This window comes from Micromonospora sp. NPDC049044, assembly GCF_040649215.1.
GTDB lineage: Bacteria > Actinomycetota > Actinomycetes > Mycobacteriales > Micromonosporaceae > Micromonospora.
Map to the genome: position 1 here is coordinate 1 of NZ_JBEZFA010000043.1, position 56681 is coordinate 56681.

The following is a 56681-nucleotide window of genomic DNA, read 5'->3' on the forward strand; positions in this document are numbered from 1 at the left end:
ATTGACCGCATTGTCGGTGATCGAAAACTTCGCACCCATCCGAAGCCCCTCCCGTGAACTCGACCCACAGTCACTCGAACATAGACACCCAACGAACTTCCCGCCCTACCCGAGTCGCATATCTCGCACAATCTGCGCGACCAGGCCAAGAACGATCTCCCGCGTGCCGCTCGCGATGCCTTTAAAGGATCTTGGGGGTGGACGACGCGCCGCTGCCGAAGCCGCTCATATCGGCCGGCCACGGCGGCCCAGATAGCGGGCCGCCGTGACACCTGCGCGGGACTCAGCAGCCGAGCCTCCTGGTGGAGAGCGCGACGTCGTCGATCCAGAGGTCGAACTCACCCGGAGTGGTGCCACCCTGGTAGAGCTGCCAACCGATCTTCACGGTGTTCACCGTCGGCAGCACGAAGGGCACGTCGTTGCCGCCATGCTCGGTCGTGGAAGCGGTCAACTCCGGGTTCGCCACGCCGTCGATCCACACCGAGACGCGGTTGTCCGTCGGGTCGAGTTTCCACTCGAAGCACTGCCAGGTGTCCTCGGTGACCGGGGCGGACTCCCGCCAGTTTGTCCAGTCGCCGGTCGGGCCGCCGTCGGCGCCCACCCCCCAGAAGGTTCCGGGGACAGTGGGTGCGTACTGACCGCCGACGGGACGGACGACCTCCGGGCTGCCGGTGCCGGTCGCCTCCACCAGTGTGAAGTGCGCCCAGTCGGGGGCGGTGGGGAAGGCGTCGACGCGCAGCCGCATCCGGCCGTAGAAGCGGTTGCCCGGCGCGGCGAAATCGTCGACGCGCAGGAAGGCCCGCCCGTTGTCCACAGTGTGGATGTGCAGCACCTGGTTGCCGCGGCGGGCACGCTCGACGGTGAGAGTGCCGTTGCGCGTGTCGACGCCCCAGTCCAGGGTGCTGGCCCCGCCCGGCGGCAGCCGCTCGAAGTCTTCGCAGAAGAGCAGGCCACGGGTACACGAACGCGGGGAGACACCGGACGCGGCGGCCGGGACGCTGCCGGCAGCGGTGCCGAGGATCAGGGCGGCGGTGCACACCGCGAGGAAACGGCGCATGGTCATCCTCCATGACGTGGGGCCCTCCCGCGGGCGGGCGGGGCCAGAGTGCGTTCCCCGAACATCCCGATCGCTGCTCACCGCGTCGCCGATCTCGATGCGTCGGCACGGCGGCGGGGTGGGCGTCTCGGTGTCGGGGGAATACGGGGCGGGGACACGTACGACCGGCACCTGCCCGTCGTCGTGACAGTGGCCCGGCGATGCGGCGTCGTGCGCCGAAGTGGCGCGACGCCGGCACTGCACTGCTCCCGTGCTACCCGTTTCCAGCACGGTTGCCCCCGTGCCGCGGCGATGCGAGCCATTCCAGCACACTCGCAGCCGATCCAGCAATATCGACTAGTGTCGCTACCTCATCGCCTCTGTGCCGTGCTCGGCGAAGCGCCGCCCGGCGTCACCCCGGCCAGTCCACCGTCTCGAGGACGGGATTGCTCCGGACCGCCTCGATCAGGGGCGTGGGTCCGCTGACCCTGGTGCCCTGCAGGTCGTAGTCCGTCCAGACGAACCAGGACCGGTCGGTGGGCCACAGATTCGTCGGGGAGAACAGGTAGCTGCCGCCGCGCTCCTCGAGCAGTTCGGGAACTGCCGACAACGGCCCGCGCCACACGTGGACGTGGTCGTAGTCGTTGGCTGGCAGGGACGCGAAGAAGGCGACGCAGTCAGTGCCCGACCCGTCGACCGAGTGCCGGCACAGGGTGTCCAGCAGGGCCGTGAGGCTCTCCTCGTCCAGGGAACCTTCGGGTGGCGGCTGGACGGCGACCGGCCAACTCTGGTGCGGGAACCAGCGGTGGCATGGCGGGTATCGCGGATCTGGTGCCTGTCCCGGTTGCTGCGACCAGAGCACGCGACGCCAGGCGCTTCCCGGCCGGACGACGAAGCCCAGCGGCGTACCGGTGTCGATGGTGCCATCGTCGAGGTCCACCCCGCCGACGATCAGCGGCGCGAGGTCGCCCGATTCGAGCCCGCGGCGGCGCACCTCATGGTGCGTGCCCCGCCCGGCGTGGCTGGCGTTCTCGTACATGGCGTGCAGAATCCACGTCGACGCCCCCCACCCGGCGGGAGCGTAGCCGGTGTGCGTCTCGTGCTCGGGCCGGCCGGCGAGCCAGGCCAACAGGGCGGCTGGGTCTTCCACGCGCTTCATCGACACGGTGCCATCGTCGCGCACCTGCCAGTCCGACGTGCGCGCTGCCTCCGGCGAGGACCGCTCGCGGCCCCCGCCGGGAGATGGATTCAGAAGGTGGCGATGGGGTTGACCGGGCTGCCCGAGGTGCCGGCGAAGCGGACCGGCGCGACCGCCAGGTGGAAGTCCCACTGACCGAGCTGGGCAGCTGTGCTCGCGCACGCCTCCAGGTCGCAGTTGTCGAGCAGCCACAGGCCCATCGCGACGAGACTCACCGCGTGCACCGGCATCAACACGTCGTCGTACCCCGACGGCTGAACGTCCTGGGGCGTGTCGGCGCCAATCAGCGCGACCTGCCGTTCGTGCAGCCACGGCAGGCAGGACGCGTGCCAGCCGGCCTGCGTGAGACCGATGGCCGCACCGGTCTCGTGCCGCGAGCGGCCGAATCCGGTCCGTAGGAGCACCGCGTCCCCGGGTCGTACCCGCACCCCCTGGCGGCGCTCGGCGGCCTCCAGGTCAGCGGGGAAAACCCCCTCCCCCGGCTCCAGCCACGGCACACCGCGGACCGCCGCGACGTCAAGCAGGACGCCCCGGGTGACGATCCCGTCCGCCGCCGCCGTGACGGCTGCCCACGCCGATCCCGCAGCGGCGTCGACAGACGAATGCGACCGCCCGTTGTACATCGCGCCGTCCCAGAAGATGTGGCACGGCGAGTCGACGTGGGTGAGGGTGTTGCCGTGGAACGTGAGGCCGAGCCGTTCGGACGAGAAACCCCAACGCCGGTCGGCGTGGAAGGCGGGCACCGGGATGTTCTCGGCACCCGGCATGTCGGCGGCGCAGGGGCACGTCGTCGTCGACCGTTCCATGTCCTGCGGCACGGTGATGTCCCACGCGCACGACACGCTCCGGCCGTGCCGGACCGCCCGCGCCGCCGCCAGCCGGACGTCGTCGGTGATGTGGTTGAGCGTCCCGCGCTCGTCGTCGTCGCCCCACCGTCCCCAGTTCGACAGGGTGTCGAAGTAGCCGAGCACGTCGTCTCGGCTGGGCACTGACCGCCCTACCGTCATCCGGGCATCCACTCCTCTGGCCACGCGGGTCGAGGCGTCGCAGGCAGCGGCAGTGTGCCCGCTCACGCACCTTCAACGAGCCGCTGAGCTGGCGTGACAGTACCTCAGTGGGCCAGCGGCAGGTCGGGGCCGGGAAGGACTTGACGCACCGTCGCCCAGCGGCCATGGTCGACATATATCGACAGACTCAGATGTATCGCGACTCGGGAGGACTGATGAAGGCCCTTGTCACCGCCGCCTCGGTTGCGGCCATGCTGCTCCTGACCACGGGCGGCGCGTCCGGCGGCCGGCCGGCGACGGACGCGCCCTGCGCCGGCCAGATCCATCCGAACCCGGGCTTCGAGCACGGCGCCACCGGCTGGACCGCCGGCCCCCGCATCGTCGTGGTCGGCGACGCGACCCGACCCGCACACACCGGACGCGGGTACGCCACCTTCGCCGGACTGGACGTGACGCGGGGCGACCTGCTGCGCACCACCGCAACGGTGCCGGCCAACTGTGACCTGACGGTCCGCTTCTGGGTCCGGACCCTCACCACCGAGACCAGCCGCAGCGACTACCTGAACGTCGGGCTGGCTGTCACCGGGATCCCCCCGAAGACCAGGTTCTCGCTGGCCTTCGACGGCGGCGCGCAGTGGCGGCAGTACACGATGGCGACCGGGACGGCGACGACCGAGCGCACCGCGACCGTCAGTTTCGTCGCCAGCGAGACCGCCGGCAACGGCGCCACCGCCTTCGACGTGGACGACGTGACGTTCACGTTGAGCTGACCGCGGTGTGGCCCCCGCCGGGACGCCCCTTCGGCAGCACGGTGGGAGCCGAGGTGAGCGCGGCGCTCAGGTCCAGGCTCTTCCGGCCCGCACCCAGGCGTCCTGGTCCACCGGGGTAGGGCCTTGACGCAGCCACGTGTTGATGCGCTGCGCGTGCTCCTCGGGGGTCCCCGCGGACGACTCCACCCGGAGTGCGCCGTCGAAGTAGCGGAACGCCTCCGCGCGCTCGCGGACGAGCGCTTCGTCGAGATCCGTGGCTTGGTGGCGCTCCCGGAATCGGCTCGCAGCGTCGTCGGGAGTCACGAGGAACTCGACGACCCAGAGCGGCGCGGCGGAGCCGGCCAATGCTTCCACCAGGCTGGCTCGCTGGTCACGGCGAGCGTAGGTGCATTCGAGGAGTACGGTCTCTCCGCGATCGACAAGCATCCGGGCGAGGAGATGCGCGCCTGCGTACGCGTGCATGCGGTCGTCACGATTCCGGTCGGATTCGGGGAAGAGGAGGTCGAACAGGGAGTCCACCTCCAGGTGGACCCGACCTGAGTAGGCGCGTTCCTTGGCCAGTACCTGTCGGGCAGTGGTCTTGCCCGAGCACGGTGGGCCGGACAGCACGACGATCCCGTTGCCTGTCATGTTCCTCGCGGTTTCCGACGTTCGAAAGGCGAGCACGGTCCGGCAGGCCCGGAGAACGTCAGAATCCGGAACCACTGTCCCTACGACAACCCTCACGGCACGGGTGCCTGTCGCACCTGGGGCAACCCGTCCGCCGTCACCATGACCGTCACCTGCACCTCAGGCGACGGCGAGCTGTCGGTGCTGTCCCGCAGCGACCGGTGCACCGGGCACTCGCACGACGGCCGCAGCGCGTCCGGGCAGCTGGCGAGCGCGGCCTTCAACCGTCGCACCCCGTCGACGGCGACCCACCAGGACCAGGCCATGTCCCACGGCTCCTCCCACGGCATGTGGAAACAGTCATGGTCAAAGCGCACGAGGCGGCCGGTCTCGCACTGCGGACAGGCGGACAGGCTGGTCCAGCGGTGGTTGATCTGGTGTCCGGAGGTGCCGTGCGGGACGCCCCAGCTGTCGATTCGCACCAGGACCCGATCCTCCACCCGGCAGGTGGTGCAGACGCTCACGGCCGACCCTCCCCGCTCTCGTACGACCACCACATCGTAGAGATCGACAGCACTGGTCACGGCCCCGCCGATGGCCGGACGGCTGGTTCCAGGAGGTGCGGGAGCCGGTCTCACGGTCATCGAGATCACCGGCCGCGCAGGTACTTGAGCACCTCCAGGGCGAGTGTCATGGTCCCGCCGACGGCCACGCCTCCCCCGACCACCGCCGACGAAAAATCCACTCCACTGTGGTGGAGCAGTGCGGCCGTGATGATTCCGACGCCACTGGCAACCACGATGGCGGATCGGTCGCGACCCGCCGCCGACGTTCCTCCTCGCGAAACGCCGTCCGGGGGTACGCACTGTCCAGCCGACCGGCGGCCTGCTCGTCGTCGCGTAGCACTGGACCGCCCTGGCGCCCCGATTGCGCGCCGGTGGTTGGATGTGCCAATGGGTCCGTGGGAAGTAGCGTTTCTCGTCATCGCCATTGTCGGGTCGGTCGCGGCTGCGGTCGGAGCCGCGTCCCAGGAGAAGCGCCGCTCGGCGATGCAACTCGCGGCCGTCCAGCGCAAGCTCGATCTGATAATGGACCACCTCGGCATCGCCGAGCCGATGGACCCGGAAGTCGTCCGGCATCTCAAGAGCGGCCAGACGATTCATGCTGTTCGCGCCTACCGCAACCAGACCGGTGCCAGCCTGGTCGAGGCGAAGCAGGCGGTGGACCGGCTCGCCCGCGAACTCCACCTCGAGCGGTGACGCCGCGGTCGTCCGAAGAGCGACGACAGTAGGGGCCTGGTGACCCAACGGTCAGCGGCACTGCTCCGGCCCAGGGCGTTGGAGTCCTGGGCCGGGGCAGTGCCGCGGTTGTCGCTCCTGTCGATCAGCTGATGGTGATGTCGCTGCACCACATGTAGGTCTGGTCCAGGTGGGACGCCCGCCAGATCACGAACAGGATGTGGTTTCCGCTGCGCCCGGAGGTCGAGACGTTGAACGAGATGTTCTGCGCCGGCGCGTAGCGCCCGGTCGTGGCGACCAGGTCAAGGTTGCCCCATCCGAGCCGCTGGGTGCTCGGGTTGAACCCCTGCTTGGTGACGTAGACCCGGAAGTAGTCGGCACCGTGGCTGGCCTGGTCGTACAGCTGGACCGTGAAGCTACGGCTGACGGGCGTCGACTTCCACGCACCCGGCTGGTTCACCGAGTCGTTCCTGGACAGGCCGTTGCTGCACAGTTGCCCGTCCGGGGTACGGGCTTCGTACTGACCGGCGAGGCCGTCGCGCAGCTGGCTCATCCAGTTCCACATGGTGTCGGGGTTGGCCTGGAACGCCTGCCAGCACATGGGGTCCTGTTGCTGCATTGCCGGGTTCATGTGCTGGTTGCCCCAGGTCTTCCAGCACTGATAGGCGCGACTCGCCGGGTTGATGATGGTGCCGTGCGCCTGGGCCGCCCCGGTGAAGGGCAGCGTGCCAACCACCATGGCGAACAGCAGGACGAGCGCTTGGAGGGATCGACGGACGGTTGACCGGGATCGTCCGCCGGATAGATCGGACGTGTGTGGACGCACTGTTCATCCTCCGCTCTTCGGTACTAAAGATCACAATGGGAACGCTCCCAAACCAACTGTTACATCGATGTCTGTAAATATCAATGTTGATCTGTCTAATTTCGGACGCGGCCAAAGGCCCCCGCCTCGACGGCGCCGCGCGGATGGGCCCGCACCGGCGCACCGGTTCACAACTGTCGAAGGGCCAGATACGGGCCGGCCTGCGGTGCCACAGGCCCGGATCCGACGCCCGGGTGGGCGCGGGAGTGACCGCCCGGCTTTGCCAGAGCCCAACCCCGGCGTCGTACCGGCGGCGTCAGAGCCCGGCCGCGGCGTCGTACCGGCGGCGCTGGTCGGCCATCTCCGACTCGGCAAGCGCCTCCTTGAGCGCCAACTCCTCGTACTTGTCCGGGAACATCTGCCGCAGCCGGTCGACGAACCTGACGTCAGCGGTCGCCTCGACCACCTGAATGCCCGGCGGATCGGTGGACATGTCCATGATCACCGGGCCGGCCAGCTTGACCGCGACGTCCCAGGGACGCCCCCGCTCGGCGACCCCGCACAGGTGGAATCCGTACACCGTCCGCACGTCGGCGAGCGCTGTCGCCTCGGCCGGCTCGTAGCCGTACACGCGCACCCCGCAGATCACCGGAGGCTTCTCCGCGGTGGCCGCCTGCTGGGCATCGTGCCCGGCGTGGTTGTGCTGGCCCGGGTCCACCTGTTCGAGCGTGGTACGCATCCGGGCCACGATCTGCGTCTGCAGATCCGCCGGCTTCGTCTCCGGGTCGGTCCGGTTGACGAGGACGACAGCGCCGGCCGACACCGCCAGCAGGATCACCGCCACCCACACCAAGCGGTGCCGGTACCAACCCACGAGACTCTCTCGGGAAATCATGACTGCTTCTCACCTCGTCGCCGGTTCTGCACGCTGGCGGACCGAATCGGACGGCCCCGGGCTGTCGAACGTCGAACGCGTCGGCCGACGAGGACACGGACCGGGGGCTACGTACGGCGGGCGCGGATGGCGGCCTGGCAGTGTGCCCGCCGCCCTGAAGATGACCCGGCGATGCGATGCGCGAGCGCCCGCCACGGCGACGCCGCTGCTGGCACTGCGCTGCTCCCGTGCTTGCCGTTCCCAGCGCGGTTGCCCCCGCGCTGCGGCGATATGAGCCATTCCAACACGTCTGGACGCACTCTCGCAACATTGACGAGCGTCAGCGCGGGTACGGATCACCGCGTTCCGGGCCGCCTGGGCCGAGGGCATCAAGCTCGCGCCCGGCCGCTTCCAGGTGCGTTTCCCCCAGGTGGGTGCCGGCTCGCGGGGCGTGCCGCACGTGACGCCGGTGAACCGGACCGGGCACTACTGCGAGGTGGTTCGCTGGTTCCAGTCCGGCGCCGACGAGATCGTCGACGTGCAGTGCCACCGGCCGGGCGGCACCCGCGAGGACACCCCGTTCACCGTGCTCTGGACGACCAGCTCGGGCGTGCTGCCCGCCGGCACGTCCCACGCGTACGTGCAGTGGGGTGGCGGCGTGGTGGCGCAGTCGTACAACTCCACGGGCGTGGTGAACACTGTCGGGCCGCTGGGCGTCGGGCAGTACCTGGTGCGGCTGCCCGGGGTGGGGCTGGGCGGGGTGCTCGCCGGAAACGTGCAGGTCACCGCCGGGCAACCAAACGCCGGGCCGCGCCGGTGCAAGGTCTACTCCTGGAGCGCCGTCGGCACCGACGTGCAGGTGTACGTCTTCTGCTACAACCAGGCCGGCGCGTTCATCGACACCGACTTCACCCTCTCGTACCACCGTCGGCGGCCGGTGATCGGCTCCCTCGCCCCACCGTCGTACTTCGGTTATCTGGGTACCGCCGTCGGCGGTCCGACAAACGATAATTCGGTCCTCGGGGTCGGTGCGAACACTGTGGCGCCGCTGGCGCCCGCAGGCCGCTACCTGGCGACCTTCCCGCAGGTCGGCCTCAAGGAGACGCACGTCCAGGTGGTCGCCCAGGGGGCCGGAAGTAACTACTGCCACCTCACCCAGCCCTGGCCGTACACCACGAACGCCGACGTCGACGTGATCTGTTTCGACAACGCCGGCGTGGTCACCCCACACCGCTTCCTGGCCACCTTCACCTCCCGGCTCTGACCCCGGGCCGAACCGGCGGTGGTCGTCCACCGGTCACCGCCGGGTGCGGGTCAGGGCGTCCAGCGCACGCCGGGGTTCACCCGCCCGAACCAGTCGAAGACGGCCATGTTGTCCCACTGGTTTCCGGTGCCGTTGATGTTGGCCGGGTCCCAGCCGTTGCCGTTGATGGCGTACCAGGTTGGTTCCCAGTAGAAGACGCCGATCGCTCCCGCGTTGCGGGCCGTGTTCTGCACCCAGTCGAACTCCTGGGCCTGCCCGGACCAGGTCGCGCTGATGCCGTCACAGGTCGCGTCGCCGATGGCGTTCGGCTCGCTGTCGGCGTTGTTCCGGGTGAAGGGGTACGCGGTCTCCGCGATCACCACCGGCTTACCGTACCGGCCGCGTAGGTCGACGATGTTGTTGTAGAGGTTCGCCAGGGTGCCGTGCCACACGCAGTAGTACGACAGGGCGGTGATGTCCCACTGCACACCCTGGGCGCGGATACCGTCGTAGAACCACCTGGCGTTGGCGTTGCTGTCGCCGTTTGCGGTGTGGATCATCACCGGGATGCCGCCGCCGCACGCCTTCGTCGCGTTGTAACCCTGCTTCAGCAGGCCGGCCAGCGGGGCGAAGTCGTTGTTGACGACCTTGCCCTCGTTCCACAGCATCCCGACGTTGATCTCGTTGCCGATCTGCACACTGTCCGGTGGGGTGCCCTGCTGGCTGAGGCTGGAGCAGACGTCGTACGTGAAGGTGTACACGTCGGTACGCAACTGGCTCAGGGTGTGGCCGGCCCAGGCAGCCGGCTTGTACTGCTTGCCGGGGTCGGCCCAGGTGTCGGAGTAGTGGAAGTCGATGAGCACCTTGAGGCCCTTCGCCCTGGCCGCCCGCGCCTGGGCCAACACCCTGCTCTTGTTGTTGTAGCCGCTGCTCGGGTTGTTCCAGACCCGCAGTCGGACGTAGTTGACGCCGACGGACTTCAGGATGTCGAGCGGGTCGCGGGCGACGCCACCGGCGTCGTAGTACCTGGCACCCAGGTCCAGGCTGCGCTGCAACGAGGAGACGTCGGCCCCCCGCATACTGAGCGTGTTCGCGGCGGCGGCGGGCGCGGTGGTGCCACCGAGGGTGGCGCCGGCGGTGAGGATGCCGGCCGTGACCGCCCCGAGCAGGGCCCTGCGTCGACGGTGGGGTGTGGTCGAAGAGGTGTTCACGCGACTCCTTCTCGGGCGGGGGACGGGCCGGGCCACGATCAGCCCACCGTGCAGGCGGCACCGTTGAGCGAGAAGCTGGTCGGCGGCGCGGCACTGGCGCTCCACCGCCCCTGTACGCCGAAGCTCGCGGAGCCGTTCGGCGCCAGGGCCCGGTTCCAGTCGACGTTGCCGGCGGTGACTGTGGCGCCGGTCTGGTTGAGCGTGGCGTTCCACCCCGAGGTGATCTGCTGGTCGCCGGGGAAGCCGAAGGTGACAGTCCAGCCGTCGATGGGCGCCGCCCCGACGTTCTCGACAGTCAGGGTGGCCACGAAACCGCCAGGCCACTCGGACTGGTTGCGGTAGGTCACCCGGCAGGTCGAGGGCGACGGCGTGTCCGTCACCGGGATGACCACGGTCAGGGTGGCCGTCGAGGTCGAGCGGTGTCCGAGGGTGTCCCGGGCGGTCATCCGGAAGAGGTACTCCAGGCCCGGGCGGAAGTAGCCGGTGATCGTGGTGGTGGTGACGGCCCCGACGCTGGCGGTGTAGACGACATCGTCAAGCACCTGGTAGTACGTGATGTCGTAGCCGGTGATGGCACAACAGCCGGGCGTGGCGGCCGTCCAGGTGAGGGTGACCGACCCGCTCCGGACCTCGCTGGCGGCCAGGTTCGTGGGCGCGCTCGGCGGGAAGGGCGAGGTGCCCGGCGTGCTCGGCACCGTCGGCGGCGTGGTCGCGTTGGGCGCTGCGACGGCCGCTGGGGCCCCGCCGGGCGTCGGGGCGATTCCCGGGTACGCCACGGTGCCGGCAGCGGCCATCGGTACGGTGGCCAGTGCGGTGGCGAGCACCGCCGCCGACACCACGACGACGGCCAGCGGACCCGGCCGCAGACGGCGGAACAGCGAGGACGAACAGACGCCTGTCATAGGTCGACGATGCGACAGGCACATCGATGATCGCCAACGTGTCTCACGCCTCGGCCAGCCAGATCTCGGGCGGGACCGCCTCCACGGCGTCCGGCTCGCGCTGCACGCGTTCGCGCCGTGCGGGCGCGGCACCCAGCCCTGGGAACGAGATTCCCCGCCCTCGCGACGTTCAGGATCGCGGGCCTGACCCGTTGGGCGGAACAGCTAACGCGCGGTGGCGCGGGCGGCGGTGTCGACGAGGTCTGCGACCGCGCCGGGTTGCGAGACTGCCACAGCGTGGGAGGCGGCGACCTCCACTGTCGTGGATCCCGCCCGCTCTGCCAGGAAACGCTGCAGGTCCGGCGGAATGCCCTGGTCCTGCGTGCTGATCAGGGTCCAGGAGGGGATCGACTTCCAGGCGGCCTTGGTCACATTCTCCTCCTGGGCACTCGCTGAGGCGGGCCGCTGCGTTACCGCCATGATTTCGGCGGTCGCGGGGTCGACGTCGGCGGCGAACACCTCCGGGAACTTGTCCTGCAGGATGTACTGATCCATTGTCGTGCCACCGTCGTCGGCAGGGATCGGCACCATCTTGATGGCGGAGGTGAGTTGACTTCCGGGGTGTTTGACGAGCAACCCGACCACACTCTCGCCCACGTCCGGGCTGACGCTGGCGACGTACACCAGAGCCTTGACGTTGGACGCACCGTCCGCGGCCTCGGTCATGACCACCCCTCCGTAGGATTGGGCGGCCATCACGACTGGTCCGAGCAGGCTGTCCAGAAGAGCGCGAATGTAAGCGGCGTCCTTCTGCACGCCGCGCAGCGGATTAGCGACGGCAATGACCGGGTAGCCCCGCCGCTTGAGGTTGGCAATCACCCCACTCCAACTCGACGAGTCGGCGAATGCCCCGTGGATCAGCACGATTGTCGGCATTCCTGCATGTTGGGCAGTCATGTCTGGAGCAGAGCTCATCTGGAATTCCTTTCGAGAGGCCTCGCCGCCCGCTGCGTGTGATACGCGGACCGGATCGACAAGGCCGGTCGACGGAGCAGGTATCCGGCAGCTCGCCCAGTCAGCGATCCCGGCGGCCGGCACCCGACCCGGAGCGCGCGGACAACTCGACGCCGCGCGCCCGGTCCAGACCGAACGTTCTATTCGCTACGATGGTCGGGTGACGCGCGACGAACCCGATGCCCGGCCCTCTGCGGCACGACTCCGGCTTCTTCAGACGGCGACCAGGATCTTCTACGCCGAGGGCATTCACTCCGTCGGCGTCGACCGGATCATCGCCGAGGCGAAGGTGACCAGGGCCACCTTCTATCGGCACTTTCCCAGCAAGGACGACCTCATCCTGGCCTACCTGCGTGAGGTACAGCAGATGGAGCGCGGCATTGTCGACCAGGCAGTCGCCGCCAATCGATCCTCCGCCGATCCCCTTCTGGCCATCGCCGGTTCCATCGCTCAGAACATCCAGTCCCCCGGGTTCCGTGGATGCGCGTTCCTGAACGCCGCAGCGGAATATCCCGACCCGAACCATCCCGTGCACCAGGAACTCATGGCCCACCGGCAATGGTTCCTGGACACCATCACCACCCTCATGGCACAGGTCCACGAAGGAACGGCGGATCCTGCGGCGCGCCACTTCGTGATGCTGCGCGACGGTGCCATGGCGGCCGGATGCCTCTCCGACCCCACGCTCGTCTCCGAGACCTTCCTGCGTGGTGTCGAAGGGCTCCTCAGAATCAACTCCGAGCGTCAGTCGACAGAGTCGGCCCGTTAGCCCCAGCGCGACAGCCCTTCAGCCACGGCAGGGGCAACGAGCCGACTTCGTCCTCTTCTCGGCGCAGCGACGCTCCGCCGGCGAGCACGCCCGTCGGCGTACGGCTCAGGTCAGCGGCCGTACGCCTCCAGCAGGCGTAGCCACACCTCGCTGACCGTCGGGTACGCGGGCACCGCGTGCCACAGCCGCTCCAGGGGCACCTCGCCGACGATGGCGATCGTCGCGGCGTGGATCAGTTCCGCGACGTCCGGACCGACGAGGGTGAAGCCCACGATGACGTGCCGGTCCTCGTCCACGACCATCCGGGCGTGCCCCTGGTAGCCGTCGGCGTGCAGCGCGGATCCGGCGACGGCGGCCAGGTCGTAGTCGACCACCCGGATCCGCAGCCCGGTGGCCGCGGCGTCGGCTGCGGTCAGCCCCACCGACGCGACCTCCGGGTCGGTGAAGACGACCTGCGGCACGGCCCGCTCGTCGGCGGTGGCGACGTGCCGACCCCACGGGCGGTCGTCTGCCGCCTCGCCCCTGGCCCGTGCCACGATGACGTCGCCCACCGCACGCGCCTGGTACTTGCCCTGGTGGGTCAGCAGCGCCCGCCGGTTGACGTCCCCGGCCGCGTACAGCCATCCGGCGCCGACCAACGCCCCTGCGCCGTCGACCACCCGCAGGGTGTCGTCGACGGCGAGCCAGGCACCCGGCGTCAAACCGACCCGGTCGAGGCCCACGTCGTGCGTGTTCGGCGTACGGCCGACCGCGACGAGGATTTCGTCGGCTTCGATCTGCGCACCGTCGGTGAGCACGATGCGCACCGTGCCGTCGCCGTCGCGGCTCACCGACGTGGCCTCGACACCGGGGCGCACCGACACGCCGGCGTTCCGCAGGGCCTGCGTGACCCGTTCACCGACGAAGGGCTCCGCCCGCGTGAGCACTCCGTCCCGCGCGAGCACCGTCACCACCGATCCGAGGCCCGCGTACGCGGTCGCCATCTCCGCGGCCACCACGCCACCACCGATGATCGCGAGCCGGCCGGGAACGTCGCTGGCGGCGGCTGCCGCCCGGCTGGTCCACGGTGCCGCCTCGGGCAGACCGGCGATGTCCGGCACCAGTGCGCTACTTCCGGTAGCGATGACGACCGCGTGTCGGGCGGTGAGCGAGGTCGTGGTGCCGTCCGCGGCGGTCACTTCGACGATCCGGTCGGAGCTGATCCGTCCCTGGCCCCGGTACAGCGCGATGCCGGCTGTGTTGAGCCAGGACACCTGACCGTCGTCCTTCCAGTGCGAGGCGAACTCGTCCCGGCGGCGCAGCACGGCCGCCGCGTCCAGCTCGCCGGTCACCGCCTCGCGCGCTCCGGGCAGCTGACGAGCCGCCCGGAGCGCGGTCTGGCTGCGCAGCAGGGCCTTGGTCGGCATGCAGGCCCAGTACGAGCACTCACCACCCACCAGTTCCCGCTCGACGATCGCGGCGGTCAGGCCGCCCCGCACGACGCGGTCGGCCACGTTCTCCCCCACCGGCCCGGCGCCGATGACGACGACGTCGTACGTGGAGTTCTCCACCTCAGTTTCCCTTCGCGACGCGGCCGAGTCGGATGGCCGCGATGAGGAAGAAGATCGCGCCGGGGATGGCGTAGCCGATCGCGTTGGTGAGCGCGGGGTTGTCCGCGGAGGCAGCCGCGAAGAACGACCCACCGGCGATCACCGAGATGCCACCGCTGATGATCATCGGCCATTGGCCGCCCATCCTGCGGCGGGTGAGGCCCACGATCAGCTGGATCAGCCCGGCCACGACCGCCCAGGCGCCCCAGACGCGCAGGACCGCCGGGATGCCGGACGCGCCGGCGATGCCCAGGCCCACAGCGGCGAGCAGGCTGATCGCGATGTTCAGGTACAGCAGGGTGGGCGATCCGGTGGCCCGGGACGTGCGGACGTCGACGATGGCGGCGGCCACGTCGAAAAGCGGGTAGACCACGAGCAGCGCGGCGGTGAGGGGGTTGAGGTGCTTGGCGAGGGGGAACGTCACGGCAGCCCAGACGATCGCGAAGGCAAAGCGCCCGAAGTACAACCGCCGCAGGGCAGCGGCCGTCGTGGAGATGCCGGGAACGGCAACGGTGGTCATGGTCATCCTTCTGTTGATCGACGAGCGAAGGGACGCCCAGCGGGGGTCGAGCCACCGCCGGGTCGCGACGCGGGTGCTACTCGATGTTCGAGAACAGCCCCGTGATCTCCACCTGAGCGCCCTGGAGGCCGCCGAAGACGGTGCCGGCAACGGGCGTCGCGACTGCGGCGGCGGCGTCCTCGTAGCTGGCGAAGTACAGGTCGAGCGTCCGGTACGCGGGGGTGGGCGAGCTGTCCTCCTTCGGCCACACCTTTGCCGACTCGGTCCGCTGGAGCTTCGGGAGCGTCTCTGCGGCCCGACGCACGTCGGCGTAGACCTTCTCGAACTCGTCGGGGGTGGCCGGATTCCCGATGATCAGGGTGATCTTGGTGGGCATGGCGCTCTCCTTCAGTCACCGCCGTCCACCCGACCTCCGCAGGGTGGAACGAACGTTCTTTCTTAGAGAACCGTAGCCACTCGGATCGCTCCGGTCAAGACCGATCGTTCTATCTCCGTCGGCGACGGCACGGAAGGCGATGCGCCGCACGCCACGACCCCGGGAAGAAGCGCCGTTTCGACAGCACGGCGCGATACGTGTCCGGTTCACCGAATCGACGAGGTGGCCGGCCCGGGGGCGGGCGGTACGTCATGGCGTGGCGATGGCGTCCAGGACGTTGAGCCGGGCTGCGCGCAGCGCGGGGAGGACCGCCGCGAACACGCCGACCACACCGGCTCCCGCAAGGTAGATCGCCATCTGCCCCCAGGGCACGACGAGCTCGCCGATGCCCTCCTCGTCGAGACCCTGCACGGCCGCCGCCCCCAGGACACCTCCGACGACCACACCGAGCAGCGCGCCGAACAGCGAGATGATCACCGCTTCCACCATGATCATCCTTATGGTCTGCGTCCGGTTCAGCCCGACCGCCCGAAGCAGGCCGATCTCCCGCACCCGCTCGATGACCGACAGGGCCTGGGTGTTCACCACACCCAGGATCGCGATGAGGATGGCCAGGCCGAGCAGCATCTGGATCATCAGCCGGATCTGGTCGAGCGACTCGGTCTGCTGATTGGCGAAGCTGGACAGATCGACAACGGAGACCTCTGGATCCTCGGCGAGCAACCCCTCGATCCGCGGCTTGACCTGATCCACCGGCACGTCGTCGGCGAGTTGCACGTACCCGAGCGAGATCGTCGGTGCGCGCAGGTACCGCGCCGCGTCCTCCGGCAGGGCCATTCCACCGGGTAGATCGGATTCCGGGTAGATGCCGGTGACCGTGTACGTCCGCTGCTGCCCCTTGGCGAACTGGACGGTGACCGGGCTGCCAAGCGACAACCCCAGGTCGGTGGCGTGGTCCTGATCCACCACGATGTCCCCGGGCCCGAGCGTCCGCGGATCACCCTGAACCGGGTGCAGCGCGAAGACCTCGGTCAGCGCGCCCAGGTCGTTGATGACCGTCACGTACTGTTGGTCGCCGTTGACAATGGCCTGGTCACGGTAGACCGCTGCCGCCGCCCTCACCCCGGGCAGCGCCGCCACCTCGTCGAACACCTCGGCACGCACACCCGGCTGCTGGAGTCCGGTCTGCTCACCGCGTACCACCAGGTCGGCATGCAGTGACCCGGAGGCCAGCCCACGAATACTCTCCGACGCCGAGCCGAGAACCACGCTGACGGCGGTGATCAGCGCGATCCCCACCATCAGCGCGGCTGACGTGATCGCGGTGCGGCGCGGATTCCGGCCGGCGTTGAGCCGGCCCAGCCGGCCGGGCATGCTGCCGGCGAAGACCGTGCCGAGCAGCGCCACCGCGGGACGGCTGATGACGGGGGTGAGCAGCGAAATCCCGACGAACGACGCGAGCACCCCGAGCAGTACGGCGACGATCGCGCCGGGCACCACATCGGTGAGGCCGAGGACCAGCAGCACCGCGCCGACTCCGCTGATCACGGCACCGGTCGTCGCGAGACGGGTCAACGGCCGGTCCGGCCCGGCGGTGTCCACCATCGCGGCGATCGGCGGGACACGGGAGGCCCGCACCGCCGGAACGATCGCCGCGATCACGGTCACCCCGATGCCCATCCCGAAGGCCGCGGCGACCGCCGACGGCGGCACGCCCAGCCCGGCCAGCGTCAGGCTGCCGCTGTAGCGGCTGACCAGGGACGCCAGCCCGGCGCCGACGCCGACTCCGGCAGCCAGACCGAGCACCGAGGCAACCAGCCCGATGGCTGTCGCCTCCGCCAACACCGAAAGCAGCATCTGCCGGCGGCTGGCGCCGATCGAGCGCAGCAGGGCCATCTCCCGGGTACGTTGGGCGGCGATGATCGAGAACGTGTTGAGGATCAGGAAGAGGCCGACGAACAGCGCGACGGCGGCGAAGCCGAGCAGGATCTGGCCGAAGAACGCCAGCCCGTCCCGGAAGCCCGCAGCGGCCTCGTCGGCCAGGTCAGCACCGGTGCTCACCTGGTATTCGCCGCCGAGCGTCACGCGCACCCGATCGCGAAGCTCGACCGGCTCGACCCCCTCCGCGGCCCGCACGTTGAGTCTGCTGAACACGTCAGCACCGCCGAGCATCAGGCGCTGCGCGACCGGCTCGGTGAAGGCGACAGACATGGTGCCACCGAGGGTGTCCCGCCCGCCGCTGTAGCCGAAGATGCCGACCAGCGTGAAGGCGCGCCGAGGCTCGAGCGTCAACACGTCGATCGAGTCACCGACCGCGAAGCCGCCGGCCTCGGCGAGCGATGCGTTGATCGCCACCTCGTCCGGCGCGAGGGGCCCCCGCCCCTCCCGCAACCTGACAAGCGGGCTCTCCCCGGTCCAGTTCTCGCCGACGCGGGGTGCGCCGACCGACGGGATGACCTTGCCGTTGCCGCCGACCACCCGGACGCCGTCGACCGACACGACACCTGTCACCCTCGCCACGCCGGGCACCGCCGCGACTCTGTCGATCAGGGACGCCGGCACACGTGTCGGCGCCGCACCGCCGTCGACCTCGGCGACGTCCACTGTCGCCGTGCCGGTCACGCCCACATCGGTGTCCGAGTACACCGACGAGAACATCAAGTCGAAGGAGCGGCCCAGGGTGTCGGTGAGGACAAGCGCGCCGGAGACGAAGGCGACCCCGAGGACGACCGCCATGGCGGACATCGCCAGCCGTAGCTTGCGACTCAGCAGGCTTTTCCAGGTGGCCCGAAACATCAGTCGACTACCGCCGTCCGGTCGAGGTGTCATCGAGATGCGTTTCGCCCCCGGGCGGCCCGGGTCGGTCTTCGCGGCTTCAACCTATCGGCGGGCCGGGATTACCGCGTCGACACTGCGGACGATTCCACTGATTCGAAAGTGGAAGCAGAGCCTCAGGGGAATCCCTGATGCGGAATCGCAAAAACCCTGAGGACCACGCCTTCGGCGGCTTGTCGCAATCGGTGGCTGTGCCTGGCCCGGGCGACCGGTCGACTGGGTGTCGCGCATTCGACCGCGCCACACCCTGGGCCCGCCCCGCACCGGGCGTGACCTGCTGCTCGACCGCCGCGCGGGATCGCGCCAGCACCTCCGGCACCGCACCGCCCACAAAGTACGGTACCTTTCCCGAAGGATTTCGACGGACGTCACTCGGCGACCATCGGTCTTGCCACCCCCGTCACCGCATTTGCCACCGAAATCGGAAGCAGGCCATTCCCGGACGACTCTTAGACAGGGCACGGCGACGGGCTGGTGCCGATGAGTCGCGGTTCGCACACCCTGGCGGACACTTGTCGACTCGGAGGGAACAACAGACGGATGTCGTTTGACGTTGGACGCCGGGTGAGCGTTCTGCTTGCCATCGCGCTGTCCGCCTTCATCTTCAACACCACGGAAAACCTGCCGATCGGCCTGCTCAATCTGATGTCGGCCGACCTCGGCGTCTCCCTGCCGGCCGCCGGTTTCCTGGTCACCGGCTACGGTCTCGCCGTCGCCGTCGTGTCGTTGCCGATGGCGCAACTCACCAGGCACCTGCCCCGTCGTTTCGTGCTCGCCGGCGTCCTGGTGGTCCTGGCCGTGGCGACCCTCGGGTCCGTGCTCACCACGTCGTACGGCGTGCTGCTGGGCGCTCGGATCGTTGTGGCAGTGGCGCAGGCGGTGTTCTGGGCCGTCATGGGTTCGGTGGCGGTGGGGCTGTTCGCACCGGAGATACGCGGCCGGGTCCTCGCCGTGACGTCCGTGTGCGGCTCGCTCGCCACCCTGCTCGGCGTGCCTGCCTGGTGCTCGCGGTCTGCGCGCAGACAGCAGCGATGCTGCTGCTCTTCCAGTCAGCGGGCAACCAGGCCCTGGTGATCATCGGCCTCGCCCTGCTCGGCTGTTCCGCCGCACCCATCTTCACGGCCGCCCAGGCCCGCATCCTGCACGTGAGTCCGGGCCGCACGGAGATCGGCTTCGCCGCGAGTTCGGCAGCCTTCAACGTCGGCGTGGCGGCCGGCGCCCTCGTCGGCGGCGCCGCGCTGTCGGCGTTCGGGGTGCGCGGCGCGTTCCTCGTGGGAGCACTGCTGACCCTCGGCACTGTCGCCCTGCTGCTGGGTGAGCCGCTGCTGGCCGGGGGCCGACGCGGAGCGCCTGCCCCCACCAGTCTGCTGAACCCGGGCACTGCTCCCGGGGGCCGGTGAGGGCTGGCTGCGGATTCGGCGCGACCTCGGCGAGCCACCGGGCCGGGTCGTTGTCCTGGTGGTCCCCCGGGTGACCGGGAAGGAAGACCCCCTACGCGGGCGGTGGCGCGGTCGACTCCCGGATCCGCAGCGACGGGCTGATGACAATCCGGTGGGTGGGGCGGTCGGGGTCGACGAGCCGGTCGGCCACGAGACGCACGGCGGCCCGTCCGATCGAGCGTCGCGGCGGTCGGACCGCGGTCAGCGGCGGGCTGAAGAGCCCGGCGACCTCGTCGTCGTAGGCGACGATGGAGAGGTCGCCGGGAACGGAGAGATGCCGTTCCTCGCAGTGCTGCACCAACGCGATGGCCTCGGCGTCGGCGTGCACCAGCAGCGCCGTCGTCGCGGTCGCCCGACACCGGTCGAGGACGTCGTTGAGTACGGTGTCCCGCTCCGGTGAGCGCGCGTCGGGCACCACTGCCAGCACCGTCGCGTCCGGGTCGAGGCCACACTCGGCAGCGGCGTCGAGCCAGCCACGCCGTACGTGCTGGCTGGTGGGGCTGTTGGCGTCGAGCACCAGACCGACCTTGCGGTGTCCGAGTGAGGTGAGGTGGCGTACCGCCATGGCCGCGCCGAGCGCGTGGTCGGTGACCACCGATTCCATTACCGCGCGGTGGCTGCCCACCGTGGCGGTACGTTCCAACAGGACGACGGGGACGCCGACCTGGTCGAGCCAATCGATGGTGCGCGCGGCGCTCGAGGCGGCCATGCTCGGCGCGATGATGAGCGCGTCGACGCCGATCCGCTCCACCAGGCGGGCCAGTTGCGGCTGGTCGTCCTCGCTGTCGTAGGAGGAGCCGCGCAGCACCACGCGCATGTCGAGCTCGCGCGCGGCAGCCTCGACGCCGCGAGCCACGTCCGGCCAGTAGTAGTCCAACGAGGGCACGAGCATGCCGAGGGTCCGCCCGACGAGCGGGTCCAGGCCGATGCCCGGCGCCTCGTCCACGGCCGGGGCGTCGTCCGGCAGGATCAGGGCGACCCCACCGTGGACGCGGCGTACCAACCCCTCGGCGGCCAGCTCCGCGATGTCGCGCCGAATGGTGACCGGCGCGGCGCCCAGCACGTGAGACAGGTCGGAGATGCGCATCGAACCGTCCCGCTGCAGGGCTGCCAACAGTTGTTGGCGGCGGGCGACCTGAAGCGGCCCTCGGGAGCCCTCCGCCATGGCGACGACGGGGCTGTCCTGTGTCATGCGGGACCTCCGGGGAACGCTTCGTGCGGCGGCGCGAGCGCCGGTGCCGAGACTCTCGCCCGGTTACGGCACCAGGCCGAGGCCAGCGGGCCTGCGAGGCGGTCTGCGACAGCCATGGCTCCTCGGACCGATAGCGCGACTATGAACGATTGTGATCGTATCAGATCGCTTTGCGCGTGAGGGCAACAGCGTGAGCGCTCCTGATCGGACCTGTCCACATCGGCTTGCGAAGGGCATTGACTTGCTCTGTTGTGAGCGTTTTACTTCGGAAACCCTGCGGATGTCTGTACGTCACATTCCTGGGCCATGCCCCGCTCGCCCCAACGCCACGGAGACGGCTCGATGCGACAGGACCTCGGATGACGTTCGGGACGGCCGGCTGGCCGGCACCGGGAACGGACCCGGCGGCCGCCGCCGCGACCTGGCACCGGGATGACTGGTTGGCCCTCGCCGACCGGATGCTCGCCGCCGCCCGGCCGTTCGCGTCACCCGGCCACGCCCTGATCAGCTTCCCCGGTCCGGAGGGCGGCTACGGGCGGGCCGTCGATGGCCTGGAGGGCTTCGCTCGCACCTTCCTGCTCGCCGGTTTCCGCATCGCGGGCGCCCGGGGAGTGGGCGTCGACGAGCTCGTGGACCGGTACGCGGCCGGCGTCGCCGCCGGTACCGACCCGAGCTCTCCGGACCGCTGGGTGCGCTTGGACGAGCACCCCCAGGCGAAGGTGGAGGCCGCCTCCATCGCGCTGGTTCTGGACCTGACCCGCCCGTGGATCTGGGACCGGATGCCGTCCGCGGTGCGGGAGCGGGTGGTCGACTACCTACGCCCGGCGGTCGGCGACGACACGTACCCACGGATCAACTGGGTCTGGTTCCGGCTTGTCGTCCAGACGTTCCTGCGTTCGGTGGGCGGGCCGCACTCGCTCGACGAGATGGCCGAGGACCTGCGCACGCACGACGGCTTCGCCCGCGCGGACGGCTGGATGTCCGACGGGTCGCACCGCGCCTACGACCACTATGTGGGCTGGGCCCTGCACCTGTACCCGACGCTGTGGGCGCGAATGGCCGGCGCCGCCGACCTGGCCGAGCAACGCCACGAACGGGACCTCGCCGGCCTCGACCGCTTCCTGACCGACGCGGTGGCGCTCGTGGGAGCCGACGGATCACCGTTGATCCAGGGGCGAAGCCTGATCTACCGCTTCGCCGCGGCGGCGCCGTTCTGGGTCGGTGCCATCGCCGGCGTGCCCTCGGTCAGCCTCGGCCAGTTGCGTCGCGCGGCCACCGGGATCGTGCGCCACTTCGTCGCCAACGGCGCCTTTGACGAACGCGGCCTGCTCACCCTCGGCTGGCACCGGCAGTGGCCCCGACTGGCGCAGTCGTACTCCGGGCCGGGCTCGCCGTACTGGGCCAGCAAGGGCCTGCTCGGCATCGCGCTACCCGCCGACCATCCGGTCTGGACGACTCCCGAGGAGCCGCTGCCGGTCGAGGAGCGGGACACCCTGCGGGCGATTCACGCGCCCGGCTGGCTGGTCTCCGGCACCCGTGCCGACGGGGTCGTCCGCGTCGTCAACCACGGCACCGACCACGCCGTCGAGGGTGCCACCGGCGGAGATTCCCCGCTCTACGCCCGGCTGGGCTACTCCACCGCTACCAGCCCCGTCCTCGACGACAGCGGCTGGGACGCTCCGCTCGATCAGTCCGTCACTCTCATCGACGACGCGGGTCGGGTCACCCACCGCGCCGGCATGCGCCTGCTGGGTGTGCACGTCGACAGCGACGGCGTGGGGGTGGCCGGGTCACGTGCCCTCGCCCACTGGGTCGACCCCGATCCGGGTCAGCGCGATCACGGCGGCGGCCGTCCGGGTCAGTCCCGACCGGCCGGGCACGTCACTGTGTACTCGCTGGTCCGCGGCCCCTGGGAACTCCGGCTGACCCGCGTCGACGACCTCGCCGACGGCGTCGAGGCGGCTGCGCTGCGGCTACGGATCGGCGGATGGGCCGTTGCCGGGGACGCGACGGCGACAGTGCACGACCGGGTGGCGACAGTGACCGGGGCCGGCCTGACCAGCAGGCTCGAAAGTGTTAACGGCGACGGAACGGCAGGTGCCACAACCGTCGCGCCCGGCGGGCCGCTGGCCGGCGGGCTGGTCGTGCCCTGGCTGGACCACCCCGTCCGGCCCGGCGCGTGGTCCGCCGCCCTCCTCGAGCTGTCCACAGTGCCGGCCGCCACCACCGGGCGGGCCTGCCAGGTCGTGGCCGACGAGGGCACCGACGGCCTCCACCTCGCAATCGACTGGCCCGACGGGATCAGCACGTCGACCCGGTTGGACACGGAGCATGCCGGGCCCACCGGGTGCCCTGGTAGCAGTGCGGGCCTGTCCGGGCCCCCAACCCAAAGGAGAAAGGGATGAAGCGTGCGATACCGGCCGTCATCAGCGCTGCGACGGCCCTGACGCTTGTTCTCACCGGCTGCGGCGGCGGAGACGAGCCAGTCGACCCCAATGCCCCGGTGACGATCACCCTGGCCGGCTGGAGTCTCGCGTCCACGCCCGAGTTCAAGACGCTCGCCGACGGCTTCAAGGCGACCCACCCGAACGTGACGGTGGAGCTCAAGGAGTACGCCCCGGGCAACGACTACGACACCCAGATGATCACGGACCTGGCCGCGGGCACCGCCCCGGACGTCTACGTCATGAAGAACCTCAAGAACTTCTACACGTACCAGAGCGGTGGTCAACTGCTCGACGTCTCCGACGCCGCCTCCGGTCTCAACTCGCCCGCGCTGGCGTCGTACCAGGTCGACGGCAAGGCGTACGCGGTGCCGTACCGGCAGGACTCGTGGGTGCTGTTCTACAACAAGGACCTGTTCGCGAAGGCGAAGGTGGCACCGCCGGACGGCAGTTGGACCTGGGACGACTACACCGACGCGGCGAAGCGACTGCAGACCGGGCTGAAGGCGGCCGGTTCGAACGCGACAGGCGCGTACCAGCACACCTTCCAGTCGACAGTGCAGGGCTTCGCGCTCGCCCAGACCCCCAACGCGGACCTGCTCTCCGGGGACTTCGGCTACCTGAAGCCGTACTACGAGCGGTCACTCGACCTGCAGGCGGCCGGCGCGCAGCCGACCTTCGGCACCGCGAAGACCAACAAACTCACCTACCAGGCGCAGTTCGGCAAGCAGCAGTCGGCGATGCTGCTGATGGGCACCTGGTACGTGGCCACGCTGCTCAACCAGCGGCAGAGCGGCGACGCCGACACGTTCCAGTGGGGGATCGCCCCGGCGCCGCAGTTCGACAAGTCCACCACCGGCGCCTCCGCCACACCTGTCACCTTCGGCGACCCGACCGGCCTGGGGATCAACCCGAAGATCAACAAGTCCAAGGCCGCCGCGGCCAAGGACTTCCTCAAGTACGCGGCCGGCCCGGAGGCCGGCAAGGCGCTGGCCGGGATCGGCATCACCCCGGCCCAGGTCACCGACGCGGTCACCGCGTCGCTGTTCGGGCTGGACGGCGTACCGCAGGACGACCTGTCGAAGTTCGCCTTCGCCAAGCACACCGTCAAGCCGGAGAACCCGGTGTCGAAGCACACCGCCGGTCTGCAGAACCTCCTCAACGAGACGCACTCGGCGATCCTCTCCGACAGCAAGGGCGTCGACGCGGAGCTGAGCAAGGCGCAGTCCCGCGCCAAGAACGAAGTCCTCAACCAGTGAGCTGATGGCGGGCCCGGCGCGCCTGAGCCGCACGCCGGTCCCGCCCCCAGGCCGAACGCTTCCGGAGACTCCCTATGGCAACATTGCCGCGCACGAGACCCAGGAACCGGCGGCTGGTGTCGCGCAACACGGTCGCCGGCTGGTCGTTCATCCTCCCCAACTTCCTCGGCTTCGTCGGGCTCACCCTGCTACCCGTCGTCGTGCTGTTCTACGTGGCGTTCACCAACTGGAACGTCTTCGGGGTGGCCGAGTGGACCGGCACCGCCAACTTTCGGCGGATGTGGGACGACGCGAGCTTCTGGACCGCACTGCGGAACACCGTCTACTACGCCGTCTTTCACATCCCGTTGACCCTCGCGGCAGCACTCGGGCTGGCGCTGCTGCTCAACCGCAAACTGCGCGGCGTGCGGTTCTTCCGTACCATCGCCTTCTTCCCCTACATCACCTCGATCGTGGCGATCGCGGTCGTCTGGAACCAGCTTTTCAGCCCGGAGTACGGCCCGATCAACGCTCTCCTCGGCGCCGTCGGGGTGGACAACCCGCCGGGCTGGACCGCGTCGGCGACCTGGTCGATGCCGGCGGTCATCATCGTCGGCACCTGGCGGTACATGGGCTACTACATGCTGCTGTTCCTGGCCGGCCTACAGACCATCCCGGCCCAGCTCTACGAGGCGGCCGAGACCGACGGCGCCTCACCGTGGCAGCGGTTCGTGCACGTGACCCTGCCCGGCCTGCGGCACACCACGTTCTTCGTCACGGTGCTGCTCACCATCGAGAGTTTCAAGGTCTTCGACCTCATCCTCGTGATGACCGGCGGCGGACCGGGCCAGTCGACACTTGTGCTCTCGCAGTACATCTTCCAGAAGGGCTTCGAGGAGAACCAGTTCGGTTACGCCTCGGCGGTCTCCATCGTCCTGTTCGCCATCTGCTTCGGCATCACGGTCATCCAGTTCATGGTCAACAAGCGGAGGAACAGCTGATGACCGCGACCGACCTCTCCACGCCCGTCCCGGCCGTCGTCGCGCCCGGCAAACACGGAACCTCCGCCCGACGTGTCAGGTCCCGGGGCGGGCGGCTCCTCGGGTACGCCGCTCTCGTGCTCGCGGCGGCCGGGCTGCTGCTGCCGTTCTTCTGGATGGTGGTGGCGTCGTTGAAGACCAACAACGACGTCTTCACCATCCCGATCACCTGGCTCCCCGATCCCGTGGTGTGGCGTAACTACGTCGACATCTGGCAGCGCTCGGACATGACGACGTGGTTGGGTAACACCCTGCTGCTGTCGGTGATCGTCACCTTCCTACAGGTGTTCACCGGCAGCTTCGCGGCCTACGGCTTCGCCCGGGTCCGCTTCCCCGGCCGTAACGCGCTCTTCCTGGCGTACGTCGGGACGATCGCGGTGCCCTGGCAGTCGTACATGATCCCGCAGTTCATCCTCATGTCGAAGCTGCACCTGTCGAACACGCTGTGGTCGATCGTCGCGATCCAGGCGTTCGGCGCGGTTGGCGTGTTCCTGATGAAGCAGTTCTACGAGACGATCCCCGAGGAACTCAGCGAAGCGGCGCGGGTCGACGGGCTCAGCGAGTACGGCATCTACCGACGGATCATCCTGCCGTTGTCCCGGCCGGCGCTCGCCAGCCTGGCCCTGCTGATGTTCACGACCACCTGGAACGACTACCTCGGCCCACTGATCTACCTGCGCAGTCCGGAGCTGCGCACCATCCAGTTGGGGCTGAACACCTTCATCTCCCAGTACAACGCCGAGTACGCGCTGATCATGACCGGCTCGGTGCTGTCCGTGCTGCCCGTCGCCGTCATCTTCCTCCTGGGCCAGCGCTACTTCATCGAGGGCGTCGCCTCGACCGGACTGAAGGGTTGAGGTCCATGCGTTCGCGTCACCACACCATGACCGCCGTCTTCGACGGGATCTACGTCGCGCTTGTCACCAACCTGCTGCTGGTGCTCGGGTGTCTGCCGCTGGTGATGCTCGCGTTCACCACCGACGCGGCGCGGTCCTGGCCGCTCTACGCGCTCACCGCTCCGCTCTGCGCGCCGGGGCTCTGCGCGGCCTTCGCGGTCATGTCCGCCTACTCCGCCGGTGACTCCGGCGACGTGCTGCGCACCTACGGCCGCGCCTGGCGCGCCACTGCCCGGCCGGCGCTGCTCTGGACGGCGGGGGCCATGGCCGCCCTGGTCGTGCTCGCCGTCGACGCCCGCGCCGCGTGGGGACACCGGGTCGGGGCACTCGCCCTGCCGGTGCTGGCGACCCTGATCGTCCTCACCGTCGCGACCACACTGCTCGGGTTGGTGGCCGTCGCCGAACGACCCACCGCGCGGCTGCGGGACGTGGCCCGCACCTGCGTGTATCTGGCGGTGCGCCGGTGGTACCTCACCACCGTCTCGTTGCTCGCGCTCGCTCTGCTCGCCCAACTCCTGGCGGCCCGCCCCGCGCTCGCGCTCGGCCTCGCCGCCGCGCCGCTGCTCTACGTCGTCTGGGCCAACAGCCGCTTCACCCTGCGCGCCGCCCTCGACCCACCGGAGACCGCCCCCCAACCCACCTGAACCCCACGTTCCGGCCACCGAGCCGGGACGCCGACGACACACTGCCCGGCACCGGACCGGACCCACGAGGGAGAACAGCATCCATGACGGCGACCGACGTCCGTCCCAGCTCCGACGCAGAGGCCACGGCGGCGGCGGTGACCGCAGCGATACGTACCGTCGACGCGAACATCGCCACCTTCGGCGACCGGTACCCCGCGGACACCACCGACGCCGACCGCTACCCACTCCGGCCACCGAACGCCGGCCAACCCGAGGGAGGCAACGTCGGCTGGACCACAAGCTTCTGGCCCGGCATGCTCTGGCTGGCGCACGACCTGACCCGCGACGACCGGCACCTGCGGGCCGCACTGTCGCACGTGGACAGCTTCGCGGCCCGGGTGGCCGACGGGGTCGACCTGGACACCCACGACCTCGGGTTCCTCTACACCCTCGCCTGCGTCACCCCGGCCCGTCGTACCGGCGACCCGCGGGCCCGCGCCGCGGCTCTCGCCGCCGCCGACCACCTGATGACGCGCGTGCTCGAACCCGCCGGAATCATCCAGGCCTGGGGCGACCTCAACGACCCTCGCCAACGCGGCCGCACGATCATCGACAGCCTGATGAACACGCCGCTGCTCTTCTGGGCCAGCCAGAGCACCGGCGACGACCGCTACGCCGCCGCGGCCCGCCGGCACACCGCTCAACTGCGCCAGCACATCCTGCGCCCGGACGGCACCACCTTCCACACCTTCTACTGGGACCCGGACAGCGGGGTGCCACTGCGGGGCGAGACCGAACAGGGCCACGCCGACCATTCCTGCTGGGCCCGCGGGCAGGCGTGGGGCATCTACGGGTTCAGCCTCAACCACCGGCACATCGGCGATCCCGCGTTGCTCACCGCCGCGAGCGCCTGCGCCGACCGTTTCCTCGCCCACCTGCCCACCGACCGCGTCGCGTACTGGGACCTGGTATTCGGCGACGGCAGCGGCCAGGAGCGGGACAGCTCGGCCGCGGCCATAGCCGTCTGCGGCCTCCTCGAACTCGCCGACGGCCTCACCGACCCGACCAGCGCCGGCCGGTACCGGACCGCCGCCGCCGAGATCCTGCGCTCGCTCATCGACAACTACTCCACCGGCGGCCAGCCGGGCTCGAACGCGCTGATCCGCCACGGCGTCTACGACAAACCCAAGGGCATCGGCGTCGACGAGGGCACCCTGTGGGGCGACTACTTCTACCTGGAAGCCCTCACCCGCGTCACGATCCCTGGTTGGACCAGCCCCTGGTGATCCGCGACCGACCCGCACAACCCGCGTCTCCCGAAAGGTGACCATGGACTACCGCTACCACTGCTCCATCCCCGCCGAAGTCGGCCGGAACACGCTGCCCGTCAATCCCTGTCAGCTGTTGGACTTCACCCTGCTGCGGCTGTCGGCCGGCGACTCCTGGACCGGCGAGTCCGGTGACCGGGAGATCCTGGCCGTCGTCCTCGGTGGCACCGCCAGCTTCACCGTCGCCGGCCACCACTTCCCGCACGTCGGCCAACGGCCGGACGTGTTCTCCGGCAAACCGCACTCCGTCTACCTCCCGGCCGGCTCCCCGATCACCATCAAGGCCGTCACCGACGTGGAGGTCGCCCTCCCCAGCGCCCCCAGCGACCTGGCCACCGACCCCTATGTCATCGCGCCGGAGCAGGTCGCCAGCGGCCGCTGGGGAGCGGCGAACTTCGGCCGCACCTACCACCAGATCCTCACCGAGGTCGCCCAACCGGACCTGCCCGCCCGCCGGCTCATCGTCGGCGAGACCTACACGCCCTCGGGCAACTGGAGCACCTACCCGCCACACCGGCACCGGGTCGACGACCTGCCCGCCGAGGCGGCACACGAGGAGATGTACTACTACCGCGTCAACCCGGCGGACGGGTTCGGCATCAGCCGGGTCTACACCGACGAGGGCTACGAGGAGAACGTCACCATCCGCGAGCACGTGATGCAGATGATGCCCGAGGGCTACCACACAGTGGTCAGCGCACCGGGTTACACCACCTACTTCCTGTGGTTCCTGGCCGGCACCCAACGCACCCAGGGCGCCCGCGAGGACGCCACCCTCGCCTGGGTGGGCCAGACCGTACCGGTGCTGCGCAGCCTGGGCCTGTAGCGGCGGGTCCGTTACGGCGTGCTGGTCACGCCTCGGAGTCGCGAACGTCGGTTGCCTCCCGCCCGATCGGCGAGGAGGCAACCTCCGGCGGTTGTCCCCAACCCCGCAGCGCGTCGAGTACCGCGACCAGGGCCAGCGCCCCGGCCACCACGCTCAGCCCGACCATCGGCGCCCAGCGGGCCAGCACCGGCGTGCACAGCAGCAGGACCACCACCCCGATGAGACGGGTACGGGAGACCCGGCCGAAGATCTCGTACTCCAGCCGCATCCGGACGACGAGGAAGAGCACCGGACCGCCCACCACGAACAACAGCCAACTGGGCCGCGGCTGCCCGAACGGATCGTCGATCACCAGCTCGTAGCCGACCGACGTGCCGAGCACGCTGAGCACGATCAACAGGTGCGTCCGCTCCAACACCGCGCCCAGCCGGCCGGGCATTGCCGCCCGATCCAACGCGTCGGGCAGCAGCAGACCGGCGCGGTGGAAGTAGATCCGCCAGAGCAGCGCGCTGGTGGCGAACGTGACGGCGAAGGCCGCTGCCCGCTCGGCGGAGTAGTCCCGACCGCTGAAGACCACGCCGATGACCAGGATCGACTCACCGAGCGCGATGAGGAACATCTGCTGGTACCGGTCACCGAGATGCGTGCCCGCGATCCGCCAGCGACCCACCTGCGAGGCCCCGAGCCACGGCAACGGCCAGCCCAGGGCCCAGGCGAGGTAGTCGATGGCGAGGGCGGCGACCCACAACGTCAGGCGCAGTCGGTCCGGACCCAGCGCGCCGGCCAGCCACAGCGGCGCGCTCGCCGACGCCCACACCACAAGCCGGATCGGCACGAGCCGTCGCGGGTGGCCATGCAGCGCGGCGGCGACCACAAGCGGCCGCACCACCATCACCATCAGGTACGCGGCAGTGAACGGCAGCGCCCGCTCCTCCATGGCGCGGGGCAGCGTCACCGCCATGACCAGGCCGGCGAACATGGTGCCGACCACGACGGCCTGGATGAGCGGCTGCTCTGGTTCGTAGCGACTGGTGATCCAGACGGTGTGCGACCAGATCAGCCACAGTGCCAGAAAGAGCAGCAGGGTACGTCCGAACCCGATGGCGAGCGCCCATCCGGTGTCATCGCTCACGCCGGCGAATCGTTGCGAGACCCGCGTGAGGGCCACCACGAAGGCCAGATCGAAGAACAGCTCCAGGAAGGTCGCGCGACCCGAACTGTCCGGAGGACGCAGCAAACCGACGCTCCGCCCCGCCGCCATCGTTGGCCTCCGTCCACCCCTTGCTGCATCAACGAGGCGGAAGCCGGCGGAGTTGCGTCAGCGTTGATCCCGCCGTTCGGCGCCGGTCCGACCACTGCGGGTCCGTGGCCACTGCCAGACCACCGTGCCCGCCGACGAGCGCGCACCACTGGCCGCCCGTGCTGACGGTCAGCACACGGCGCTACTCGCGTAGCCAGCGGTGGATCTGCTGCGCCACGACCGGCGGGCAGTCGGGCCGACGCGCCAGGGTCAGCGCCCGGTGTCCCGGCACCACCCGTTCATACACGGCGACCGCCTCCGCGATCGCGAGCTTGGTGCCCGCACCGGCGGCGGGCCACAGCCGCTCCTCCAGCCACGCTCCGAACGTGGGGTCGTTGCTCAACATGTTCCGCAGAACCTTGGCCATCACGCGGCTGATGCTGGTGCCCAGGTCGTGGCTGTCCCAGCCACACGCGACGCGGCGGACGAGGTCGGCCGCCTCGCCGCTCGGCAACCGACGCGGGCCCAACGGCCCGATCGTCTCCGCCCACCGGCTGAAGTCCGATGCCATCTCGGCCTTCTCTCGCACCGAGAGCACGGCTCCGTCACCGAGGCGCGCGCTGATGGCCAGGACCGGCTCGGACATCTTTCGCACGACGCGCCGGATCAGCGACACGTCGAGCGGCCGCACATTGTCGAGCCGGATGACGAGCTCCACCAGCCGGGACGCCAACTGACTGTCCTCGCGGGCATCGATCGCCGTTTCCAGGCGGTCCGCGGCGGCGGTGGCGACCTCCTCAAGAGTGCCGTCCGCGAACAGGGAGTCCGGCGTGATCACCGGATCCGCCAGGAGGGTGGCGGTCTGTCGTGCCGCCTCGGTGTGCCGGGACGCGAGGAGGTGGCGAACCCAGGTGAACAGCTCCGGCGTGAGCGCCTCGCCAGCGCCGCGGATCGTCGACCCGACGGTATTCATGCCGGCGGTGGCGGCGGCCGGGCTGGGACCGTCGAGCAGCGCCCGGCTCAGCCACTCCCGGGCCACCTCGTCGACACGACAGATCCGCCCTTCGAACTTGGCTCTGCGCTGGGTCGCTCGCTTGCCGGTGGCCGGCAGCGCCGCGCGGAACCAGGACCGCTGCCGCTCGAGGAAGTGCGCTGGCGCGACGTTCAGCCAGGTGTCAAGCGCACTCGTCCGGGCGATCTGCCAGGGCGCGCTGTTCTGTGGTGCGCTCGCCTCGACCGTGTCGACGCCGACGAACGTGCGCAACAACTGCTCGTGCAGCCCGGGCTCCGCACCCGCCAACTTGATGAGCGCCGGCCAGATCCGCCGCCGGTCCAACCCCTCGATCCGGGCGAGCGATGCGATCACCGCCTGACGCTCGGCGGACGACAGTCCGTCCGCGAGGTGGTTGGAGAGCGTGGCCGCTGAGCCGAACCCCGCCCGACCCAGGTCTACGGGCAGGGCGCAGAGGATGGCAAGGACCTCCTCCGGCCAGTCGTCGGCGGCGAACTTGGCGGCGTTCACCCATCGGTCGCGGAATGCCACGTCGGCGCTCGACAGCGTGGTGGCGAACAGGTCGCGCCGGATCTCCGGATCCTGGGCGAAGATGCGAACCAGCCGGACCTGCGCGGCGTCCCACCGTTCGGCAAGGTCGGCCTCGATGACATCGCGCCAGCTGGACCAGCCCAGGCGCACCCGGACCGCGCCGCTCTCCCAGCAGCGCCTGAGCAGTTCGACAGGCTCATCCGCAGCCATGTCAGGCGGGCACGGCTGAGAGAACATGGAGATCGCGAAGGCTTCCGACATCGCCTCGTCCGCCGCCAGCGTCGCACGCAGGATCAGTCGCTGGGCGCACACCCCCAGGTCGGGATAGTGCTGCTGGAGAAACCGCAGGGCATCTTCGTCCGGGGCGAGGCAGAGCGGGCGGGCGAGATGTTCGGGCAGGCCGAGCCACACGTCGACAGGCAGTTCGGCCCGGCGCTTGCGCACCAGGTCGAGGGCCCAGGCCAGCCGGTGCACACGGAGGCGGCCAGGCGCCTTGGCCAGCAGGACGCCGACGGTCCGGGCCGCCTCGGTCACCCCGCCGCGGTCGGTGTCCTCAAGCAACGGCACGACGACCTCCAGGGCCGTCTCGGCACACGAGTCGTGCGCGTCGGCCAGCAGCGGCGCGAGGGAGTGCAGCAGGTACGGGTTCTCGTCGTGAACGGATCGGGCGACCTCCGCGATCAGGTCGGCCGATCGGCGGCTCAGGGCCGAGAGCAGGTGGATCTGGGCGCCTTCTGTCGTGCGGAGCGGGACCGCCTGGCGCAGATCCCGGTACCGGTCGTCGCTTGACCCCAGCAGCATGAGGTGTCGCGCCACCGGCCAGAAGTGCGAATGTGGATCATTCAGGGCAGTGCGCAGCTCGGCCAGCTGGTCGACGTCCGCCTCGATGGCCAGCAACCGCGCGACGGCGAACTCCGCGTAGGTCTGGTGGAAGAACTCGTAGCGGCCCGCGTGCCGGCGTATCACCCCTTCACTCACGAGAGCGCGCATACCGGTGCGAGACTCCGCGTCGGCCACCGCCGCGGTCAGTGCCAGTCGGGCGGAGCTCTGCGCCCGGATCATCGCCGCCAGTTCGAGGGCGTCGGCCTGCTGGGCCCGGCTGCGGGAGGTGACCCGGCCGTCCCGGTCCCGCGCGACGCGCGTGTCCCAGTACGACTCGTACAGGCCGGTGATCGTCAGATCAGCGGGGACGGTCCCGGTCGAGCTGTACAGGTCGCACGCGAGCGCGAGCCGCAGCGGTACGGCACACACGTTCTGCACTGTCGCCGAGCGCACGGCGTCGGAGAGGGACTCGATGAAGCGTTCGGTCTCCACCTCCCCGCGGGCCAGCTCGGCCATGAACTGCGATGCCCAGCGGAGGATCTCCGCCACGTCCAGTTTGGGCATCAGCAGACTGACGCCCCGGTGTGATCCGAGACGCAGCGCTTCGTTCGCGGACGTGAAGAGTTCGCGAAACTCCTGCTCCCGGCAGGTGAGGAAGAGCTGGGCGTGGTCGGCGGTGTCCCCGAGCACCGCAGCGATGGCTCGCACGGTGTCCTCGGTGCTGACGACGTCGAGCGTGTCCACGAGCAGGAAGACGGATCCGTACGCGGCCCGCAGGTCCGCAATCCAGCTACGGAGCCCTCGCTCGGGTTGCGGCAACGCCGCGGCCCTGGCGAAAGCGACGTCGACGCTGTCCTCGGTGGCCAGATCCGCAGACTGCGATACCGCGTTGCAGGGGACGATGACCACGGCCGGCCCGCTGCTCGATTCACCGGCCACCAGCGCCTCCGCGAGCTGCGCCAGCAGGACGCTCTTGCCGGAACCCCCCTCGCCCACGAGACAACTGATCCGGCCCGGCACGGCGGCGGCATCGATGCTGTCCGAAATGAGATCGAGGCGACTGATGGCGGGCAATGCGAAGACACTCACCGTTTTCAGCGCGTCGACGTAGAACCGCGGCGGTGGTGGCGGCGGACGGGCGGTATCCCCGAGGATGGCTCCGACGAACCGCCTGACCTGTCCGTACACGACAGAATCGCGGCTCAACGGCTTGCAGATATCGCCATGGTTCGCGTCGATGGGAATGGGCTTGACGCCCGCGAGGCCGGGATTCGCGGACGAGGCGGTGACGACCCGGACGCGCCAGGTCGGGTGCGCCTCGACGAACACCAGGTTGCGGATCCGCACCTCGTCGACCCAGTCCCGATAGTCGTCGCTCAGGTGGCGCAGGTAGACGACCTCCCGCTGCAGGTCCTTCACGGCGTCTGTCGATCGGTACAGCAGGCCGAGCGATTCGACGAATGTCGCGATGCTGGATCCGTCGTGCGGGGTGGCCAGGAACACCACACCGCGCGTCGCCGGCGCGAAGTCACGGAACTCGGTGCGCCCCTTCGCGGAGTGCATGAGGATCTCCTTCACCAGGAGGCCACCCATGCTGTGCGTCACGAAGCACAGCGGCCGGTCGCCGATGCCTCTGTTCTGCAACTGCGCCATCACCTCGACGGCCCGGTCCTGAATTGGCATCGAACGACCGCGGTATTCGCTCGACCAGGCGTCGTAGTCGACTGTCCAGACCGCGACCCGGTTGAAGTCCACGGCCAACCAGAACGGCCAGAACGAATCGCGATCCGCGTGGGACCAGGTAAGGCGGGCATCGCCGTCAAGTCCGTGGATGAAGACGACGTCAAGGACCGCATCGTCGGGATTGCTCACCGGGTGGACGTCAGTCAACTCAGACCCCCGTCAGCAGGACACATCCGTGACGTCACGACTGTAGCAACCCGCCATCGACCATCTCGATCTCGCCGAAACGACGCGGCCTGGACGGCTTTCGCTACCGAGCTCCCGATGTCGCAGGGACCGTTGATTCCGTGGACCACCTGCGGCACCATGACCGCGATGAGTGAGCGCCTCGACTGGGTAGACCGCTACGCAGCCGGCGAAGAGGACTGGGTGTGGCACGAGTTGCGGCAGCTCGGCAGCCGCGTCCGTGAGCCGGCCTTCGCCGTGCAGGCGCAGGCGGTGTGCGACGAGATGGCCCGCCGCGCCCGGAGCAACATCGAAACCATTGTCTCGCGGCTGCGCGAGCAGGGTTACCGCTTCCACCGCAACGACAACGACCGGACTCCGGAAGAGCCCTACACGCCACCCGACGCCGGGGCGCACGAGCACCTCTCCTGGCTGGAGCAGCATCTCGGCCCCCTGCCGATGGTGCTGTCGTCGTGGATACGGATCGTGGGTGACGTGTGGCTGGTCGGCACCCACCCGCGGTGGCCCAACTCGGCAGCGGCCGACCCGCTCGTGCTTGAGTTGGCGGGCTACCGCTACCCGAACAGCGACATCCGCAGATACTTCGCGGACGAGATCGAGGCATGGCAGGAAGACCAGGGCGGACCGTTCCTCCTGCCCGTCGCCCCCGACCAGTGCCACAAGGACAACGTCAGCGGGGGCGGTGCCTATGGCGTCGTCCTGCCGGACGCATCCGCCGACGCGTACTTCGTCGGCGAGGCCGGCATGCCCCTGGTCTCGTACCTGAACTGGGCCTTCCAGCACGGTGGCTTCCCCCGACCCACCGAGGACGAAGCGCAGTGGCAGGTCATCGACCAGCTGAGCGAGGGTCTTGTCCGCCTCTGACCGACGCCGGGGACAACCTCATCCGACCCACCGGCACCGGGTGCCGGTCCCGCACGACCGCCGGCCCCGGTGGCGACGGGCTCATCCCGGCGGTCGTGGTCAGAACGACCTCCGCACCGCCGCGAGACCGCACGCCGCCAGGAACATGACGGCGATCAGCCCGATCCGCATCCAGGGCACGTCCCGGCTCGGTCGTACCCCGATCGACACGGCCAGTGCCAGCTGGGCCAGCAGAACCAGGCAGATGACGACGCTGAGTGAACGGTAGGCGTTGCCGAACTCAGGCCAGAACACGTAGGTGCCGTAGAGAGTCGGAAATACCACCAGCAGGCTCAAGCCGATCAACGGGATGGCCAGCCTCCACCGCATGCTGGCGCTCACCGCCGCTCCTCCCGGCCCCCGCTGGTGGCACTGTCGAGAGTGCCCACCTCGACGGCCGGGGCAGCGCTCACTGATTCGACCGGCTCCACGCGGCGACCCTACCCTGGCGATCATCCGACACACCCTGCGCTCGCGCGCCGTACCAACGGCTTCGGCGCTCGCGACCGGAAGGCGCCTCCGGACGCCGGCTGACCAGCTCGCGGGTGTCGGCAGTGGTCGGTCGGGCCTGCGCCACACCGGCTGTCCCGGGCCTCCGACTGCCGGACGCGCCTCCTCCGATCTGGACATCATCGAGACGAGCGGGCCATGGTGAGGCCGGCGGTGCCGCCGATAGCGTGAGGCAAATCCGTGCCCGCGCCGCTAGGAGCAGACGTTGGACAACGACATTCAGCTGATCAGCGACGGCGATGGCCTGGCGGTCATCGGGCATCCGGCGGCTGTCGATCGTTTCCTCAGCACCGAGCGGCTGCCGTCGAAGGACCTCGGACTGCAGCGGCTCAGCTCCGCCCTCCGTACCGGGTCCACGATCGCCAAGGGCGGCTCGGAGATCGCCGAGCATTCCGGCCGCTGGGTCCAGTTGACAGCGGAGTCCGCCCAGGCGATGAAGAAGTACAAGCTGATGACCGGCTCGGAGAACGGTGTCAGCCGGGCCGTACTTACCGACCACGGCAAGATCAACGGACTGCTCGAAGTGGTTCGGACCCCCAGCGCGCTGCTGACCAACCCGGCGATCCTGACCGGCGCCGCCGGGCTCATGGCGCAACTCGCTATGCAACAGACCATGGACGAGATCACCGACTATCTCGCCGTGATCGACGCGAAGGTCGACGCCGTGCTCCGCGCCCAGACCGATGCCGTGGTGGCGGACATGATCGGGGCGGAACTCGTCATCGACGAGGCCCTCACGATCCGGCAGCAGGTGGGCCGCGTCTCCGAGATCACCTGGTCGAAGGTCCAGGCCGCGCCGGTGCAGCTGGCCCGGACCCAGGTGTACGCGTTGCGGCAGCTCGACGCCATCGCCGAGCGACTGGAGACCCAGACCAAGGTCGGTGACCTGGCCAAGACGTCCATGGCGGCCGAGATCAAGGTCCAGGAGTGGCTCGCCGTGCTGGCCCGCTGCTTCCAACTCCAGGACGCGGTCGCCGTGCTCGAACTCGACCGGGTGCTGGATGCGGCTCCGGGAGAGCTGGAGGAGCATCGCGTCGCCATCCGGGCCGCCCGGCGGAACCGCCTCGAACTCATCTCCCGCAGCACCGATCGTCTGATCGCCCGAATGGACGCGGCCGCCGGCACGGCCAATGCGAAGGTGCTGCTGAACCCGACCACCTCCCGAGCCGTGGTGCGTTCGGCGAATCACGTCGCGACCACTGTCGTCGACTTCCATACCCGGCTCGGCCTCGGACGCGATCGGCAGTCGTGGAACGCCAGGCGATGGCTGGACGCGGCAGTGGACGTGCGGGACAGAGTCCTCGACACGGGGACCGAGGTACGCGACAGGGTCCTCGACGCCGGCACCGAGGTGGGCGACAAGGTTCGGGAGACCGGGTCGGAGGGCGTCGGCGCCGCCGGTCGTCTCGGGGTGGCGGCCTTCGGCCGGGCCAGACGGATGATGGGCAAGGCCTCCGACGGGATCGCCGAGCGGGCGCAGCGTCAGCTGGGGAGCAGAGAGGAGTCCTGATCGACACCACGGGACCAGGCGAGCCGGGCCCGATTGCCGAACGTGCGCGTCTCTGGCGTACTCGAATGGATGGGTAGTCTGCCGGTATGGCAAAGGTCGTCACCTACCTGGAGATGCGTGACGTCAGGGACCTGCGACCGGGAAAGGTGGTGCCGGAGCTTCTCCTCCGCCGCGTCGACGGTGGCCTGCCGCTGGTGCGGGTCACAAATGCTCAGGTCGGAGCCCCCTACGGGTGGCGGAGTGCCTCCCGAACGGACGACGAGTGGCAGGAACTGCTGCGGTGTCATCCGCTGCGCCAGTACTGGTTCCTCACCCTGAACGACGAAGCCGTGGGGGTGGCGAATATGGAACCCCAGCGTGACGGCGACGTGGAGATCACCACCTTTGGGCTGTTGCCGGAGTACGTCGGCAAGGGTCTCGGTGGCCACGCACTGACGCTCACCATCCGGCAGGCCTGGGACACCGCGGCCGTGGGGTCTCCGGCGGTACGGCGGGTGTGGCTGCACACGTGCTCGTTCGACCACCCGAATGCGCTCCGCAACTATCAGCGACGCGGCCTGACCGTCTATCGCACCGAGGTCGAAGCCGAGTAGCAGTCGGTGTCACGCCCTGGCCGACCTGGTCCGGGAACGCTCGGCGCGCGGTGCCGCGGAGATGAAGCGGGTCATCGAGTCCCCGCCGGGGAGTGATCGCCCCGCGCTCCCCCGGCACCCAGCTCGACGGGCGCCAGCCAACAGGAGACCTACCGCGGCTCATCGCGGTGACGGCGGGCCTCGATGTCGCGCAGTACGTCGGGGTCCCACTGGCTGGCGTCCCAGTCCTGGCTCGTCGGCGTGGGCGACAGCGGCCACCCCGGGTCCTGCCCGGTGCCCGGCGAAGAGTGTCCGGCGCCGACCCGCTCGGCGTGGGCGATCAGCCGCCGGATCCGCGCCCGGCTGTGCAGCACGCCTCCGACGAGCGCGGCCCCGCCAAGGGTGCGCAGGGCCGCCTGCCCGAACAGGACGCCCGGGGCGGTTCGGTCGACCGCCAGCCACGCGACGGTGGCGCTGAGGACAAGGCAGAGGGGAAAGACGCGCGTGCCCCAGTGACGGCTGTACGAGCGGCCGAGCGCGCCGTGTGCCTCGGCAAGCTGGCGGGTACCACGACCCCAGATGAGCCCGCTGACAGCCAGGCCGATGATGGCGACGATCAGGAGCAGGTTGGCCAGGACGAAACCGATCGCCGCGCCGGTGCTGGCCTGGGCGGGTGTCCCGGCCTCATCGCCCGCGATGCTGCCGAGGACCGCCGCGACGATCGCGGCCAGGGCGAAGAGGGTGGCGAAACCGACCACGCACCAGGTGGCGACGTCCCAACCCGCTGTCCGGACCGCAGGTGGAGGCGCCGAGGACCGGCACGTGTGGCCTTGACCGGGATGGTCGAGTTCGGCTCCGCATTTCGTACAGTGCAAAGGGGTTCTCCTGAGCGGCACGGCCGGGACTTCGCTGAGTGCGTAGAGGATCATGCCCGGTCGGTGCCGATCCAGCGACCCCGTATTCCGCGACCGCCCGCCAACGTGCCCCCACCGGTCAGCAGGTCACGGAGACCGGAGCGATGGTGGCTGTTCCGCCGATGCTCGCGGAAATGCCGTCCGTGGTGGCGGTTGCGGTGGCGAAGACCAACGAGGGGCGTCCCGCGGCGTGCCCCTGCTCGACTTCGATGCTGCTGTGGCGGTGGGTCGCGTACAGGTGGGCCGCGAGGCATCCTGCGCTGTTGGCGTTGACGACGTCCTCGCCGACGCCGATCGCCGGTGCGAACATGCGCGCGGTGGCTGCGTCGCGGGTCGGGGACAGCGTGTAGACGAAGCAGCCGAGATAGCCGAGACGACGACACTCGGCTGCGAGTCGACGTAGGTCGGGCCGCATCGCGTGCAGGGTCGGCAGCGCCAGCACCGGTACGAGCAGCCGCGGTGTTCCCGGTGAGGCGACGCACGGAAGGTCGTCGGTGGCCAGGTCGTTCGGGCTGACGCCGAGGGCGGCGAGGATGCTGTCGAGTTCTGCGGCAGTGCAGCCCTGAAGCTCCACGGTGCCCTGGTCGAACCAGACCTCGATGCCGTCGTCGCGCTGGACGGCGGTGGTGTCGAAGGTGCGGCCACCGGTCCGCTGACGTGCCCGGTGTTCCTTGGCACCGCTGCGGCGTAACAGGACCGCCTGCGCGGCGATGGTGCCGTGCCCGCAGTTGGTCAGCTCCCCGTGCGCGGTGAAGAACCGCACCGTGGGCGTGATGCCCGCGTCGGGGTCGACGAACGCCGCGTGCGAGGTGCCGGCTCGCCGGACGATCGCCCGCCGAGCGCTGTCGCTGAGCGCGATGTCATCGATCAGCACGGCGGTAGGGCTGCCGCCTTCCCCGCGGCGAGTGCAGGCGTCGACGATCGTCACGTCGTGGCCGCTACTCCCGGTCATGTCGGTGTTTCCTCCTCGGTGGCCGGGTCGCCGTCGGCCAGGGCGCTGGCCCAGTCGTGCGACCACCGCACGAGGGGGCGCAGGGCTCGGTAGGCGCCCTGCCCGAACTGGGTGAGGGCATAGGCGGCGTCCGCCTCCTGCTCGACGAGGCGGGCCTCCACCAGCTCGGTCAGCCGCTGCCGCAGGACGCTTGACGACATGTTGTCGCAGCGTTGCTGCAGCGCGCGGAAGCCGAGTGCGCCGCGCTGCAACTCCCAGACGATGCGCAGGCTCCATCGACGTCCGAACAGGTCGAGTGCCGCCATCAAGGGGCGACCGGTGCTCGACCCGCGAACCGGTCTTCCCGGCGTGGGCGCTGCCACAGTCTCCTCCCGCTTCTCCCGGTGCTTCTATTTTCGATACAGTACCTCCGTGCCAGTGATTCGGTTTTCGAAGCGCAGGGAGGGTTGTCCGGCAGCCCTGACCTCCGGCCACGCCGCCGTCCTGGCCCCGGGGGCGCGGGGCGCGTGGCTCGGCACGCGTTTCCTGGCGACCACCGAAGCCTCCACCCGCCAACTGCGTCGGCACCGCCTCGTCGAGCAGGTGCGCCGCACTACCCAAACGGCAGACAGGGCTGCCTGACCATGACGTCCCTCGCTCGCATCAGCGGCGCTGCCGTGCTGTTCGACGTCGACGGCGTACTTGTCGACTCCTACGCCGCGTACCGTCGCATCTGGGACCGCTGGGCGCTGCACCGCAGCCTCGACCCGGTGATCGTCTGGGCGCACACCCACGGCCGTCGGCCGATCGACACCATCACGGTCGTCGCTCCACACCTCGACGCCGAAGCCGAATACCGACTGGTACGCGACTTCATGGCAGACGAGGGCGACGCCTTCCCGGTGTACGCCGACGCCCCGGCCACGCTGGAGATCGTCCGGGACCAGCCCTGGGGCGTGGTCACCTCCGGCCGAGCCCTCACCGTGCGGCAACGACTGCGAGCAGGTGGCCTGCCTGATCCCCCGGTCCTTGTGGACAGCACTCAGGTCACCCACGGAAAACCGGACCCGGAAGGCTACCTCCGGGCAGCCGACCTGCTGCGAACCTCGCCAGAGCGCTGCCTGGTCATCGAGGACGCCCCGGCCGGGATCGCAGCAGCTCGCGCGGCGGGCATGACGGTCATCGCACTGACCACCACTCACACCGCAGCCCAACTGGCCGACGCACACCACGTCACCGAGACCCTTGGCGACGCGATGCCAATCATCGGGAACTGGCTCGTCGTGCGCCAGGCCTCGTCACGTGGGCGCGCATCCAGCGAAGCGTCCGAGGCACGTAACCGACCTGCTGCGCGGTGAGGACGTCCGGGCCAGCGGCTGCGCCGAGGTGGGCGTCACTCATCAGCCGGCGGGTCCCACCAACGGCGCAGGTCGATATCGGGAACGTCCGGACTGGCGAAGAAGAACGGCACGCCGATGCTGTCCGCTACCGCCCGGCCTTTCTCGGAGGCTTCCGCGGCTTCCGGCCAGGGCGGAACCTCACCGGCGAACAAGCGGCGGTCGCTGCCGTGGCTGAACAACGCCAGCGGCTGCTCGTCGAAGCAGGGATGGTGGTGGCTTGGCCGACGCACAATCGCGTACAGCCTCACATGCCAGCCCTGGGTGTCCCCATCCCAGAGAGCTTCCACAGCGACAACCCGGTCCGTGATCGCCCGGACTGTCTCGACCAACTGCGGCACCTCGACCGACGGTCGTTCAGGTTCTACCCAACCCTCCGCGCGGAGCCACGCCAAGCGCTCAACCAGCAGGTCCTGGGCTTCGTACAGACCCGGTCGAGGATCAAGGCCGCCATCCACGCGCAACAGCCTGACGGCATGGATCAGCCGCTGCTGGCGTAGTTGCTCGTCGATCCGATCGAGCACCTGCGGAGACAGGAACGTCCACCACGAAACCTGCCCCTGCATCACCCCAGTATCGCCCACTGCCGTCCAGCACCCAGTGACACTTTGCGATCCAGCCGGATGAGGTCAGCGGATCAAACCTGCGGACCGCGCTTGATACAGCTGACGGCGTGCTTGTGTGGTGTCGAGTTGTTCGAGGCCCTTGACGGCCCAGAAGCGTAGCCGCTCGTCATCGCCGTGGAGCTGGACGACCAGCACTGGCAGCGCGTCCGCCGAGCGTGCGTCGCCGATGAGTTCAAGCAACCAGCAGCGCAGACCGTGGTCGGGTTCGCGGTTGAACTCGGTGATCAGTTCGTCGAGGTGCTGCGCGGCGTGGGGTCGAAGTAGGTGGAATCCGTCCTCCTGCTTCTGCGGATCGCGGCTGCGCATCAGCCGCATGGCGTACTGGAACTGGTTCGCCACATCGTCTCCGTAGACCGCCGCAACTGGAGCACGCCATCGCATGATCATTGAGGGCATGTGACGACAGCCAAGATCGTGCGGTAGCCGAGGGCACAGCATAGACGTTGCGGGGTGCCAGGTGATGTCCGAGGATGCCGTCCAGGCGGTCGCCCCACGCGGCCCGTGCTCTGTGCCGCACCGGTTGGGGAGGACCCGCGCGAGGCGGTCAACGCTGTGGCCAGATGCGGGCCGGAATCGTTCGACGCCGGTCGGGGGTTCGTCCGCAACGCGCCACGAACGCGCTCGTGGACATAGCATCGGTCCTCGGCACACGACGTTTCGCGAAGGGGGTCCGATGCGACAGTCGCAGCGGCTGAAGAGTGTCCGGTACGACATCCGTGGCCCGGTGATGCGCCGGGCGCAGGAGTTGGAGGCCGCCGGGCACCGGATCCTCAAGCTCAACCTGGGCAACCCGGCGCCGTGGGGGCTGGCCACGCCAGAGCCGATCATCGCCGACGTCGTGCAGAACATCGTGGCCGCTCAGGGATACAGCGACGCGCGGGGCATCTACTCAGCCCGCGTCGCGGTGGCCCAGCACTACCAGACTCTCGGCGTGCCCGGCGTGCAGCCGGACGACGTGCTGCTCGGCAACGGGGTCTCCGAGCTGATCGTGATGGTGCTCCAGGCGCTGCTGGACACGGGCGACGAGGTGCTGGTGCCGAGCCCGGACTACCCGCTCTGGACCGGCGCGGTAAACCTGTGCAGCGGTCGTGCTGTGCATTACCGCTGCGACGAGAGCGCGGGCTGGGCACCGGACCTGGAGCACCTGGCGTCGCAGATCACCGACCGGACCCGCGCGCTCGTGGTGATCAACCCGAACAACCCGACCGGCGCGGTCTACTCCCGGGAGGTGCTGCTCGGCATGATCGAGCTTGCGCGCAAGCACGATCTGCTGATCTTCGCCGACGAGATCTACGACAAGATCGTGTACGACGGAGCGACGCACCACACGCTCGCCGCCCTCGCCCCGGACGTGCCGGTGGTCAGTATGGGCGGCCTGTCCAAGGCCTACCGGGCTGCGGGTTTCCGCTCCGGCTGGCTCGCCACCAGCGGCTTCAGCGGCACCGACTCGGATTACCTGGACGGACTGCAACTGCTTGCCAACATGCGGGTCTGCCCGAACGTGCCGGCCCAGCATGCCATTCAAACCGCGCTCGGCGGATACCAGAGCATCGAGGATCTGACCGGCCCCGGGGGCCGCCTGCTGCGCCAGCGCGACCACGCCTGGCAGTCCCTGATCGACATCCCCGGCGTCGACTGCGTCAAGCCGGCCGGCGCCCTCTACCTCTTCGCCCGCCTCGACCCGCAGATCCACAAGATCCACGACGACGAGCGTCTGGTGATCGACCTCCTGGAGCAGCAGCACCTCCTGATCTCGCACGGCACCGGCTTCAACCTCGACACCCCGGACCACCTCCGCCTGGTCTTCCTGGCCGCCACGGACGTCCTCGACGACGCCGTCTCCCGGATCCGCACCTTCCTCTCCACCTACCGTCAGTAACCAGGCGGCGCGGCCCTCCCCCGCCACCTTCGTGCGAGCCCGAAGGCCCACTCCTGTTCAATGATCGAAGCTCCGGCCCGGGCTCAACCCGGGGCCGGAGCTTCGATCACGCGAGGAGTGTCCGGGGCGTCAGCAGGTGGCGTTCAGGCCGGCCCAGTTGGCGCGGTCGTTGTAACCACCGTCGCCGCCGTCGCCGACCAGCAGGTCGAGCACCCGTACGCCGGTCAGGTCGACGTCGACCTGACGAATGTCGTCACGGGTCAGCACACCGCTGTCGAACAGGACCCGACCGTCGCCGACCACCTGGAAGGTCGAGGTGGCTCCCTCGGGACCGACGTTGCGTACCGCGTCGTCCAGGCCGACGGTCGCGGTCAGCCTGTCGCACCTGTCGCCCAGGTAGTAACGGACCGTGGAGGGCGAGGCGACGCCGAGGCCGGTCGGGTATACCTGGCCGATCATGCTGATCGGTGACCCGCCGCCGACGCTCTGGTCGACAGTCGGGGTCATCCAGCCGCTGGTGGCGCTGATCCAGGTGTGGTGGGACAGCACGACGTCACCGGTCGGCGGCGCCGGGGCGACAAGCACCGACGACACCGACGTCTGGCGTGACGTGTCGCGCCCGACCACCTCGTAGGACGTGGCGGCGGTAAGCGCGGCAGCCCCGGCGGCGGCGGTGGCCGGCAGGGTCACCGTGAAGGCGAAGGTGGTGGACCGGTCGGGAGCGAGCAGGATCGGCGCCCCGCTGAGTGCCCGGACCGTCCAGCCGGCCGGCGCGGTGAGCCGGACCTGCGGCTTGAGGACGGGCAGCAGGCCGTCGTTGCGGACGACAACCTCGACCCGCGCCTGGTCCCCGCCACCGACCACGGGCGCGGTCCCCTCCGGCGTGGCGGAGTTACCGACCTTCGTGACCTGCGGAAGACCCACTGTCACGTGCGGAGCACCCGGCAGACCCCGCGCCGGAGCCACCCGGAGCAGCGCGGCACCGTGTGCCGGAACCGCGGCGCTGAGGGTGCCCGCGCTCTCGGTGACCTGGTTGGTCCACGCGTTCCGGACGGTGAAGCGGGCTCCGGACAGGCCGACGGACGCCGCCTTCGTGGTGATGATTGTCGAGCTCTCACCGCGGTTGAGCAGCACGACGGCCCGGTCACCGTTGGCCAGGCGCTTGACCCAGGTCTCGGTCGTGCCGGCGGGGCCGACGCGTACGGCCTGGACACCGGCCGGGTCCTGGTTGATCGCCAGCACCTCGGGGTCGGTGAGCGTGTCGATCGAGGCCTGGCTGAGCTTGCGGATGTCACTGCCGATCACCAGCGGGGCGGCGGCCGCGGACCAGAGCGTCATCTGGGTACGGAACTCCTCCTCGGACATGCCGAGCCCGGGAGCCAGGTAGTCCGGGTCGTTGAAGTGACCCGGTCCGGCGGCCTCGGGGTGTCGCGCGTTCGCGTCGTAGTTGCGCAGCACGTCCTTGAACTTGATGTCACCGACGAAGCCCACGTCGGTGTAGGTCCGCCAGGACTGCGCGATCTGCGGGGCATAGCTCCAGGAGTACGTGGACTGCTGCTGCTCCGGGTAGTTGCCCCAGTCCGGGGAGGTCACCGGATTGCACAGGTTGAAGATGATCGGTCGCTTGCTGGCGTTGTTCCGCAGCGCCCGGGCGAACTCGGTGTAGGCGGTCTTCGGGTCCAGGTCGGCGGCGATCCCGCAGAGGAAGTCCACCTTCACCGCGTCGAACTCCAGGGCGGCGAAGTGGTCCGCGTCGCGCTGGTAGTAGCCGCCGCCGCTGCCGAGCCCACATTTGCCGGGGATGTACGGGCCGGCGTCGGTGTAGATGCCCGCCTTCAGCCCCTTGGCGTGGATGTAGTCGACGAGCGGCTTGAGCCCCTTCGGGAAGCGACTCCGGTCGGCCTGCAGGTCACCGGCGGCCGTCCGCGGCTCCGGGTCCTGCCAGCCGCCGTCCAGCCAGACGATGTCGTAGCCGGCCCTGGCCAGGCCACGGCTGACGATCGAGTCGGCGACCTCCCGTACGGACTCCTCGGAGAAGTCGCCGCCGAGGCCGAAGTAGGTGTTCCAGCCCTGGTAGGGCGTCGGGCTGAGCACCTGCTGGGGTGCATGGTCGGCGGCTACCGCAGCGTCGTTCGCGGCTGCGGCGTGGACCGGGGCGGGCACGATCAGCAGGCTGGCCGTGACGGCGGACAGGGCGGCGATCAGATGTCGTCTCACGAGGGGGTTCCTTCACAGCAGTGGGCAGGCCCGTACTCCTGGGTTGTTTCGATCGATCTTGCAAGCCGTTACCGCGAGTGTCAATATTATTTAATAAATTATGTCTACGACGTGCGAGCTGCTCCCGGGCACCCGCTGCCACCGGCCGAGGTCGCCGACCTGGCTCCGTGCCCTCGTATGGGCCCGTCGACTCGGTAGGCCGGGGGCACCTGACCCGGCCCGCACCGCCCGGCATGGTGACCTGATCAGAAGCTCGGGTCCGTCCCTCATCCCCGTTGCGTCCGGCGTTCGCCTCGTGCTCAGCGACCGGTTACGCTCCGGCCGTCTCCTGGTTCCGCGAAGGTCTCAGGTTTCGGCCCACCTGACGTTCGGCACGATCGCGGTCAGGCCACTGAGAGTGCGTCTCTTCGGCGTGTCTGCCAGCATGTGCCGATGCTGATCGGACGGATCTTGGCCGAAAGCCTTCGCGTTGGTTGTGACATCCAGGTGCCCGGGCTCCGGATAGTCCGGATCGCTCGTGAGGACGTCGCTGGGTCGCGGGCACCGCAGCAGCCAGCAGTTTGGACGTTACTGGACGTGGAAGCGCCGGACGAGGCGGCGGATGAACTGGCCGAGGCGTTGGCCGGGTCGCTCGCGGACGGCCAGGGCTGGTACGCCGACTTTCGCGTCGGCACGGATCATGTGATCGTCTATCCGGGGCGGGTGTTCCACTACACCGTTGGCGATCACGCCGGTAGGGACGCCGCAGTGCAGTACGGAAGACTGAACGGCGTGCCAGAGCATCAGCTCGACTGGGGCGAATGATCGGCACAGCCCATCCCCCTGCGGCGCGGAAGATACGTGGCTAGCCGCTTCAACCGCAGAACCCGCAGTGCATCCGACGCGCCGTTTCACGGTGCCCTCCCCTACACACGGCCCGCCGGCCCCGACTGAAATAGGAACGTCCACATCTCGTCAGGTTCCTACCGTTCGGCGGCCAGATGTAGGCCGAGGGCGATGAGAACGCCGCCGGTGACTGCGTCGATGCGACGACTCAGCGTGCGGCGATGCCGCAGCCACGTTCCGATCCGGCCGGCGAACACTCCGACAGCGCCGTCCACCACGAACTCCAGCGCGATCAGGATCAGCCCGAGAACGGCGAACTGGACCCAGACGGAACCGAGTGCTGGATCGACGAACTGCGGTAGAAAGGCCACCGAGAACGCGATCATCTTGGGATTGGAGAGGTTGGTCAGGAAACCGCTGAGGTAGGCGCGCCGACCGGACACTCCGGCTGCCTCCGTCCCGGGGATCATGTCGCCGCGCTGCCGGATCATCTGGATGCCGAGGTACGCCAGGTACACCGCACCGGCGATACGCAGCAATGTGAACGCCTGCGGCACCGCCGTGAACAGGGCGGTCAGACCGGCCGCCGCGACCAGCACGTGGATCGCCTCGCTGGTGGCCAGCCCTGCGGTGGCCAGTAGACCGGCCCGCGGCCCACCGCGCATCCCGCAGCTGAGCACGAACAGCATGTCCGGGCCAGGCGCGATCATGGCAACGACCGTGACGGCGGTGAACGCGGCAAGCAACTGCGGATCGAACGGCATCGTCTCAGCGTGCCGGGAGCCCAGCGATAGATCCATACCGGACGGCGAGCACTGAGCATAAGCTTCTCCGATGCTCGATTATCGGCGACTCAGCCTGTTACGCGACGTGGCGGTCACCGGCACCATCGCTGCCGCCGCCGAACGTGCCGGTTGCACCGCCGCAGCCGCCTCCCAGCAACTCGCCGGCCTGGAACGCGATGTCGGTGCCGCGCTGCTGGAGCGGTCGGCGCGCAGCGTCCGGCTCACCGAGGCGGGCCGGGTTCTCGCGGACCATGCCGGACGGCTGCTGAGCTCGCTCGCTGACGCTGAACGAGCCGTCCGTGACGTGGCCGGCCTGCGCGGTGGCACGATCAGGATCGCGGCGTTCGCCACCGCCGGAATCAGCTTCGTCATTCCGGCGCTCACCGTCTTCCGGCGGAGGCACCCCGACATCGAGTTGCGGTTCACCGAACTGGAGTCGGCCGAGGCGCTCCCGATGGTGCAGGCGGGGACCATCGACCTGGCGGTCACCCATGAGTACGCTCCGCTGTCGCGACCTGATCAGCGCGGACTCGACCAGCGGCCGCTCTACCGGGAGCCGATGTTGCTGGCCGTGCCCCGAGGCCTGACAGCCGCCGAGACCGAGGCTGCCGACCTCGCCGACTTCGCCACGACTCCGTGGGTCGCCGCGCTCACCAGCACCGGTTTCCAGGCCGCCACCGAGATGGCCTGCCGAGCGGCCGGCTTCGACCCCCGCGTCGACATCCGGGTGCACAGCTACCCGATGGTCCTGGCAATGGTCGGCGCCGGTTTCGGGGTAGGGCTCGTGCCGCAGCTCGCAGCCGTCGCGCAGCCCGGCGTGAGCTACCTGCCGATCGCCAGGCCGACCGGCCTGACGAGGCAGATATACGCCACCACCAGGCGCACCGACAGGTCGCCGGCAGCCCGGGCCTTTCGCCGATACCTGTGCGACGTCCTGGCCCTGACCACACCGAAGTAGGCGTCGCCCTGGCGGTTCCGCAGCAGAGGTGCACCCCATCCACCTGGTAACGGACGCGACCCCTCCGTCCGTGCGCCGCGCTCCAGGGCCAGCGACGCACGTCGCGGCAGATCGGTGCACGCCGGCGCCCCGTGATCTTGACAGGTCGAGGGCCAGAATGACGTGTGATCAACCGAGTGGCAGCAGGCGACCTCCGACTTTTCGACAGTGCCAGGAACATGTTCGACGCGGTGTCGGGCGGCAGCCAGACGTTCCTGGAGGCTCCCAGTGCACTGGCCTTCGTGGCCGCAGAGGCGGGAGAGATCTTCGGGTGGTGCTGGGGCCACCAACTGGTCCGCCCCGATGCCTCCTCGATGCTCTACCTTCATCGACTGGAGGTGGCGCAAGAACACCGTCGGAGGGGAATCGGGCGGGCACTTCTGCGTGCATTCATGTTGGCCGGTGCGCAGGCTGGTGCTACCAGGATGTTCTTGACGACCGGTGAGGCAAACGCCCCTGCGCGGGCACTCTACGAGTCACTGGGCGGTGGCCTGGCCGCACAGGGCCCCACGGTCAGCTACTGGTTCCTGTTGAATCCGCCCGAGACGGCGCCGGTTCGCCCCGTCTCGAGTCTGGACGCCCGTCAGACCTCTGCGGGTCGCGCCTTGCTTCTTACCGGCGTCGGCGGCGTCGGCAAGTCAACAGTGGCGGACGCACTCGGACGGGCGCTGACCGCAGCGGGCCACGTCACGGCCGTCGTGGACACGGACATGCTGGCCCAGTTCGGGCCGCCGCCGAATGTGGGCCCCGCGGGTGGACAACTCTACGACGAACTCAAGTGCGCCAACCTGGCGTCCGTGTGGACGAACTTCAGGGCCGCGGGCGCACGATTCGTCGTCGTCTCGGCGGTCATCGACAGCGCGGCCCAGCGAGAACGCTATGTGCAGAGCCTCGCGGACTGTGACGTCCAGGTGGTCAGGCTGATCGCGGACGGAGATACCGTCCGCACCCGCCTGCGCCAACGAGACACCGGGTCGAAGCTCGAGCAGCACCTCAGGGCGCTGGACAAGCACGAGCATTCACCACCCGAGACCGCCGTCGAGGACTTCACGGTCACGAACGACAGTGCCCCGGCCGAGGTCGCCACCGGCATCCTTGTCCGAGCGGACTGGCCGAGGCAGGTCAAGCGATCTGTCGCCGATCACCCACCGCCGTGATGGTCACCTGCGCTCCCATCGGCAGACCCCATCGTCGAGTCGCGCGTCGCTGTCAGCGGCAGATGTCCGCCCCGGTACGGCTACGGACATGCCGCGACCCACCCGTTGGTCTGCGACCAGCGGATCCAGACCGATGGGCCGCACGTGGGGCAGGCCCACCGGCCGCCCGGAGCTGGCCACCCAGCCCGCACCGGACGGCGACGTCATCAGGACGTGCCCGAGAGGTAGACCCCGAGTCCAGCCAGCAACAGGCTGATCAGGCTCGCACCGGCGCGTACCGAGTTCCACCGCGTCCAGGCCGACGAGTAGGAAGCCCACACCCGGACCGCCTCCGCAGGATCGGTCGGTACGCCTGTGGCGTCGAGGTTGTCGTTCATCGGCACGTTGATGGCCACCGTCGGGATGAACGCGCCCACCAGGTACACCCCCGCGGCGATCAGGAACAGCACCCCCGCCGACCGCATCCCGAGGATCAGCAGGAACACACCTGTCACCGTGGCGGCGACGAGCGGGCCGAAGAACGTGACGAAGAACAGCGGATTCTGGATCCTCTGGTTGATGCTCGTCATGGCCCGGATCGCGGTGCCGGCGTCGGCGGCGTTCAGACCGGGCATCACCGCCACCGAGAAGCCGTAGTAGACACCGGTGATCGCACCCGTCACCGCCACTGTCGCCGCCGCCGACCAGGCAGCCAGAGTGGCGTTCATGCCCAGTCCCCATCGGGTGACGTGTCCCACGCACCAGCGGCGGCGGCGTCCCGGGCATAGTCGGTGAAGTCGCGCGGGCTTCGACCCAGTGCCCGTTGCACACCATCGGCGAGCTGCGCGTTGCGGCCGTCCAACACCTTGCCGAACAGCTCGGTCAGCACCGCCACGAGCTCCGCCGGTACGTCGTACCCGGCCATCACTGCGGCGTACTCCTCGGGCGAGACCGATCGGTAGCGGATTTCCCGACCGAGCGCCTTGCCGATCTCCGAGGTCGCCTCGGCGAAGGTGAGCAGCCGCGGGCCGGTCACCTCGTAGACCTCCCCCGCGTGCCTGTCGTCGGTAAGCGCCGCGACCACGATGTCGGCGATGTCGCGGGCGTCGACGAACGGTTCCGGCACGTTCCCGGCCGGGAGGGTGACCTCGCCGCCGCGTATCGGGTCGGTCAGGAAGTCTTCGCTGAAGTTCTGGCTGAACCAGCTCGCCCGCACGATCGTCCAGGCCACTCCGGAGTCCTGGACCACCTGCTCGCTGAGTCTGGCCTCCTCCTCGCCCCGGCCGGAAAGCAGAACCAGCCGTTGGATCCCGCCGGACACCGCCTGTTCGGTGAACGAGCGGATCGTCGCGCGGGCGTCCGGCGCGGCCAGGTCCGGGTAGTACACCAGGTAGACCGACGACACCCCGTCCAGTACGGGTGCCCAGGTGCGCTTGTCGGTCCAGTCGAACGGCGGCTCACCGGAGCGGGAGCCGACCCGTACCGGCCTGTCGAGTTCGGCGAGCCGGTCCACCACCCGGCTCCCGGTCTTGCCGGTGCCGCCCAGTACGAGGATTGGCTGATCATCAGCGGTCTTCGTCATGCCGACGAGTCAAGTCGAGGGCGAGCGCACCGGGAATGGGCGAGACTCTCGATCGCATGTTCCGGCGTCTCGACCACCCGCGTCGCAGGGCTAACCTGAGCGCATGGATGCGCTCGCGGGGCTGCTGGACGGGCCGAGGGCGCGCGGTGCGTTCCTGATGCGGTCGGTGTTCGACCCACCCTGGTCGGTGCGGATCCAGGATCGCGCGCCAATCACCCTTGTCACCATGCTGCGCGGCACAGCGTGGGTGGTGCCGGACCAGGGCGATCCGGTGCCGCTACGCCCCGGCGATGTCGCGATCATCCGTGGCCCGGAGCCGTACACGATCGCCGACGACCCGGCCACGGCGCCGCAGGCGGTGATTCATCCCGGCGAGCACAGCACCACGCCCACCGGGGACGAGTTGTGCGAGGTGATGGACCTGGGTCTCCGGACCTGGGGCGAACGCGCTGACGGGTCGGCGGTGCTGCTCAGTGGCACGTACCAGTTGCAGGGCGAGGTCAGCCAACGGCTGCTGAGGGTCCTGCCCCATCTCCTGGTGCTGCCGGCCGGAGCACTTGACAGCCCGCTCATCCCGTTGCTCGGCGACGAGATGACCAAGGACGAGCCGGGGCAGGACGTGGTCCTGGACCGGCTGCTCGACCTCCTGCTCATCGCCGTACTCCGGGCCTGGTTCTCCCGGCCGGAGGCGGCGGCGCCCGCCTGGTACCGAGCGCACGGCGATCCGGTGGTCGGCAGCGCGTTGCGGCTGTTGCATGACCATCCGGCGAAGCCCTGGACGGTGGCCACCCTCGCGGCCGGCACCGGTATCTCGCGGGCGGTGCTGGCCCGTCGGTTCACCGAACTGGTCGGCGAGCCTCCGATGGCGTACCTCACCAACTGGCGGCTCGCTCTGGCCGCCGACCTGTTGCGCGAACCGGACGCCACCGTCGGCGCGGTGGCCCGCCAGGTCGGCTACGGCAGCTCATTCGCACTCAGCGCGGCCTTCAAACGGGTACGCGGTCTCAGCCCGGCCGAACACCGGCAGGGCAGCGGCGGGTGCAGAGCATCCGGATCGTGACTATGCGATGAGTTCGATCAGGCCGGTGAGGTCCGTAATCTCAGCTGCGACAGGTGTCCCACTCGGCAGGGCCTGCCCACGGTGGTTGATCCACACCGCCGGGATGCCGGACGCGTGCGCCCCGTACACGTCGGCGCTCATCGAGTCGCCGACGTGCAGCACCTCGTCCGCACCCAGGTCCAGCGCGGCGAGCGCGCGGGCGAACATGGCGCGGTCCGGTTTGTAGGCACGGACGTCCTCGCTTGTCACGACGGCGGCGAAGGCCAGGCCATGGTGGGCCATCGCCGTGTCCAGGTCGGCGCGGTCGACGTCGGACACCACGCAGATGGGCACCGTGACCTGGGAGAGGAACTCCCGGGTACCTGGACGCATCGGCGGCGACTGCCAGTACCTGAACTGCGCCGCGCACAGTGTGGCCGGGTCACCGGCGCAGCCCACCTCGGCCATCACCGTGGCCAGGCTGCGCATCGCGCAGTGTCGTAGCGTTCGGAACTGCGGGCCGGCGGCGACCGCCTCGTACTCTCGGGTCCACGCGTCCATGACGTGGCCTCGAGAGACGGATGTTGCGGCGTCGGCGGCTACCTGGTCAGCTATCGCCTGCATGATCGTGTCGTCGTCTTCGACCACCGTGCCGTAGAAGTCCAGCAGGAGTCCCTTGATCACGCTCGCAGCGTAGTCGTCGTGTCGGGGGTGGGTCGTAAGTTCTGCAGCCGTGAACGCCTTGCAGACCTACCGCTACCTCCAGCCGTCCACGCTGCACCGGGGTGACCTGGCGCTGCAGACCAGCGGCGGGCCCGCGACCAACCCGCGGTTCTTCTCCGGTTTTCTGACCACTCCGCCGGCGGCTGCCGCCGGGCTCTTGGCGGTCGCCGAGGTCGCCCGCACCCGGTATCACCAGCCGGTCAGTCCGGCGAGCCTCGATCCTGTGGTCACCGGCAGCCGGGACCGGATGCGCTTCGAGTCGTTCTCCGGCTGCTGTGGGGTGTACGCGCGGCTGGACGTCGTGCCGGCCGGGTTCGACGGTGACATCGTCGAGCACGGCACCACGAACGTCGACGTGAACGCGCCGCTGCGGGAGGCGCTGGCCCGGGTGGGCGGCATCGACCCGCTGCACCTGTCGGTGGGTCCGGACGACCTGACCGTATCCACTCTCGACGGTCCGCTGGTGGAGAAGAAGGTGCCACTGCCCGGGCGGTGGCTGCGGGCTTTCGCCGAGGTCCATCTGATTGCCGCGTCCATGCAACAGCGCGCGGAGATCACGGCGGCGGAGGGGGCCACCTTCCTGCGCCGGCTGCCGGCGGGCAACGACCGGTCGGTGCTCTGGGTGGTGCCGGCCGGGCGTTCGCTGCGACTGACGTCGCGTCCGGTGCCCGGCGCGGTGTGCCTGGCCGGCGCCGGACGGCTCGCGACGCTGCGTGGACTGCTCCGGTACGCGAAGACCCTGCGGGTGTACGGGCCGTCGGCGGGCGCCGGGTCGCCGCCGCTGCCGAGCGTGTGGGAGCTCGACACCGGCGCGCTGCGGCTGTCGCTGACCCTGTCGCCGGAGCCCTACCGGGGCTTCTCCGGCGAGGGTGGCGCGCTGACCGCGCTCGCCACGGACGACGTCGCCGACGACGCCGCGCTGGTCGCCGCGCTGCTGTCCTGGGATCCGACGATCGATGTCCACGCGTTGGCGGCCTCGGCGGGGATCTCGGCGGAGCGGGTCCGGGCCGCGCTGGCCCAGCTGGGCACCGCCGGCCGGGTCGGCTTCGACGTGGCCGAGGCGGGCTACTTCCACCGGGTGTTGCCGTACGACGCCGGCCGGGCCGAGCGGGACAATCCCCGGCTGGTCGGGGCGCGGGCGCTCGTCGAGGCCGGTGCTGTCACGCGCGACGGCGAGGCGGCGACCGTACGCCACGGGGACGAGGTCTACCGGGTCCGCCGCCGGGCGGATGGCTCGTACACCTGCTCCTGCCCCTGGTGGGCGCGGCACCGCGGTCAGCGCGGGCCGTGCAAGCATGCGCTGGCCACGACGATGGTGGGCACCGCGGCGGAGGTTGGAGCATGACCGATCCATTCGAGTTCCTGGTCCGGGGCAACGTCGACGCGGCCGTCGACGCGGTCACCGGCCTCGACGAGCCGGGGCGGCGTTCGTTGGCCGACGGGCTGGTGGCCCACGTGCGCCGGCGGCGCGACACCTGGTGGTGGAACGACAAGGCGGCGGCCCTGGCGGTGGCCGCGGTCGGGTGCCTGCCCAGCGCCGCCGCAGCGGCCGAGCTGCTCGGCCGGCGCAACGTGTCGCTGCGGCGCGCCGATGCCGGGCTGGTGGTCCAGGTCGCGCGGACGCGCGGGGTGTCGTGGCTGGCAGAGTTGGCATACCGGCTGGCGGATCGGCTCCGCCGGGACGACCCGGCGGACGGCTGGGAGTTCGTCGCCGAACTGCTCACCGCCGAGAAGGCGGCCGCACCCACGGGTGACCAGTTCGTGGAGGGATGGCTCGCCCGGATGGCGTGGCCGCCGGAGCGGCAACGACCGGTCCCGCTGGTCGACCGGCTCCGGGCGGACGTGTTCCTCGACGCCCTGGTCCCGCGTCTGTTCGAGGTGGACGGCGCCGGGACGCGGATGTCCTTCGACGAGTTCATGACCGACGAGAAGCTCGCCCTGCCGAGCGCACTGGCGCAGCTGGCCGGCGAGGGCCGCCTGGACCGGACGATGCTGCACGAGGGCTGCCTGAGCCGTCTGCTACGCGGCGACCGGCCGTCCGCGTTGCGCGTGTTCGTCACCCTGCACGCCCTGCTGGAGCCCACCCCCGGCGAGGTCGACAAGCATCGCGGAGACTATCTGCGCCTGCTCGCCGACGCCCCCGGGTCCGTCGCGTCGATGGCGCAGAGAACGCTGCGGGCTCTCGACGGCCTGGAAATCGACGGGCTGCTGGACGCGTCGCGGGCCGTCCTCGTCCGGCCCGACAAGGCGCTGGTCCGCACCCAGCTCGGCTGGCTGGACCAGCTCGCCCGCCGGCATCCCGACCGGACGGCGGAGATCGCCGAGGTCATCGCGACAGCTGTCGACCACGCGGCGGCAGACATCCGCGACCGGGCCGGCACGCTGGCCGCCCGGCACGGGCACGTGGTCGCCCCACGGATCGTCATCAATGCGGTGGGCGACGACCTGCCGCCACCGGCCGCCCCGCTGCCCGCGCCACCGGCCATCACCGACCCGGACGAACTGGCCGAGGAGGTCGCCTCCCTGCGCGGCGGCCCGACGACGGCGTCCGCTCTGGAGCGGGTCCTCGACGCTGTCGTACGGCTCGCCAGTGGTGACCGGGCGCGGCTGAAAGATGCCCTGACCCCCGTGCTGCGACGGCGCCGCACCGGTGCGGAGGAACACCCGTGGGATCCGTGCTGCCTGTGCGGTCTGCTCGGCGGGGTGCTGCACGCGGCGGCCGACCCGGTCGAGGGGGGCACCAGGCGGGGACGGTGGGTCGCGATGCTGGCGGCGACGCGCCGCCGCACCCCGGGCGGACCGTCCCTCGATCCACGGGTGCCCCCGCCGCACCGGCTGCTGCGCGCCCGGCTCGCCGAGATCGGTGACCGCGTTGGCCCGCCCCGGCACCCCGGTCTGCTCGCGGCCCCGACCAGGGCAAACGGCGCCATCGACCCCGAGGCGCTGTACGACCGCCTGACCCGGCTCGGCGAGCACGGCGCGTGGCAGATGGACCTCACGCAGGCCCTGCTGCGGCTGCCCGCGCGAGTCGACGAACCCCTCGCGGCCCGGGCGGCGGCGCTCGGCACGCCCGCCGGTGACCGGCTCGCCGGTTGGCTGCGCGCCGGAGGCCTGCCGACACCGGAGCAGCGGGTGGTCACCGTGCCCCGCCGGGAGCGCCGACAGAGCTACGACTGGGGGTACGACGACCTGCCCCGGCAGCGGACGCACGTGCTGGTCAGCCCGCCGGAGGGCGTCGACGACCCGTTCGGCCTGCTCACCGTGCCGGCCGGAACCACGGACCGTCTCTTCGGCGGTTCGGCCCTGCTCTGGCCTGCCGTGTTGCCCGGCTACCGGGGACTTGTCGCGGCGTACGCGCTGCCCGACATCGCCAGCGCCGCCGACCAGGACCTGCCCGGCGGGGCCGCGATCCTGCCGCTGCTCGCCGAGTGCGGCGGCGACGGCGGTCCCGCCGTCGCCCTCGCCCTCGCGTACGGCCTGGGTGCCCGCCACGAGTCCGACCGGGTCGCCGCCGTTGACGCGCTCCTCATGCTGGCCGCCGCCGGCGACCTGGACGCTCCCACTGTCGGCGCCCACCTCGGCACCCTCGCCGCCGTC

52 protein-coding genes (1 of these 52 running past the window's edge) are annotated in these 56681 nt (G+C 69.9%); 24 read left to right on the forward strand and 28 right to left on the reverse strand.

Annotated elements, in window-relative coordinates; genetic code table 11:
* Positions 1-283: 283 nt before the first annotated feature.
* The 3 genes from AB0B85_RS27820 to AB0B85_RS27830 all read right to left on the reverse strand — a co-directional run bounded on the left by AB0B85_RS27820 (position 284) and on the right by AB0B85_RS27830 (position 3223).
* The gene (locus AB0B85_RS27820) at positions 284-1057 is read right to left on the reverse strand and encodes a hypothetical protein (protein WP_357411920.1); all 774 of its coding nucleotides are present in this window, start codon (positions 1055-1057) and stop codon (positions 284-286) included.
* A 391-nt stretch (positions 1058-1448) separates the two neighbouring features.
* Complete coding sequence (locus AB0B85_RS27825; RefSeq protein ID WP_357411921.1) at positions 1449-2201, reverse strand: hypothetical protein; 753 nt, start codon at positions 2199-2201, stop codon at positions 1449-1451.
* An 83-nt stretch (positions 2202-2284) separates the two neighbouring features.
* A complete protein-coding gene (locus AB0B85_RS27830) occupies positions 2285-3223 on the reverse strand; it encodes a cyclase family protein (protein ID WP_357411922.1) in 939 nt (312 codons plus the stop codon).
* A gap of 233 nt (positions 3224-3456) precedes the next feature.
* On the opposite strand from AB0B85_RS27830, the gene AB0B85_RS27835 reads away from it, so the two are divergent.
* Complete coding sequence (locus AB0B85_RS27835; RefSeq protein WP_357411923.1) at positions 3457-4011, forward strand: hypothetical protein; 555 nt, start codon at positions 3457-3459, stop codon at positions 4009-4011.
* Positions 4012-4077: 66 nt separating this feature from the next.
* Here AB0B85_RS27835 and AB0B85_RS27840 read toward each other — a convergent pair whose 3' ends face one another.
* Both AB0B85_RS27840 and AB0B85_RS27845 read right to left on the reverse strand, forming a co-directional pair.
* Complete coding sequence (locus AB0B85_RS27840; RefSeq protein WP_357411924.1) at positions 4078-4641, reverse strand: AAA family ATPase; 564 nt, start codon at positions 4639-4641, stop codon at positions 4078-4080.
* Between the two features lie 92 nt (positions 4642-4733).
* Positions 4734-5144 (reverse strand): hypothetical protein, encoded by a 411-nt coding sequence (locus AB0B85_RS27845; RefSeq protein WP_357411925.1) that lies wholly within the window; start codon positions 5142-5144, stop codon positions 4734-4736.
* Between the two features lie 429 nt (positions 5145-5573).
* On the opposite strand from AB0B85_RS27845, the gene AB0B85_RS27850 reads away from it, so the two are divergent.
* The gene (locus AB0B85_RS27850; RefSeq protein ID WP_357411926.1) at positions 5574-5879 is read left to right on the forward strand and encodes a hypothetical protein; all 306 of its coding nucleotides are present in this window, start codon (positions 5574-5576) and stop codon (positions 5877-5879) included.
* Between the two features lie 124 nt (positions 5880-6003).
* Here the strand turns inward: AB0B85_RS27850 and AB0B85_RS27855 are convergent, their stop codons facing one another.
* Positions 6004-6597, reverse strand: coding sequence for a lytic polysaccharide monooxygenase (locus tag AB0B85_RS27855; protein ID WP_357411927.1), 594 nt, complete (start codon positions 6595-6597; stop codon positions 6004-6006).
* A 382-nt stretch (positions 6598-6979) separates the two neighbouring features.
* Complete coding sequence (locus AB0B85_RS27860) at positions 6980-7558, reverse strand: hypothetical protein (protein ID WP_357411928.1); 579 nt, start codon at positions 7556-7558, stop codon at positions 6980-6982.
* A 439-nt stretch (positions 7559-7997) separates the two neighbouring features.
* On the opposite strand from AB0B85_RS27860, the gene AB0B85_RS27865 reads away from it, so the two are divergent.
* Positions 7998-8801 (forward strand): hypothetical protein, encoded by an 804-nt coding sequence (locus AB0B85_RS27865; RefSeq protein WP_357411929.1) that lies wholly within the window; start codon positions 7998-8000, stop codon positions 8799-8801.
* A 50-nt stretch (positions 8802-8851) separates the two neighbouring features.
* On the opposite strand, the gene AB0B85_RS27870 is transcribed toward AB0B85_RS27865, so the two are convergent.
* From AB0B85_RS27870 to AB0B85_RS27880, 3 genes are all read right to left on the reverse strand, one after another.
* Positions 8852-9991 carry a glycosyl hydrolase 53 family protein gene (locus AB0B85_RS27870; RefSeq protein ID WP_357411930.1) on the reverse strand — a complete coding sequence of 380 codons (1140 nt, stop codon included), beginning with the start codon at positions 9989-9991 and terminating at the stop codon, positions 8852-8854.
* A gap of 38 nt (positions 9992-10029) precedes the next feature.
* Entirely contained in the window at positions 10030-10893 is an 864-nt protein-coding gene (locus tag AB0B85_RS27875; RefSeq protein ID WP_357411931.1) for a cellulose binding domain-containing protein, read from the reverse strand.
* A 204-nt stretch (positions 10894-11097) separates the two neighbouring features.
* On the reverse strand, positions 11098-11808 hold the full coding sequence (locus AB0B85_RS27880) for an alpha/beta hydrolase (protein ID WP_357411932.1): 711 nt from the start codon (positions 11806-11808) through the stop codon (positions 11098-11100).
* A 238-nt stretch (positions 11809-12046) separates the two neighbouring features.
* On the opposite strand from AB0B85_RS27880, the gene AB0B85_RS27885 reads away from it, so the two are divergent.
* Complete coding sequence (locus tag AB0B85_RS27885) at positions 12047-12655, forward strand: TetR/AcrR family transcriptional regulator (RefSeq protein ID WP_357411933.1); 609 nt, start codon at positions 12047-12049, stop codon at positions 12653-12655.
* A 110-nt stretch (positions 12656-12765) separates the two neighbouring features.
* On the opposite strand, the gene AB0B85_RS27890 is transcribed toward AB0B85_RS27885, so the two are convergent.
* From AB0B85_RS27890 to AB0B85_RS27905, 4 genes are all read right to left on the reverse strand, one after another.
* Complete coding sequence (locus AB0B85_RS27890; RefSeq protein WP_357411934.1) at positions 12766-14205, reverse strand: NAD(P)/FAD-dependent oxidoreductase; 1440 nt, start codon at positions 14203-14205, stop codon at positions 12766-12768.
* A gap of 1 nt (position 14206) precedes the next feature.
* Complete coding sequence (locus AB0B85_RS27895) at positions 14207-14764, reverse strand: hypothetical protein (protein WP_357411935.1); 558 nt, start codon at positions 14762-14764, stop codon at positions 14207-14209.
* A 76-nt stretch (positions 14765-14840) separates the two neighbouring features.
* Positions 14841-15140: a hypothetical protein gene (locus AB0B85_RS27900; protein ID WP_357411936.1), complete on the reverse strand. Its 300-nt coding sequence runs from the start codon at positions 15138-15140 to the stop codon at positions 14841-14843.
* Positions 15141-15389: 249 nt separating this feature from the next.
* Positions 15390-17936 (reverse strand): FtsX-like permease family protein, encoded by a 2547-nt coding sequence (locus AB0B85_RS27905; RefSeq protein ID WP_357411977.1) that lies wholly within the window; start codon positions 17934-17936, stop codon positions 15390-15392.
* 579 nt (positions 17937-18515) lie between these two features.
* Between AB0B85_RS27905 and AB0B85_RS27910 the strand changes: the two genes are divergently transcribed.
* Positions 18516-19049 carry an MFS transporter gene (locus AB0B85_RS27910; protein ID WP_357411937.1) on the forward strand — a complete coding sequence of 178 codons (534 nt, stop codon included), beginning with the start codon at positions 18516-18518 and terminating at the stop codon, positions 19047-19049.
* A complete protein-coding gene (locus AB0B85_RS27915; protein WP_357411938.1) occupies positions 19007-19375 on the forward strand; it encodes an MFS transporter in 369 nt (122 codons plus the stop codon). Before AB0B85_RS27910 ends, AB0B85_RS27915 begins: the two co-directional genes overlap by 43 nt.
* Positions 19376-19466: 91 nt before the next feature.
* On the opposite strand, the gene AB0B85_RS27920 is transcribed toward AB0B85_RS27915, so the two are convergent.
* Positions 19467-20606: a substrate-binding domain-containing protein gene (locus tag AB0B85_RS27920; protein ID WP_357411939.1), complete on the reverse strand. Its 1140-nt coding sequence runs from the start codon at positions 20604-20606 to the stop codon at positions 19467-19469.
* A 359-nt stretch (positions 20607-20965) separates the two neighbouring features.
* Here AB0B85_RS27920 and AB0B85_RS27925 point away from each other — a divergent pair, with 359 nt between their 5' ends.
* The 7 genes from AB0B85_RS27925 to iolB all read left to right on the forward strand — a co-directional run bounded on the left by AB0B85_RS27925 (position 20966) and on the right by iolB (position 29004).
* A complete protein-coding gene (locus AB0B85_RS27925) occupies positions 20966-23011 on the forward strand; it encodes a DUF2264 domain-containing protein (RefSeq protein ID WP_357411940.1) in 2046 nt (681 codons plus the stop codon).
* Positions 23008-24309: an extracellular solute-binding protein gene (locus tag AB0B85_RS27930; protein WP_357411941.1), complete on the forward strand. Its 1302-nt coding sequence runs from the start codon at positions 23008-23010 to the stop codon at positions 24307-24309. Before AB0B85_RS27925 ends, AB0B85_RS27930 begins: the two co-directional genes overlap by 4 nt.
* 116 nt (positions 24310-24425) lie before the next feature.
* Positions 24426-25289 (forward strand): sugar ABC transporter permease, encoded by an 864-nt coding sequence (locus tag AB0B85_RS27935; RefSeq protein WP_357411942.1) that lies wholly within the window; start codon positions 24426-24428, stop codon positions 25287-25289.
* The gene (locus AB0B85_RS27940) at positions 25289-26185 is read left to right on the forward strand and encodes a carbohydrate ABC transporter permease (RefSeq protein WP_357411943.1); all 897 of its coding nucleotides are present in this window, start codon (positions 25289-25291) and stop codon (positions 26183-26185) included. The genes AB0B85_RS27935 and AB0B85_RS27940 overlap by 1 nt, the downstream gene beginning before the upstream one ends.
* Positions 26186-26190: 5 nt before the next feature.
* Positions 26191-26868: a hypothetical protein gene (locus AB0B85_RS27945; protein WP_357411944.1), complete on the forward strand. Its 678-nt coding sequence runs from the start codon at positions 26191-26193 to the stop codon at positions 26866-26868.
* A gap of 83 nt (positions 26869-26951) precedes the next feature.
* A complete protein-coding gene (locus AB0B85_RS27950; protein ID WP_357411945.1) occupies positions 26952-28136 on the forward strand; it encodes a glycoside hydrolase family 88 protein in 1185 nt (394 codons plus the stop codon).
* A 43-nt stretch (positions 28137-28179) separates the two neighbouring features.
* Positions 28180-29004, forward strand: a complete 825-nt coding sequence (gene iolB, locus AB0B85_RS27955) for a 5-deoxy-glucuronate isomerase (protein WP_357411946.1) — start codon at positions 28180-28182, stop codon at positions 29002-29004.
* Positions 29005-29029: 25 nt separating this feature from the next.
* Here iolB and AB0B85_RS27960 read toward each other — a convergent pair whose 3' ends face one another.
* Positions 29030-30265, reverse strand: coding sequence for a low temperature requirement protein A (locus AB0B85_RS27960; protein WP_357411947.1), 1236 nt, complete (start codon positions 30263-30265; stop codon positions 29030-29032).
* A gap of 181 nt (positions 30266-30446) precedes the next feature.
* Entirely contained in the window at positions 30447-34481 is a 4035-nt protein-coding gene (locus tag AB0B85_RS27965; RefSeq protein ID WP_357411948.1) for a hypothetical protein, read from the reverse strand.
* A gap of 186 nt (positions 34482-34667) precedes the next feature.
* On the opposite strand from AB0B85_RS27965, the gene AB0B85_RS27970 reads away from it, so the two are divergent.
* Entirely contained in the window at positions 34668-35402 is a 735-nt protein-coding gene (locus tag AB0B85_RS27970; protein WP_357411949.1) for a hypothetical protein, read from the forward strand.
* Positions 35403-35501: 99 nt separating this feature from the next.
* On the opposite strand, the gene AB0B85_RS27975 is transcribed toward AB0B85_RS27970, so the two are convergent.
* On the reverse strand, positions 35502-35783 hold the full coding sequence (locus tag AB0B85_RS27975) for a hypothetical protein (RefSeq protein WP_357411950.1): 282 nt from the start codon (positions 35781-35783) through the stop codon (positions 35502-35504).
* Between the two features lie 373 nt (positions 35784-36156).
* Here AB0B85_RS27975 and AB0B85_RS27980 point away from each other — a divergent pair, with 373 nt between their 5' ends.
* Together AB0B85_RS27980 and AB0B85_RS27985 are read left to right on the forward strand one after the other, a co-directional pair.
* A complete protein-coding gene (locus tag AB0B85_RS27980; protein WP_357411951.1) occupies positions 36157-37461 on the forward strand; it encodes a hypothetical protein in 1305 nt (434 codons plus the stop codon).
* Between the two features lie 86 nt (positions 37462-37547).
* On the forward strand, positions 37548-38054 hold the full coding sequence (locus AB0B85_RS27985) for a GNAT family N-acetyltransferase (protein ID WP_357411952.1): 507 nt from the start codon (positions 37548-37550) through the stop codon (positions 38052-38054).
* Positions 38055-38203: 149 nt separating this feature from the next.
* On the opposite strand, the gene AB0B85_RS27990 is transcribed toward AB0B85_RS27985, so the two are convergent.
* The 3 genes from AB0B85_RS27990 to AB0B85_RS28000 all read right to left on the reverse strand — a co-directional run bounded on the left by AB0B85_RS27990 (position 38204) and on the right by AB0B85_RS28000 (position 40204).
* Entirely contained in the window at positions 38204-38791 is a 588-nt protein-coding gene (locus tag AB0B85_RS27990; RefSeq protein WP_357411953.1) for a hypothetical protein, read from the reverse strand.
* A gap of 235 nt (positions 38792-39026) precedes the next feature.
* On the reverse strand, positions 39027-39899 hold the full coding sequence (locus AB0B85_RS27995; RefSeq protein ID WP_357411954.1) for a PhzF family phenazine biosynthesis protein: 873 nt from the start codon (positions 39897-39899) through the stop codon (positions 39027-39029).
* A complete protein-coding gene (locus tag AB0B85_RS28000) occupies positions 39896-40204 on the reverse strand; it encodes a helix-turn-helix domain-containing protein (RefSeq protein WP_357411955.1) in 309 nt (102 codons plus the stop codon). The genes AB0B85_RS27995 and AB0B85_RS28000 overlap by 4 nt, the downstream gene beginning before the upstream one ends.
* 318 nt (positions 40205-40522) lie before the next feature.
* On the opposite strand from AB0B85_RS28000, the gene AB0B85_RS28005 reads away from it, so the two are divergent.
* Entirely contained in the window at positions 40523-41236 is a 714-nt protein-coding gene (locus tag AB0B85_RS28005; RefSeq protein WP_357411956.1) for an HAD-IA family hydrolase, read from the forward strand.
* Between the two features lie 35 nt (positions 41237-41271).
* Here AB0B85_RS28005 and AB0B85_RS28010 read toward each other — a convergent pair whose 3' ends face one another.
* Both AB0B85_RS28010 and AB0B85_RS28015 read right to left on the reverse strand, forming a co-directional pair.
* Positions 41272-41841 (reverse strand): hypothetical protein, encoded by a 570-nt coding sequence (locus AB0B85_RS28010; RefSeq protein WP_357411957.1) that lies wholly within the window; start codon positions 41839-41841, stop codon positions 41272-41274.
* Positions 41842-41904: 63 nt separating this feature from the next.
* Positions 41905-42240 (reverse strand): HEAT repeat domain-containing protein, encoded by a 336-nt coding sequence (locus tag AB0B85_RS28015; RefSeq protein ID WP_357411958.1) that lies wholly within the window; start codon positions 42238-42240, stop codon positions 41905-41907.
* Between the two features lie 334 nt (positions 42241-42574).
* On the opposite strand from AB0B85_RS28015, the gene AB0B85_RS28020 reads away from it, so the two are divergent.
* Positions 42575-43780 carry a pyridoxal phosphate-dependent aminotransferase gene (locus tag AB0B85_RS28020; protein ID WP_357411959.1) on the forward strand — a complete coding sequence of 402 codons (1206 nt, stop codon included), beginning with the start codon at positions 42575-42577 and terminating at the stop codon, positions 43778-43780.
* Between the two features lie 129 nt (positions 43781-43909).
* Here the strand turns inward: AB0B85_RS28020 and AB0B85_RS28025 are convergent, their stop codons facing one another.
* The gene (locus AB0B85_RS28025) at positions 43910-45997 is read right to left on the reverse strand and encodes an NPCBM/NEW2 domain-containing protein (RefSeq protein ID WP_357411960.1); all 2088 of its coding nucleotides are present in this window, start codon (positions 45995-45997) and stop codon (positions 43910-43912) included.
* Positions 45998-46429: 432 nt separating this feature from the next.
* Here AB0B85_RS28025 and AB0B85_RS28030 point away from each other — a divergent pair, with 432 nt between their 5' ends.
* The gene (locus AB0B85_RS28030) at positions 46430-46801 is read left to right on the forward strand and encodes a hypothetical protein (protein WP_357411961.1); all 372 of its coding nucleotides are present in this window, start codon (positions 46430-46432) and stop codon (positions 46799-46801) included.
* A gap of 158 nt (positions 46802-46959) precedes the next feature.
* Here the strand turns inward: AB0B85_RS28030 and AB0B85_RS28035 are convergent, their stop codons facing one another.
* Complete coding sequence (locus AB0B85_RS28035) at positions 46960-47586, reverse strand: LysE family translocator (RefSeq protein ID WP_357411962.1); 627 nt, start codon at positions 47584-47586, stop codon at positions 46960-46962.
* A 70-nt stretch (positions 47587-47656) separates the two neighbouring features.
* Here AB0B85_RS28035 and AB0B85_RS28040 point away from each other — a divergent pair, with 70 nt between their 5' ends.
* Both AB0B85_RS28040 and AB0B85_RS28045 read left to right on the forward strand, forming a co-directional pair.
* On the forward strand, positions 47657-48565 hold the full coding sequence (locus AB0B85_RS28040) for a LysR substrate-binding domain-containing protein (protein ID WP_357411963.1): 909 nt from the start codon (positions 47657-47659) through the stop codon (positions 48563-48565).
* Positions 48566-48783: 218 nt separating this feature from the next.
* Positions 48784-49761 (forward strand): GNAT family N-acetyltransferase, encoded by a 978-nt coding sequence (locus AB0B85_RS28045; RefSeq protein ID WP_357411964.1) that lies wholly within the window; start codon positions 48784-48786, stop codon positions 49759-49761.
* Between the two features lie 206 nt (positions 49762-49967).
* Here AB0B85_RS28045 and AB0B85_RS28050 read toward each other — a convergent pair whose 3' ends face one another.
* Entirely contained in the window at positions 49968-50468 is a 501-nt protein-coding gene (locus AB0B85_RS28050) for an anthrone oxygenase family protein (RefSeq protein WP_357411965.1), read from the reverse strand.
* Positions 50465-51322, reverse strand: a complete 858-nt coding sequence (locus AB0B85_RS28055; RefSeq protein ID WP_357411966.1) for an NAD(P)H-binding protein — start codon at positions 51320-51322, stop codon at positions 50465-50467. The genes AB0B85_RS28050 and AB0B85_RS28055 overlap by 4 nt, the downstream gene beginning before the upstream one ends.
* 103 nt (positions 51323-51425) lie before the next feature.
* Between AB0B85_RS28055 and AB0B85_RS28060 the strand changes: the two genes are divergently transcribed.
* Positions 51426-52382, forward strand: a complete 957-nt coding sequence (locus AB0B85_RS28060; RefSeq protein WP_357411967.1) for an AraC family transcriptional regulator — start codon at positions 51426-51428, stop codon at positions 52380-52382.
* Here AB0B85_RS28060 and AB0B85_RS28065 read toward each other — a convergent pair whose 3' ends face one another.
* The gene (locus tag AB0B85_RS28065; protein WP_357411968.1) at positions 52383-53045 is read right to left on the reverse strand and encodes an HAD family hydrolase; all 663 of its coding nucleotides are present in this window, start codon (positions 53043-53045) and stop codon (positions 52383-52385) included.
* A 49-nt stretch (positions 53046-53094) separates the two neighbouring features.
* Here AB0B85_RS28065 and AB0B85_RS28070 point away from each other — a divergent pair, with 49 nt between their 5' ends.
* Both AB0B85_RS28070 and AB0B85_RS28075 read left to right on the forward strand, forming a co-directional pair.
* Complete coding sequence (locus tag AB0B85_RS28070) at positions 53095-54429, forward strand: SWIM zinc finger family protein (protein ID WP_357411969.1); 1335 nt, start codon at positions 53095-53097, stop codon at positions 54427-54429.
* Positions 54426-56681, forward strand: partial view of a DUF6493 family protein gene (locus AB0B85_RS28075; protein WP_357411970.1) — the 5' portion only. Its footprint extends 282 nt past the window's final position; the window shows 2256 of its 2538 coding nt (coding positions 1-2256); its start codon is at positions 54426-54428; its stop codon lies off the right edge, out of view. Before AB0B85_RS28070 ends, AB0B85_RS28075 begins: the two co-directional genes overlap by 4 nt.

Bases quoted from the DNA above. Each gene is read 5' to 3' on its own strand.
- AB0B85_RS27820 (WP_357411920.1), bottom strand. From the start codon at position 1,057: ATGCGCCGTTTCCTCGCGGTGTGCACCGCCGCCCTGATCCTCGGCACC.
- AB0B85_RS27835 (WP_357411923.1), top strand. From the start codon at position 3,457: ATGAAGGCCCTTGTCACCGCCGCCTCGGTTGCGGCCATGCTGCTCCTG.
- AB0B85_RS27840 (WP_357411924.1), bottom strand. From the start codon at position 4,641: ATGACAGGCAACGGGATCGTCGTGCTGTCCGGCCCACCGTGCTCGGGC.
- AB0B85_RS27850 (WP_357411926.1), top strand. From the start codon at position 5,574: ATGGGTCCGTGGGAAGTAGCGTTTCTCGTCATCGCCATTGTCGGGTCG.
- AB0B85_RS27855 (WP_357411927.1), bottom strand. From the start codon at position 6,597: ATGGTGGTTGGCACGCTGCCCTTCACCGGGGCGGCCCAGGCGCACGGC.
- AB0B85_RS27860 (WP_357411928.1), bottom strand. From the start codon at position 7,558: ATGATTTCCCGAGAGAGTCTCGTGGGTTGGTACCGGCACCGCTTGGTG.
- AB0B85_RS27875 (WP_357411931.1), bottom strand. From the start codon at position 10,893: ATGACAGGCGTCTGTTCGTCCTCGCTGTTCCGCCGTCTGCGGCCGGGT.
- AB0B85_RS27880 (WP_357411932.1), bottom strand. From the start codon at position 11,808: ATGCCGACAATCGTGCTGATCCACGGGGCATTCGCCGACTCGTCGAGT.
- AB0B85_RS27895 (WP_357411935.1), bottom strand. From the start codon at position 14,764: ATGACCACCGTTGCCGTTCCCGGCATCTCCACGACGGCCGCTGCCCTG.
- AB0B85_RS27900 (WP_357411936.1), bottom strand. From the start codon at position 15,140: ATGCCCACCAAGATCACCCTGATCATCGGGAATCCGGCCACCCCCGAC.
- AB0B85_RS27905 (WP_357411977.1), bottom strand. From the start codon at position 17,936: ATGTTTCGGGCCACCTGGAAAAGCCTGCTGAGTCGCAAGCTACGGCTG.
- AB0B85_RS27910 (WP_357411937.1), top strand. From the start codon at position 18,516: ATGTCGTTTGACGTTGGACGCCGGGTGAGCGTTCTGCTTGCCATCGCG.
- AB0B85_RS27915 (WP_357411938.1), top strand. From the start codon at position 19,007: ATGCTGCTGCTCTTCCAGTCAGCGGGCAACCAGGCCCTGGTGATCATC.
- AB0B85_RS27920 (WP_357411939.1), bottom strand. From the start codon at position 20,606: ATGACACAGGACAGCCCCGTCGTCGCCATGGCGGAGGGCTCCCGAGGG.
- AB0B85_RS27925 (WP_357411940.1), top strand. From the start codon at position 20,966: ATGACGTTCGGGACGGCCGGCTGGCCGGCACCGGGAACGGACCCGGCG.
- AB0B85_RS27930 (WP_357411941.1), top strand. From the start codon at position 23,008: ATGAAGCGTGCGATACCGGCCGTCATCAGCGCTGCGACGGCCCTGACG.
- AB0B85_RS27940 (WP_357411943.1), top strand. From the start codon at position 25,289: ATGACCGCGACCGACCTCTCCACGCCCGTCCCGGCCGTCGTCGCGCCC.
- AB0B85_RS27945 (WP_357411944.1), top strand. From the start codon at position 26,191: ATGCGTTCGCGTCACCACACCATGACCGCCGTCTTCGACGGGATCTAC.
- AB0B85_RS27950 (WP_357411945.1), top strand. From the start codon at position 26,952: ATGACGGCGACCGACGTCCGTCCCAGCTCCGACGCAGAGGCCACGGCG.
- iolB (WP_357411946.1), top strand. From the start codon at position 28,180: ATGGACTACCGCTACCACTGCTCCATCCCCGCCGAAGTCGGCCGGAAC.
- AB0B85_RS27960 (WP_357411947.1), bottom strand. From the start codon at position 30,265: ATGGCGGCGGGGCGGAGCGTCGGTTTGCTGCGTCCTCCGGACAGTTCG.
- AB0B85_RS27970 (WP_357411949.1), top strand. From the start codon at position 34,668: ATGAGTGAGCGCCTCGACTGGGTAGACCGCTACGCAGCCGGCGAAGAG.
- AB0B85_RS27985 (WP_357411952.1), top strand. From the start codon at position 37,548: ATGGCAAAGGTCGTCACCTACCTGGAGATGCGTGACGTCAGGGACCTG.
- AB0B85_RS27995 (WP_357411954.1), bottom strand. From the start codon at position 39,899: ATGACCGGGAGTAGCGGCCACGACGTGACGATCGTCGACGCCTGCACT.
- AB0B85_RS28000 (WP_357411955.1), bottom strand. From the start codon at position 40,204: ATGGCGGCACTCGACCTGTTCGGACGTCGATGGAGCCTGCGCATCGTC.
- AB0B85_RS28005 (WP_357411956.1), top strand. From the start codon at position 40,523: ATGACGTCCCTCGCTCGCATCAGCGGCGCTGCCGTGCTGTTCGACGTC.
- AB0B85_RS28010 (WP_357411957.1), bottom strand. From the start codon at position 41,841: ATGCAGGGGCAGGTTTCGTGGTGGACGTTCCTGTCTCCGCAGGTGCTC.
- AB0B85_RS28020 (WP_357411959.1), top strand. From the start codon at position 42,575: ATGCGACAGTCGCAGCGGCTGAAGAGTGTCCGGTACGACATCCGTGGC.
- AB0B85_RS28030 (WP_357411961.1), top strand. From the start codon at position 46,430: ATGCTGATCGGACGGATCTTGGCCGAAAGCCTTCGCGTTGGTTGTGAC.
- AB0B85_RS28035 (WP_357411962.1), bottom strand. From the start codon at position 47,586: ATGCCGTTCGATCCGCAGTTGCTTGCCGCGTTCACCGCCGTCACGGTC.
- AB0B85_RS28040 (WP_357411963.1), top strand. From the start codon at position 47,657: ATGCTCGATTATCGGCGACTCAGCCTGTTACGCGACGTGGCGGTCACC.
- AB0B85_RS28045 (WP_357411964.1), top strand. From the start codon at position 48,784: ATGTTCGACGCGGTGTCGGGCGGCAGCCAGACGTTCCTGGAGGCTCCC.
- AB0B85_RS28050 (WP_357411965.1), bottom strand. From the start codon at position 50,468: ATGAACGCCACTCTGGCTGCCTGGTCGGCGGCGGCGACAGTGGCGGTG.
- AB0B85_RS28055 (WP_357411966.1), bottom strand. From the start codon at position 51,322: ATGACGAAGACCGCTGATGATCAGCCAATCCTCGTACTGGGCGGCACC.
- AB0B85_RS28060 (WP_357411967.1), top strand. From the start codon at position 51,426: ATGGATGCGCTCGCGGGGCTGCTGGACGGGCCGAGGGCGCGCGGTGCG.